The organism is Flavivirga jejuensis (genome assembly GCF_030540765.1).
Lineage (GTDB): Bacteria > Bacteroidota > Bacteroidia > Flavobacteriales > Flavobacteriaceae > Flavivirga > Flavivirga jejuensis.
Window position 1 is genome coordinate 807,400 of sequence record NZ_JAUOEL010000001.1, and the last position, 57,671, is coordinate 865,070.

The following is a 57,671-nucleotide window of genomic DNA, read 5'->3' on the forward strand; positions in this document are numbered from 1 at the left end:
TTACGTCTCCACCAAGACCTGTATAACCAGTAACTTCAACTGTTAAGTTGACACCATCTGTAAGCGTATATTCAATGTTATCTATAGTAAAAGTAAAGCCTTCAATATAACTGTTAAAGCCTGTCCAATTTGCATCTTTATACTTTTGTTCTCTTCCTGTAGGAATGGTTAAATCTATAGCATTATTATCATCAAAAACATTTTCAGATAAGGTTGCAGGGTTTGTGCTTTTAGAAATTACACTCGTTAAGGAATTATTAGAGAAAGCCAATTCTCCAATAGAAGTAACATTATTAGGGATAATAACACCCTCTAAGTTATTATAAGCGAAAGCCAATTTCCCAATAGAAGTAAGAGCATAAGGAATAGTAACACTCGTTAAGTTATTCAAAATGAAAGCACCATCTCCGATAGAAGTAACACCAGTAGGAATAGTAACACTCGTCAACCCTTTCTGTTCGAAAGCTCCTTCTCCAATAGAAGACACCCTATAGTCCTTTGCGTCATAAATTACAGCGATTGGTATGTTTACATCTAGGCTAGAACCTGTGTAATCGGTCACTTTAACTGTTAAGTTGGTGTTATCTGTAACAGTATATTCAAAATCATTTACTGTAAAGGTCGTTTGTGAAAATAATACGGCATTAAAAAGTAGCGTAATAACTAAAGTAATTTTTTTCATAAGATTTGGGGTTTTATTAAAAATTGCATCAAAAGTATAGAAATTACCTTACTTAAATACGCGAAATCATTGAAGTTTAAAGAATTTATAAGCCTGTAAACTGCTTTTTATTGAGAGTCAATATTTTATATAAATTGAGTTTAATTAACTCCCTTAATTAGAACTTGTCTAACATGCCTTTCCAACGCAGACTTCTAATAAACTCACCTTGTTCTTTTGTTACTAAATATTCAATCTTATTCTTTTTGGCTTTAAAATATCCAGTTAAATAATCTTTAAATAAAGAGAGGCTCCTTTTTTTATAAGCCAATTTTAATGCAGAAATTAAAGTAATAATAAACCCATAACGCATTTTGTACATAGCTTCTCCTTGTAAATACTTTGAAGCTTTATTGTAGCTAATGCCAGTAGGTTTTAGGTGTTTTACTTGTAAAGAATCATCTGTTAAGATATCCCAATTATAAAATTTAGCTAATAACTCATCTGTAGTATCCCAACCCATAGAAGGCTTAAGTTTTCCAATTTGAAGAAAGCAGGCTTTTCGATAAGCTTTTAATGCACCACGAATATGGTCTTTTCGCGTTAAATTTTCTAATACCCAATGCTTATTCTTTTCTATATAACAAAAGCCAGAAGCCATACCTAGTTTTTCATTCCTATTATAGTGATTAGATAGTTGTTCTAAATAATTATTTGGAAAAATTAAATCGGCATCAAACTTACAAATCACATCATAGTTATCATCTAAAGTTTCATAGCCTTTGTAAAAAGCATTGATGATTTTTGATCCTGGTAAATGTTCGTTTGACGATTTAGAATTTATTAAAGAAACCCAGGAATACTTTTCGGTATAAACTTCAACTATGTCTTGAGTTTTGTCTGTAGAATTATCATTAACAACTACAATACGCTTTGGTTTTAAAGATTGATTAACCAAAGAATCTAAAGTGAGCCCAATAGAACTTTGTTCGTTATGAGCAGGAATGATGATGTAGAAATTCATATAGTTGATTGTTTAACTGCTTAGTAATCTTTTAAATAAAATCTAAAAACATCACATAAAATCGCTTTATGGGTTTCCCTCAGCAGTATCTTTAATTTTTCGATGAAATACGTCAAATTCCTTTTTTTGTATGTAGGAAAAACTTCTTTTTGTTATAAATTTAATGCACGATGATTCTTCTAAAACAAGAATGTTTAAACATTAAAAAATTATAGAAATTCTAGATTTATATGTTTAAGTTGTTGATTTTGAGTAAAATAATTACAATTTTGATAAAAACCTCTGCTTGATAAATAAAGTAGATAAAAATATGACATGTATTTAATCTAAATCCAAACTGCCTATGAAATAGACAACACTATACAAACAGAGGATGTTCATGCAAAAGTATGATATCTCGCAGGAAATTGAAAAAATATAAATTATTAAAATAAAACAAATGAAAATAAAATTTATTGTATCATTAAGTGCATTATTATTAAGTTCATTAGTATTTGCACAAGTAAATTTCTCTCATATTGCGCCATCTAGTTCAGGAAAGGCTGAACATGTATCAAAATTTGGAGTTTCCGACACTTCTTTGGATTTCTTAAGTCTTACTAATGGAACTACTTATAATGGTCAATTTGTGCCTTTATTTTATGCAAGACGAGCAGTAGATAATAGACTTGTAATAGGCTTTAATGCAAGTATAAGTACTGCAAGGGATAATGGATCTACTCCAATGATGCTTTTTATTACAGAAAAAGATGATACTGTTTATCCTAATGCCCCAACAGGAGCAACGTTTCCTTGGGGTAATGCCCAAGACGGATTGTCTTATCCTATTAGTATCCGACCTTTATTTGCTTGGAATAACTCAAGTACTAGGATAATGACTATTTCAGCTCAAAATAATTTGGGTCTTGGGACTGCTTCACCAACAGCTAGGTTACATACGAATGGAACAGTTAGATTTGAGAATATTCCAACAACGACATCAAATTCTTATGTTTTAACAACAGATTCTAGTGGTAATGTTAGACGTCAATTATCAAGTGCTTTTACAGGGTTAGGAGCTACTTTTTCGGATAGTAAGTATAAGGAAGATATTGTGAATGTTACTGGAGCGTTAGAATCAATAATGAAACTAAATGGTAAAAGTTATAGTTGGAAAAAAGAAATAGAAACAAAGAAAGGGATCAGTTTTACTGATAAAAAACAATATGGCTTAATTGCTAATGAAGTTGAAAAAATTATACCAGCTTTAACTTCTATAGATGAAGAAGGTGATTATGGTATTAATTATTTGGGTCTTATTCCAATCTTGATTGAAGCTATAAAAGAACAACAGAATCAGATTGTGTCACTGCAGAATCAAATAAATATTAATTTTCAAAAACAGAATGTTGATTTAATTAATCTAAAAAACACAAAAATAATTAATATTTCTCCTAATCCTTCATCCGATATCATAGAGGTTTCATTAAATATTGAAGATACAGTGAAAGATGCGAAATTGATAACTTATGATTTGAATGGAAAGATTATGAGTAGCTTAAATATAAATGATAGAAATTATAATATCAAAAAATCAATACATAAAGATAATTTTGCTTCAGGTACTTATATTATAAGCCTTTTTGTTAATGGAAAAAGTATAGATTCAAAAAAGATTAGTATTAAATAGAACTATAATCATTATTTTTGAAAAATAATAGAGGCTGTCTAAAAGGTAAATAAAAATTGAATGTCTGATTGACTACTTCGACTGCGCTCAGCACAAGCTCCATTGAAACCTTTATATTTAGTGAAGTTAGCCTGTATCGAGTGGAGTTGAAAGACTCTAATGGACAAAAATTAGACTTTCAGACAGCCTCTTTAATTTAGTTGTTATGGGAATTGTAAAAGATATTTTATACAAAATATCTAGTAAAAGATTTTTACCAGTATTTAAGGATCAAAGTATATTTCCATACTATCATATAGTAAGGAATAATCAAGTAAATCATATAGAACATTTATATTCATTTAAGAACAAAGAGCAATTTTTAAATGATATTGATATTTTAAGTAATAATTATAGGCCTCTAGAACCTAAAGAACTTTTAGAAAATAGCATTAAAAAAAACACTTTTTTACTTTCTTTTGATGATGGTTTAAAAGAGGTGTACACTGTAATTTATCCTATTTTAAAAAAGAAAAATATAAAGGCTATCTTTTTTATAAATCCAAACTTTATTGATAATAAAGAAGGGTTATATAAACACTACATAAGTATTATAATCTCAAACTTGAAAGGCAAAAATTTTGAGATATCCAGTTTGGATAAAATAAGTGACATATTTTCGTTTTCTTATACTACAATTGAAGATTTTAAGCAAAAATTCACTAGTATTAAATATGCGGAAAGAGAGAAGGTTCATGATGTTTTAAATTTTTTAGATATCAATATAGAAGATTATTTAAACATACATAAGCCGTATATTACAAAGGAGCAAATCCAGGAAATGATAAAAGATGGGTTTTATTTTGGAGGGCATACCATGGGACACCCACCTCTTGTTCAATTATCGCATGAAGAACAAAAAGTAGAAATAATTAATTCTATAGATTGGTTAAAACAAAATTTTGATATTAATTATTCCCTTTTTTCATTCCCGTTTTCAGATAGATCAATTTCAAAAAAATTACTGGAAGAACTATTAGAATATGATAATGATATAAAAATCTTTGGCAATTCTGGTTTAAAGAAAGATATGGATGAAAGAATCATTCAAAGGTTTTCGCTTGAAAACCCAAATAAGCAGACAGAAAAAAGTATTGTTCTAGAGAATCTTTATAAATATTTCAATATGGTAATCGGGAAATACCATATAAAAAGAAAGTGATATTGCTTTTAACTTATTAAAAAGGCAAGAAAGAAATGTGTTTCGTTCAAGGCTAAATTCTTTGCTAATGGCTATTGCAAACACCAATTAAAAATGTCGCTAAAAATAAAGATCAATAAAAAGACTTCGTTTATATTTACAATATAAAAACATCTCATACAATTTATAAAACAGAGTATGGATCATTATTTTAATTAGACACCTATTTATAGCCATACGCTAGGAAAAACATGTACGAATCGGAAGTATATATTAAAACAACTCAAGAAAATCTACCTGAAGAGATTTGGGAGAAATTCTCAGATACTTACAAAGATATTAAGAGTAGAAGTATCCTCCATTGGACCGAGCATTGTACAGAATGTGCCATGCCTACATGTTTTAAAACCTGTGATTTGTACTCCCCAAGGATTGATGGGAAATGCCAACGATTTGTTGAAGGCATTGAAAGAGTTATTCAATCTGGTGGAGCAAACAATGATGCCCATCAAATATTAAAAATTCAGTTTAAGAAATGGGGTGTATTTGCTACTCAGGGAAATCATGAATTATATGAACACAGTGATATTGAAAAGAAAGAACGTAGAGAATTAAAACTAACAAGGGGTATTCATCTTGTTCCATCAAAATTTATCAAGAAAAAATTAATTCAAAAAAGATATAGTCAGAAAAAGAACAAAATAATAAACGATCAAAATAAAGGTGTAAAAATACCAGATGGTTTTTTACTAGAAGTTTATAATCCAACAGAGGCTATTATACCTCTAGGATTGGTGATTAGAAATGACGATCTTAAGTATAGTAAAATTCCTTTTCAATACCGAATCGAATTGATGCCAGGATATAATAAAGAAATTATTCCGTTTGATGAGATTGCCAAAAGAGTAAAAACCGAGATGTCTTATCGGGTTAATATTATTCCTGAAAATATAGATAGTGAAACGGCTCTGTATTTTGGAACTACCGAATTTGTACAATTAAAGAATGATAAGCAATCTAATAAAGAGGCTAAAAAAATTAAATGTATTGTTTGGGATTTAGATAATACCATGTGGCATGGTACGCTAGTAGAAGATGGTATAGAAAAACTAAAACTTAAAGAAGGGATTAAGGACATTTTACAAGATATAGAGCAAAAGGGTATTATAAACTCTATAGCAAGTAAAAATAACTATGATGCGGGAATGGCTGCATTAAAGCATTTTGGTATTGAGCACTTTTTTCTTTTTCCTAAGATCTCATGGCTGCCAAAAAGTAAAGGTTTAAAAGAGATTGCTCTAGATCTTAATATAAATATAAATACTTTTTTATTCATTGATGATTCCGAATTCGAAAGGAAGGAGATTGAAAGTATGCTACCACAGGTTAGGCTAATGGATGCTATGCATTACCAATCAATATTAGACTTGAAAGCACTTCAAATTCCAGTTACTAATGAAAGTATAAAGCGCAAGACATTTTATGCTAATGAGGCTAAAAGAAAAAAAGTTTCTGATGATTATGAAGGTGAATATTTCGAATTCCTGCATACTTGTAATATTGAATTAGAGATAACATCCTTGAAAAAGGAACATTTTGAGCGGGTTTATGAACTTACCCAAAGAACAAACCAAATGAATTTTTCGGGCAACCGATATACCAAGGATGATATATTTAGTATTCATAATAATGCCGATCTCTCTGCTTACATATTAAAATGTAGAGACCGATTTGGTGACTATGGAATCATTGGGTTTGGGATTATTAAAAAATCTAAAAATGAACTTATCGATCTTATGTTTAGTTGTCGGATCCAGAGTAAAAGGATAGAGCACGCTTTTTTAACACATATTTTAGAGCGTTATCTTAAGTTAGGTGATTTTTGGGTGACATATACTCATACAGAAAAAAATAAATTCTCTGCACATGTTTTTAACGATTTTGGGTTTGAAACGATACAAAAACAAGAATCTTTTCGAAAACTTAAATTCAGCCAGAATAGCACCATACACAACGACAAAATAATAACGGTAATAGAAAGTAAATAATATGCCAGTTCATCCCTTTTTATCTAAGACGAAACTATATAACTTTTTAAGAAAGCTATGCAAGCCTTTCTATATAGTTTATAAATATATGGCGTTTGTTGCCTTTATGAGCGAAAATAAAAGCAAAGGTAAAATTAACGATTATTATAATAAAAGAGCGACCTATAAAAACAGGTATCAGCTTCACGATACACTTTTGTTAGAATTAAAAAACAAACCTGTTTTTTATTACGAATTTGGTGTTGCTGGTGGTGATATGATTAAGAAATGGTCTTCAACTAATAAAGTAAAGGAATCACGTTTTGTTGGATTTGATTCATTTGAAGGTCTTCCCGAAAGCTGGGAAGGTAAAAAAGAAGGACATTTTGATCAGAAAGGAGACTTTCCAGATATTAATGATAGTAGAGTACGATTTGTGAAAGGATGGTTTCAAGATTCGGTATATAAAGCCCTATTGGATTGCGACTTTCATGAACAGTGTGTTTATCATCTTGATGCAGATTTGTTTTCATCTACACTTTATGTGCTGTTTCAAATACATGCTAAGCTTAAAGTAAATGATATATTGATATTTGATGAATTTTCGAGTCACGATCATGAATTTGAAGCACTAGAAATATTTAAAAAATGTATTAATAATAAATGGCAATTTGAATTTATTGGAGCCGTAAATAATTATAGACAAGTTGCATTTATATTGAAGTAACACCTAAAGTAAGAGAATTAAACTCTTTCTGCATAGATAATATAGTACCTGGGAGTAAACCAGCGTAAAATTGTTCTAATGCCTATTTTTTTGGTAGGGTTCGTCCACTTTTGACTATCTATAATTTTCCAACCGCTCTTTTCTAATAACCAATCAAACTGCCAATCTTCGAACTCATGGTAGTGCCTATCTAACATATCAGTCTTACTTCTATAAGCCGAAGAGAACCATAACTTAAGAGGTACGCTAGTAACTAATTTATTAACTTTTATTGATTGCAAAACGGTGAAAGGAGATAGTAAGTGTTCAAATATTTCGAAAGCAGTAATTATATCTGCATTAGAGTTTTTAATGGTAGTAGTATCTATATCTAAATCTTCTCCTTGGGTATTTTCAACAGAGAAACCGTTTTCTTTCATAATTTGAGTAAACGGGTTAGGAACGCCCAAATCTAAAATAGTTTCAGAAGTTGAGACGTGTTTTTTTAAAAATTGAATAGTATGCTTAAAACGTTTATTATGATTATGAAAACTGTTTTCGTACATTTTACGTTTCCGCGAAAGCGGCCATATTTAATATCGATAAACTATGGCATTTATATTCATGCCAGCTCCAACACTTGCAAATATAATAAGATCTCCTTTTATTAAGCTGTGATTTTCTAATTTATTGTTTCTTATCAGATCAAAAAGTGTAGGTATAGTTGCCACACTTGAATTTCCTAACTCATTTATGATCATAGGCATAATGTTTTCTGGCATGTCTAAATCATGTAATTTATAGAAACGCTTTACAATAGCCTCGTCCATTTTTTCATTAGCTTGATGGATGAGTATTTTTTTTACATCTTTTATGTCAAAACCGCTTTTTTCAAGACAAGATTTCATAGCTAAAGGTACGTTGATTAATGCAAACTCATAAATCTTTCTGCCATGCATTTTTATGTATCGACGCCTTTCGTCTATATCTTGATTATTAGTTTCTCCAAAATAGATGAAATGGGATTCATTCAAGGTGAAAGTTGCCGTTTCATGGGCAATAATACCACCAGCTTCGTTGGTGTTTTCAATAACGACAGCTCCAGCACCATCACTATAAATCATGGAGTCTCTATCGTGCTTATCAATAATACGAGATAGGGTTTCAGCTCCAATAACTAAGCACTTTTTCGCAATACCAGATTTTATAAAAGCATTTGCTTGAATAGTAGCTTCTATCCATCCAGGGCAACCAAATATAAGATCATACCCAACACATTTTGAATTTTGAATTTTTAAAAGATGTTTTACTCTGGAGGCTATACTTGGTACGGTGTCACTTTGTTCAGTATTGTGTTTAACATCACCATAATTATGGGCAACAATGATATAATCTAAATCTTCTTTATTGATTTGTGCATTTTCAATAGCTTTTTCGGCAGCGAAGCAGGCAATATCGGAGGTGTTTAAGTTGGGTTCTGCATAACGTCTTTCGCTAATGCCAGTAATAGCTTTAAATTTTTTAACAATAACTTCATTTGGAGCGTTAATTACAGAACCATCACTATTTAAAAATTCATGCTCATGGAACGCTTCATTCTTTTCAATGACTTCTGGAATGTAACTTCCTGTTCCTGTAATCTTAATATTCATAATAAGAAAATTTGTCTTTAATTATTTGTAGTGGTAGTAACCGAACCAAAGTACTTGTTTTTAATTAAAGACAAATTTTGTTTTAATGTAATTTACGATGTTCAAAGACTATTTATGCTTCAACATAGGCTTCAATAGGGATACAGGAACATATTAGATTTCTGTCTCCATAAGCATCATCAACACGCCTTACACTAGGCCAGAATTTGTTATCTCTAACATATTCAAGAGGAAAGGCTGCTGCTTCACGAGAGTACGGAAAATACCATTCGTCTGATGTTATCATGTCTAATGTATGTGGTGCATTCTTCAAAACATTATTGTCATCATCTTTAGAAGCATTATCGATCTCTTTTTTAATAGAAATCATGGCATCACAGAATCTATCAATTTCTGCCTTGCTTTCACTTTCTGTAGGTTCAATCATTAAAGTACCAGCTACAGGAAAGGATACTGTTGGAGCATGGAAACCATAATCCATTAATCGTTTTGCAATATCTGTTACTTCAATACCATTGGCTTTAAATGGTCTACAATCTACAATCATTTCATGGGCAGCACGTCCGCGTTCACCAGAATACAAAGTATCAAAGCTACCTTCTAAACGATGTTTGATATAGTTTGCATTTAAAATGGCAATCTTAGTAGATGCTGTTAACCCTTCTGCACCTAACATTTTTATATATCCATATGATATTAGGCAAGCTAACGCAGATCCAAAAGGCGCTGCCGAAATAGCTGTAATGGCTTTTTTACCTCCAGTTTTAATAATTGGATTTCCTGGTAAAAATGGAGCCAGTTGTTTTGCAACACAAATAGGGCCAACACCCGGACCGCCACCACCGTGTGGAATGGCAAAGGTTTTGTGTAAGTTTAAATGACATACATCTGCTCCAATGTTCCCTGGATTTGTTAATCCTAATTGGGCATTCATATTGGCACCATCCATATAAACTTGTCCGCCATTGTCATGAATAATTTGAGTAATTTCTTTTATAGCAGACTCATAAACGCCGTGTGTAGATGGATATGTTACCATTAAGGCAGATAAATTATCTTTATGTAATACTGCTTTTTCGCGTAAATCGTCTACATCAATATTACCTTCCGCGGTCGATTTTGTTACGATTACTTTCATGCCAGCCATAACAGCACTGGCAGGGTTTGTACCATGTGCCGATGATGGAATTAAACAAATATTTCTATGACGATCACCACGAGATTCATGATATGCTTTAATAACCATAAGTCCCGCAAATTCACCTTGTGCACCAGAGTTTGGTTGTAAAGATGTGGCAGCGAAACCTGTTATTTCTGTTAATTGGTCTTCTAATTCTTTTAAAATAGTTAAATACCCTTTGGCTTGTTTTAAAGGTGCGAATGGATGAATATTCCCCCATTTAAACCAGCTTAATGGTAGCATTTCTGAGGCAGCATTTAATTTCATAGTACAAGACCCTAAAGAAATCATAGAATGATTTAATGCTAAATCTTTACGTTCAAGAAGTTTTATGTAACGCATTAATTCGGTTTCAGAATGGTATGTATTAAAAACATCTAATGTTAAAAAAGGCGATGTTCTTTGTGTCGATTCCGAAATATTATTAGCTCTGGAAATAGCCGAAATAGTAATGGTTTCTTTTTTCGCAGCCTCAGCAAAAACAGAAATTAAGTAATTAATATCTCTAATAGACGTTGTTTCATTAATTGAAATAATGACCGTTTTTTTATCTGGATAATATAAGTTTACTTTTTTCTCTTTGGCAATTGCTTTTATTTCTTTAGCCTTTGTTTTTATTTGAATAGTGTCAAAGTATGATGTATTGACTTGATTATATCCTAATTTTTCTAAAGCATTTGCTAATTCAGAAGCTTTGTTATGAACTTTATTAGCAATAAATTGTAAGCCCTTAGGGCCATGATATACTGCATACATACTCGCCATAACGGCTAATAAAACCTGAGCTGTACAAATATTAGAAGTGGCTTTATCTCTTTTTATATGTTGTTCGCGAGTTTGTAAAGCCATACGTAAGGCTCTATTGCCGTTTTTATCTTTAGTGACACCAATAATTCTACCTGGTAAATCACGTTTGTAAGCTTTTTTAGTAGCGAAAAAGGCAGCGTGAGGCCCTCCATATCCCATAGGAATACCAAAACGTTGGGTTGTACCAACAACAACATCAGCTCCAAATTTCCCAGGAGCTTCCAGTTTTACCAAACTTAGTATATCGGCAGCTACTGCTACTTTAATTCGTGCGTTATTCGCTTTCGAGATAAAAGTTTTGATATCGGTTACCTGGCCGTCTTTTCCTGGGTATTGTAATATAGCTCCGAAAAATTCTGACGAGAAATCAAAAGTTTCTTCATCTCCTACTACTAATGCAATACCTATAGGAGTTGCTCTTGTTTGTAATAACGATAATGTTTGTGGTAGTATGTTTTTAGAAACAAAAAACTTATTAATTCCTGCTTTTTTCTGATCGCGTTCACGAACAGCAAATAACAAACTCATAGCCTCTGCAGCCGCTGTACTCTCATCAAGAAGCGAAGCATTAGCAATTTCCATACCTGTTAAGTCTATAACCATGGTTTGGAAATTTAAAAGCGCTTCTAATCTCCCTTGAGCAATTTCTGCTTGATAAGGTGTGTAAGCCGTGTACCAGCCTGGGTTTTCAAGAATATTTCTTTGAATTACGGCAGGTAAAATAGTTGGGTGATATCCCAGCCCAATATATGTTTTATAAGCTTTGTTTTTTTTAGATAATTCATGAATATGGAGTAGATATTCATGTTCAGTCATAGGGGCTTCCAATTTTAACCCATTTTTTAAGCGAATATCATCAGGGATTGTCTCATAAATCAATTGATCTAAAGTATTAATCCCTAAGGTTTTTAACATAAGATTTTGGTCGTCTTCTCTAGGACCAATATGACGCAATGCAAAAGCGTTTGTATTCATTAACGTGAAATTAATTATATAATTCGCAAAAATACATAATATTTGATGTGTTTTGTTGCATAAAATGGAAATTTTTCAACGATTTGTAAGGGTTGTCAACACTTTGATTATTTTTACATTATGAAGTTTGTAAAGCAACTTTTTGATTTTTATTTAAATAGCAGCATACATGTTGCCATATCGGTGTTTTCGTTAGTATGGATTACCCTTATAGAGTTTGGAATTCCATATGATAAAAGCATACTATATTTTGCGTTTTTTGCCTCAATAACGGGCTATAATTTTGTAAAGTATTTTGGAGTAGCAAAATTTCACCATAGAAGCTTGGCGAATTGGTTAAAATTGATTCAAATATTTTCTTTTTTTTGCTTTCTTTTAATGTGTTATTATGCTTATAAATTAAGTACGATAACATTAATGTATGTTGGTGGTTTTGCAATGATTACATTTTTATACGCCATCCCTTTTTTACCAAAACGCTTTTTTTTAGATAAACAGCATAATTTACGAAGCGTTAGTGGGCTTAAAATTTATTTAATAGCCTTAATCTGGGCTGGTGTTACTGTATTACTTCCTTTAATAAATAATGATTATTATATAGATACTAATGTTATAATAACAGCGATTCAACGCTATCTTTTTATAATAGTTTTAATGCTACCTTTTGAAATTAGAGATTTAAGATACGACAGCTTAAAACTATCAACAATTCCTCAAAAAATAGGCGTTAAGCAAACAAAACTAATAGGAAGTATCGTGTTGGGGGTATTCTTTTTCTTGAGTTTTTTGAAGGATGATACAAGTGCCATGCATATCATTATTTCGATAATAATTACAGGTATTACTTTATTATTTCTGGTGTATTCTAAAATAGAACAAGGGAAGAGCTATAGCTCGTTTTGGGTAGAAGGTGTGCCAATTATCTGGCTAATACTGTTGCTTTTATGCTATTGATCAGAATGTTCTTTTAAAGCCTTTTCAAAATCTAATTTCATAGATTCTTTACATTTTTTATCTAAACATTCCACTTCAGATTTTTTTAAGACTTTAGTTAGCTTTGCATTGTTTTTTGTGTATTCTCTACAGAATTTGCAGTATAACAAATGTATATTGAGCTTTATCATTTCCCATAACGTAGCTTCTTTATATTGTGTTTTATCACATACATGATTAGCATCATCGCAAGGAATAAAAAACTTAATCTTACTCATATTAAAACCAATTTTCTTTTAAGCAATCTGCCATAGCTGTACGAGCTCTATGAATGATTACCCAAAGGTTAGACGCAGTAATATTTAATTCATTACAAATTACTTCAGTTTCAAAGCCTTGAATGGTTTTCATTTTAAAAACGTCAGCTTGTTTTTCTGGTAATTTCCCTAAGCAATTATGAATGGCATTACCTAACTCACTATTTTGCATCGTATCTTCCGCGGTTTTATCGAATGGATCAGCTACGCGCTCTTCCAACCAATCACCTTCGGTCTCAGAGTCATCATTATAACTAATGCGTACCTCTGCTTTTCCTTTGTTTGAGTTTATTTTGCGGTAGTGATCTATAATTTTTCGTTTTAAAATAGAGATAAGCCATGTACGTTCGCTAGCTTCTCCTTTAAAGTTTTTCATAGACTTTAAACCAGCCAAAAAAGTATCTTGTACTAAATCCTGTGCAATCTCTCTGTCACTAACACGAGTAATCGTGTAGTTGTATAAGTAGTCAGAATATAAATCGATCCATTTTTTAGGATTAATTTGATGATTGGGCATTATTTATACGATTATTTTTTGAGTTTCAAAAATAAGATAAAAAAATGAATAATTTTATGAACCGCTTAAATGGATGTTATTATTCGAAATATATAAGTAGAAATACCATACTAATGTATGTCCATAATATTAAAAAAATAATATGAACTATTGTTTCAAATGTTTTGCCTTTCCAAAGCTTAGATGAGTACACAAAAAATTGGATAAATAATCTGATAACCCAGAATATACACAGACCCAGAGATAATTTTTTACCAAGATTAGTTTCAATTATTTCTGCTGAAGATGTCAAGCACAATAACCCCATAAAAAAAACAATTAAGGCAATAAAAAATGTGTGAACCGTCATCATCTGCCTATTTATTAAACTTAACGATTTAAGCTCTATTCTCCAGTTGAAATATTTAGGAAAAATACTATGAATTAAGGCTAGTACAATTAAAAAGCTGCCAATTATATTTAAATGAATAGTCATTTTATGAAAAATTAAAAATTTATGAATAGCAGTTGAATACAGACATGAATGAAGTAAATTTAGTTTCGTCAACTGATGAGAAACCAGCTTTTTTAAATACTTTTTTCCATGTTTTTCTTGAAAAAAAATGAGTGTATCCAACTGAAAATGCTAAAAAATTTGGTAAATCCCGTAAATGCTCAACCATAATGACATTTCCATCTGGTTTACATATTCTACGACATTCTTTTAGAAAATCAACTTTTTCTTGATTTGATCTTATTTCATGAACTGCAGACAAAAGAAAAATAACATCAGCAGATTGATTTTCTAAAGGAATCATATTTGATTTGATTTCTTCAGTATTTGGATAAACTAAACTGACTTTTCTAGCTCTTACTATTGCTGCTTCGGTATGTTTTTTTGAATTATAAAAATCATATACTTTTAAATTCGATTGTGGAAACTTATTCTTAATTATGAAGCTTGTTTCATCAAAACCTGCATTAATGTTAACTATTAGTTTTTTTTTAGAATCAGAAAGCGAATATTTTTCTAGCCAATTAAAGTTATAATACTCAGAATAATCATATACATAAGCTGATACTATAAGTGGCATTATAAGCCCATATAAAAATGCTATTATAATAACCCAAAATAAAGAATCATACCATTCTATTATTATTTTGCTTCCTGTAATTAAGCTTAAAACACCTAGACCTATAATGTAGAAGTGTCTATTAAAGCTTAAAATATTTAAAACACCTTGAAGTTTTCTTCTTTTTATTTCCATAAGTCTATTTTTCCTTTTTTCCAGTAATATGGAATGTTTTCAATTATAAATGTATTTGCTAAAACACAATTTTTAAGTTTTAAAGACTCTAAGAAACCTATGTGATAATCATTTATTTTAATAGGTTTTGGTTTCCAATTTTGTCTTACACCTTCAATTATAAGCACTTCTTTTGTTGTTTTGTTATAGGTAAAAGTAAAAGGCAAGGGCCCCGCAAATCGTCTTGCTTCTTTCCAATTCGAAAATGGAGATTGTACAGGAAGACTAATGTTATTGTCTGATGTATTTATTGTGATTTTAAGTTTCGATTTAATAGAAGTTATCTTATTTTTTTCTGATTTATTAATATCTGTTGTGGTATAATTATAATGAGTAAAAATATTACCCATAAAAGCCATTTTCTTTTTATCGGTTTCAGACTTTAAAATATATAAACCTCTTAAACGCTTTCCTTTATTAGTTTTATAGCGTACAAAAATGCGATAACCAATTAAAAAAAAGTCGTTGCCCATACATTTAGGAAATCCTTTTGGTCTCAAGTTTTTAGCTTGAACCATGGCTACTGCAATAAAAGCCCACTTGTCTTGAAATATATCTAGTTCTAAACATTCAGGAATAAGACACGTTAATTCTTCTTTTGGAACGGCGAATGTTAAAACAAGCGAACTCTCAAAAAATGATTCTACTGCAAATGGATGATTTTTAAGAAATGATAACATAATGTTTTTTTTGAATTTTCGTGTTGATATAAAAATTATTGAAATATACTATTAAGATGAAAATCAGAGCAAAAACAATATTGAACTTTCCCCAAAGCAATAAATCTGGTACAAGTATAAATTCAAGTGTATTCATAACAGCTACAATCGCAATTTGTGATATTGTATTTAGTTTTGATTTTATACCACTTAATATCCAAATGGCCATTAAGATTTCCAAAACACCAATTAAAATTGTTAATTTTCGTGAGTGGTCTCTACCCAAAATTTTTGAAACAATTTGTTCATGTCTAATCACCAGATTTAGAACTTTACAAAACAAGCCGTTTATAATCCATACGGTCGCAATAAAAAAGACAATTATTTTATGAGTTTTTTGTAGTGTCATTTTTGTATTTTTTAAACTTTCAGAAAATATTGAAAGTGTATTTTAAATTTTTTTATTTGATAAATTTAAGTAAAGATTTAGTTAGCCAGTTTTGGTCTTGACTCACAATTCTATTCATCATAGTGTCTGCAGTTTCTGCTAAATCGTGTAAGGCTTTGGTTTGTTTTATAAGTTCTTTGGTTTTTGCGGTACCATCATCTTTTATAGAGCTAACATCTTTTAAAATTTTTATAACTGGTTTAATTTCTCTTCTACTTCTTTCTTTGGCTATATGTCTTGCTAATTCCTGAACATCTTTCTCGGTAGTGAAAAATTCTTTGCGTTTACCAGGAATGAGTTCTTTTGTAACAATACCCCAATCCATTAACTGACGTAAATTCATACTGGTATTACCACGGGAAATTTTTAATTCTTCCATGATTTCTTCCATCGAAAGTGGTTTTGTTGAAATAAAAAGTAAAGATTGTATTTGTGCCATAGCTTTGTTTATGCCCCATAAAGAGCCTAAACTTCCCCATGTACTAATAAATTTTTCTTTTGCTTCTTGATATTCCATGTAACAAAGATACTAATTATTTCTAAACTTTCAATAATTATTGAAAGTTTGTTTTTGGATATAATTTAAAGGAAAAAGTCGTAGGCTTGTGCATAATGTTATTAAGTTAATTATATGTCTGTTCGAGCATTACAGAACAACAAAATATATTTTGTTGTGAAAGCAGCAAGCATAGCTTGTCGAGAACTCATCATTCTAACAAATAAAGAGGTTTCGACTGCGCTCAACCAGACAGTTGAGGTGCTAAAATTCTTTACTTAATAATTTACGAGTTCCCGATTATATTTATTTTTATAAGCCATCGGTGTTAAACCTGTATATCGTTTAAACAAAATTCTAAAGGCTTTTGTATCTGTATATCCTACCGAAAACATCACTTCGTTTATTGTAATTTGAGTAGATTCTAAAGCATTTTTGGCAGCTTCCACTTTAACACGTTGTATATATTCTAATGGAGTATTGGCCGTTGCCTTTTTAAAGCGTCTTATAAAGTTGCGTTGACTAACTGCTAACATATTTGATAATTGTCCTACAGAAACCTTTTCGGTAACATTATTTTCGATAAATAACTGTGCTTTTTCTATGAGCGTGTCGCTATGTTCCTTTTGACCTTTAAAGATGGCAAACTGGTTTTGATTATCCCTGTTAATATCTATTTCGAATAGTTTGGATACATAAACTGCGACTTCTTGTCCGCAATATTTGTAAACCAAATGAATAATGAGGTTTAAGAATGAATAGGCCCCTCCACTGGAATAAATACCATTCTGGTCTGTAACTATTTTTTCTGGTAATACATCTATCTTAGGATACATCTGTCTGAACAAATCAATCCCAGCCCAATGTGTAGTACATTGTTTATTATCTAACAATCCAGTTTCGGCTAGTAAAAAAGCGCCTAAACATAAACTTGCTACTTCTGCGTTGTGTTGAGTGCGTTGTTTTTTAATCCATGGAATAAACTCGTAATTGGTTTTTATATCATCAGTAATCCATTCTGGTTTAACTGCCGAAATTATAATAAGATCTGTTTTAGAAATATCGTGTATAGTAGCATCGCAATGTATTGAAAATGCGCCATCATATAAGACGGTATCTTTATCTATACCAACTAGGTTAATATCAAAGAATGGCTGTTGGCTTTTTCCTGTTTGTATAATGAAGTCGTTCACACTTTTAAAAATTTTGTACGGTCCAACTACACTACTTAATATGGTATTAGATTTTGGAACTAATATGCTTACATGTTTCATTCGTTCACAGCTTAATAGTTATGGTTTTAAAAGTAATATTAAAATTTGTCATAATCAACACCTTAAAGTGTCGTATTTGACCTCTTAAAGACATGTATTCATTTTATAATTTTGGAATCATTATTAAATAGCCTAATGGATCCTAAACAATATTTTGAAACCATAAGAGTTCATTTTTGTTCCAATCACAAAGATGTAACAGTAGGTAAAATGATGCGCTCTGAAGCTATACATTATAAAGGAAAGGTATTTGCGTTTTTTTCTACCAAACAAAAAATGGTGTTTAAATTAGGAAAGGATTTTAATGTTGATACGATAGATCTGCCTATAGAAGTGTTTAGTCCTTTTAAGAATAAAAAACCAATGTCTGGCTGGTATCAATTAGGGGCTGAATATAAAGACGCTTGGGAATCTTTAACAGACTTAACGTTCAATATAATAAATCTGGACACATGATAACAAAAGCATATACCGAATTTTTTAAAGAACTAGCAGAGAATAACCATAAAGAATGGTTTCATGCTAATAAGAAACGTTATGAAAATGATGTTAAAGGAGCTTTTTTAGAATTGCTTTCAGAGTTACTTCCAGTACTTCATGATTGGGATAACCGAATTTTGACTGACGAAAAGAAGGCTTTGTTTAGAATAAATAGAGATGTACGATTTTCAAAAGATAAAACACCTTACCATACCATTTTAAAAGCTGGATTTTCACCTAATGGTAAAAAATCTATGTTGCCTGGTTATTATTTAGGTATTAGTGCAGATTCAGTTCATGTTGGGGGAGGACTGTTTAATATTAAACCGACCGAGTTAAAAATGGTAAGAAACCATATTACCTATAATATTGATGATTTTTTAGCTATAATTAAAGCTAAAGATTTTAATGATTGTTTGGGAGAACTAAAGGGAGAGGTGTCTAAACGTATTGATAAAGTTCATGAAGCTGTAGCAAATAAAACACAATTAATATATAATAAACAGTTTTATGCGATGTCTAACCTTTCTTTGGTAGATTATTATGATTCACCAAATTTGAAGGGTGAAATAATAAAACATTTTAAAGCAATAAGACCTATAAATGAATTTTTGAATGCCGCGTTTTAAAAAAGTCATTTTATAAAAATAGAAAGAAGTATTTAAAAAGTATTAATTATTAAATCGATCAAAATTATGACGACACAAGAAGTTGCAGAACAATTAGTAAATTATTGCAGACAAGGGCAGTTTGCTGAAGCTATTCAGGAATTATATGGACAGAATATTGTAAGTATAGAGCCAGACGGTGCTCCAGTAAAAGAAACTAAAGGATTAGAAGCTGTTATTGAAAAGGGACAGCAATTTAATGAGATGGTAGAAGAGGTTCATAGTATGGAGGTTTCGGATCCATTAGTAGCAGACAAGTTCTTTTCATGTAGCATGAAGATGGATGTCACGTTTAAGGGAGCACCCCGAATTAGTATGGATGAGGTTTGCGTTTATACCGTTGAGGATGGTAAAATAGTAAGAGAAGAGTTCTTTTTTACACCTATGCAACACGCGTAAGAACAATATAAGGTCTAAAAAGTTAAAATAAACTAACACACTCATGGTAGTAATCTCTATTTTAACTTTTTAGATTTTTGATATATTATTTCAACAATCCTGCACGTTTTAAAAGAGCTTCAGGTTTAGGTTCTTGCCCTCTGAAACGCTTATAAAGTGTCATCGGATTTTCTGTTCCTCCTTGAGATAACACATTGTTTTTGAATTTATCTGCAACATTTTTATTAAAAATACCAGCTTCTTTAAAATACTCAAAAGCATCGGCATCTAAAACTTCTGCCCACTTATAACTATAATACCCAGACGAATATCCGCCTTGAAAGATGTGTGAAAAAGCGGTACTCATACAATTCTCTGGTACTTCAGGATAAAGCGTTGTATTTTTAAAAGCCTCGGTTTCATGTGCTTTAACAGATTTTATAGTATCGGGTGCCTCGTTTGCATGCCAATTCATGTCTAATAAGCCAAAACTTATTTGCCTAAGTGTTTGCATTCCTTCATGAAAGGTCGAAGATTCTTTTATTTTTTCGACTAAATCCATTGGGATAACTTCTCCAGTTTCGTAATGCGTAGCAAACAACTCCAAAGCTTCTTTTTCGTAGCACCAGTTTTCTAAAATCTGACTTGGTAATTCTACAAAATCCCAAAAAACATTGGTTCCAGATAAACTAGGATATGTTGTATTTGCCAGCATACCATGTAATGCATGTCCAAATTCATGAAATAAAGTTGTAACCTCGTTAAAGGTTAAAAGAGAAGGTTTACTTTTTGTAGGCTTTGTGAAATTGCAAACTATAGATACGTGAGGTCTGTCGTTAATACCATTTTTTATAGATTGTGGTTTGTAAGATGTCATCCACGCACCATTTCGTTTTCCTGCTCTTGGAAAAAAATCAGCATAAAAAATGGAAATTAAATCACCCTTATTATTAGTTACTTTATAAGTTAAAACATCGTTATGATATGTATCTATGGTATTTATTTCTTCAAAGTTTAAATCGAATAATTTATTGGCAACAGTAAAAGCACCATTAATAACATTTTCTAGTTTGAAATATGGTTTTAATTTTTCATCATCTAAACTAAATAGTTTTTGTTTTAATTTTTCCGAGTAATATGATGCGTCCCATTTTTCAAGTCGGTCAATACCATCTAGTTCTTTTGCAAAATCTTCTAAGTTCTTAAACTCTCTTTCTGCAGCTGGTTTCGCTTTCTCTAGTAATTCGTTTAAAAAGCTTTCAACAGTCTTAGGCGTTTTTGCCATACGTTCTTCCAAAACAAAATGTGCATGTGTTTTGTAACCTAAGAGGTTCGCACGTTGAAATCTTAATGTGACTATTTGTAATATGTTGTCCTGATTATCAAGAGCATCGCCTTTAAATGCTTTTGCTCCAGCTGCAAGTGCCAATTTTTTTCTTAATTCACGATTATCGGCATAGGTCATAAAAGGGATGTAGCTAGGGTAATCTAATGTAAACAACCAACCTTCTTTTTTCCTGGATTCAGCTAATTGTTTAGCTGCTTCTTTAGCACCTTCGGGTAAACCAGATAAATCATCTTCGTTAGTAATTAACATTTCAAAAGCATTGGTTTCTGCTAATACATTTTCTCCGAATTTGAGTGCTAATTGGCTTAACTGTTTATCAATATCTCGAAGCTTCTGTTTTTTGTCTTCAGGTAAATTAGCACCATTACGCGCAAAACCTTTATATCTTTTATCAAGAAGTGTTTGTTGTTCTATAGTTAAACCCAAAGAATCTTTAATATCATAAACAGCCTTTACACGTTTAAATAAATCTTCATTTAGTGTGATATCGTTACTAAACTCAGATAATAAAGGAGATACTTCTTGAGCTATTTTTTGAATGGTGTCATTCGTTTCGGCAGAATTTAAATTGAAAAATATACTAGAAATTCTATCTAACTGTTCGCCCGAAAAGTCTAAAGCTTCAATCGTGTTTTTAAAAGTAGGAATGTCCTCATTTTTAACTATGGCATCAATTTCAGATTTAGCATCGTTAATAGCTTTTTTAAAGGCTGGCAGGAAATCTGTATTTTCGATTTTTGAAAAAGGCGCAGAATTATATGCGGTTTCGAAAGTTTTTGTTAAAATATTTTTTATCATTCTCAATAAATATGTTAAAACATACGCTTATTATGTATGCATAATAAATTTTTTATACTTTTGCACCCGACATATTTAGAGTGACTAACTCGGTAGAATTCCAATAATAAAAGGCCTTAAATTTAGTTTGAGGCCTTTTTTTATTGGTCTCAAATATATTTAAAAACGATGTGTTTTAGCTTATTTCGTTTTCAGTTTCTAAAAACTTTTGACCCGAATTTTATGAATCCACTAGAATTTTAGTTTTAATATGTCACCAAGCAGGTTTTTAGTCTGTCAAATCGAACCTATTTCAGTCCAGTGGTTTCGTTTAGATCTTTAGCAGATTCGTTTACTTTTTGTTTGAGTGCTTCTTTATAACTTAAAATTTTATCTAAAACACTGGTGTCGCTAGATCCTATAATTTGTGCCGCTAATATACCAGCATTTTTAGCACCATTTAAAGCGACAGTTGCAACAGGCACACCGCCAGGCATTTGTAGGATAGATAAAACAGAATCCCAACCATCTATAGAGTTACTGCTTTTTACAGGAACGCCAATAACAGGAAGCGGCGATAATGAAGCAATCATTCCAGGTAAATGTGCTGCACCACCAGCACCTGCAATGATAACTGCGAATCCTCGTGTATGAGCATGTTTTCCATAATCGAATAATTTTTCTGGGGTTCTGTGGGCTGAAACAATATCTACTTCAACTTCAATATCAAAATTTTTTAAGATATCTATAGCATCTTGCATAACTGGAAGATCACTTTTGCTACCCATGATTACTCCTACTTTTTTCATAAATTTTTATTTTATGTCAGGTCGAGCGCAGCCGAGACCTCAATATCAAAATTCAAAAATATTTAAAATCTCCCGACTGCGCTCAGGGAGACTTTATTCACTTATTACTTTAATTGATTTTTTAACTTCTTCGGCTACTTTTCGAGCCTCGTTAATATCTTCATTTACAATGGTAACATGTCCCATTTTTCTAAACGGACGCGTTTGTTTTTTACCGTAAATATGAGGCGTTACGCCATCCATTTTCATAATGGTTTGAATGTTTTCATAAACCACATTACCTGTATAACCTTCGGCACCAACCAAATTTACCATAACACCTCCAACTTTATTATCAGTTCTCCCCAAAGGTAAATCTAAAATAGCTCTTAAATGTTGTTCAAATTGAGAGGTATAACTAGCCTCTATGGTTTGATGACCAGAATTATGTGGTCTTGGAGCCACTTCGTTTATTAAGATATCGTCGTTTTGGGTTTGAAACATTTCTACTGCTAACAACCCAATATGGTTAAAAGATTTGGATGTTTTTAATGCTATTTCGGTAGCTTTTTTTGCAACATCATCTGAAATTCTAGCGGGGCAAATAACATATTCTACCTGGTTGGCTTCTGGATGAAATTCCATTTCTACTACTGGAAACGTTTTAATGTCTCCAGATGGATTTCTAACCACAATAACTGCTAATTCGTTTTTAAAAGGCACCAGACTTTCTGCAATACACTCTACGTTAGGTAAACCTTCTAAATCGTGACGTGTTTTTACAATTTTTACACCAGTACCATCATACCCAAATTGTGCACATTTCCAAACAAAAGGCATGGTTAATCCTCCATGGTTTATGGCTTCTTCAATTTCAGAAGTATAAGCAAAACGCGAAAAAGGGGCTGTTGGTAAATTATGATCCACATAAAACAATTTCTGAGTTGCTTTGTTTTGAATGGTTCGTAACGTTTTAGATGCTGGGTATACTTTAATGCCTTCTTTTTCAAGAGCTTCTAAAGCATCTACATTTACATTTTCAATTTCTATAGTTAGTACATCAACTAGTTTTCCGAAATTATAAACGGTATCATAATTCATTAAATCACCCAAGTGAAACTCGTTACTAGCAATTTTACAAGGTGCTTCATTACTAGCGTCTAAAACACAAGTATGAATATCAAATTTTCTGGTATCGTTAAGTAGCATTTTGCCTAATTGACCGCCACCAAGAATGCCAAGTTTGAAATTTGAAGAAAAGTAATTCATTGATTTCTTTTTAACTGAAATTAAATATTAGGATACGCAAAAATACACTTAAATATTAATTAGCGGCTAAATCATAAATCAAAAAATCGTTATTTGTAATCTATTGATTATCTTTGCAGCTTCAAAATCTGGTAACATTGATAAAGCTACACGATAAATATTTTAAACCGTTTATTTCTGCTAAAGAAATTGATGATGTTATGCAACGTTTAGTGGCAGAAATAGTTGAAGATGTAGGAGACGAAATCCCTGTGTTTGTAGGGATTTTAAATGGGTCATTTATGGTGGTAAGCGATTTTGTAAAAAAGTATCCGAAACCATGTGAAGTCACTTTTATAAAATTAGCATCTTATGAAGGTGTTAAATCGAGTGAGGATATTCAAAGACTTATAGGACTAACACAAGATTTAACAGGGCGTACTGTTATTATTTTGGAAGATATTATAGATACAGGTAACACTTTAACCGAAGTTCATAGAATTTTTGAGAATGAAAAGGTGAAATCGCTAAAAATAGCGACGCTTTTTTACAAACCTGAGGCCTATAAAAAAGATTTTAAACTACATTATGTTGGTATTGAAATTCCTAATAAATTTATAGTTGGCTACGGTTTAGATTATGATGGGTTAGGAAGGAACTTACCAGAAGTATATCAAATAAAAGAGACACAACACATGACAAACTTAGTGCTATTTGGCCCTCCAGGTGCAGGGAAAGGAACACAAGCAGATTTTTTAAAAGAGAAGTATAGTTTAGTACATATATCTACGGGGGATGTTTTTAGATACAACATTAAAAACGAAACGGCTTTAGGTATGCTGGCTAAATCGTACATGGATAAAGGCGAGTTGGTTCCAGATCAAGTTACTATTGATATGCTAAATGCTGAAGTTGAAAAGAATGCCGATGCGAATGGTTTTATTTTTGATGGTTTTCCACGTACTAATGCGCAAGCTGATGCTTTAAATAAGTTAATGGATAGCAAAGATTCTCAAATAAATGCCATGATTGCTTTAGAAGTTGATGATGAAATTTTGGTAGAGCGTTTATTGTCTCGAGGAAAAACTAGCGGAAGAGCTGATGATGCAGATGAATCTATTATTAGAAATAGAATAAAAGAATATTACGACAAAACAGCTATTTTAAAGGACTTCTATTCGGCACAAAACAAGTATTTTGGTGTTGATGGTGTTGGTAGTATTGAAGATATTACAGTACGTTTAAGTACTGTTATTGATAAATTATAGATTGTCTGAGAAGACACCTCATTATTAAAAACCTTTGATTCTAAATGATTGATGCGGTTTTTGAAATATAACTCCATTTAAAAAGATTTCCGCCCTCACTTTGACAGGCTTAGTGTAACTAGCGGGAAGGACAGAAATTATGACGGAAGGAAATTTTGTTGATTACGTAAAGATGTATGTGTCATCTGGTAATGGAGGTAAAGGCTCTGTGCATTTACATCGCGAAAAGTATATTACTAAAGGTGGCCCAGATGGTGGCGATGGCGGTCGTGGTGGTCATGTTATTCTTCGAGGAAATTCGAATTTATGGACGCTTCTTCATTTAAAATTTAAAAAACACATTCGTGCAGGTCACGGTGGAAATGGTAGTAAGAGTAGGAGCTCTGGAGCAGATGGTGAAGATGTCTTTTTAGATGTGCCTTTAGGGACGGTAATACGAGATACAGAAACAGATGAAATTCTTTTAGAGATTACCGAAGAAGGTGAAGAAAGAATTATAGTAGAAGGAGGTAAAGGAGGCTTAGGGAACTGGAATTTTAAATCGTCTACGAATCAAACACCTCGATATGCGCAACCAGGTCTTCCATTGGAAGAGAGGTATGTAACGTTGGAATTAAAAGTGCTTGCAGATGTTGGTCTTGTAGGCTTTCCAAATGCAGGAAAATCTACGTTGTTATCTGTAGTCACATCCGCTAAACCTAAAATTGCCGATTACGAGTTTACAACGCTTAAACCTAATTTGGGAATTGTAGAGTATCGTGATTTTCAAACCTTTGTTATGGCAGATATTCCTGGGATTATTGAAGGAGCAGCCGAAGGTAAAGGTTTAGGACATTACTTTTTACGTCACATAGAACGTAATTCCATTCTACTATTTTTAATTCCTGCAGATGCAGACGATATTAAAAAGCAGTACGATATTCTGTTAGACGAATTGCGTCGTTACAATCCAGAAATGCTAGACAAAGATCGTATCATAGCCATATCTAAATGTGATATGCTCGATAATGAATTGAAAGCAGAACTTAAAGAAGAGTTGGATAACGAACTTCCTATTCCTTACTTATTTATTTCATCAGTAGCACAGCAAGGTATTACCGAGTTAAAAGACGTTTTGTGGAAAATGTTGAATGTTTAACACTTCCGCTTCTATTTTAGTGCCTGATCCGCAAGCAGACTATTTAATAAAATGTAGATTTTTACCAGTCGTTTCATGATAAAAACCAAGTAAACTCTAGTACTTGTTTAGTTTTTAACACAATATGTTTCTTACAGGTTGCTGTCCTTGGAATAATTTTTGATTAACTTTAATCAAAAATTACGGTTATGAAATCTTTGAAAATTATTTTACTTGCTTTATTAGTCATAGGATGTGCTCCTATCCGAGTTAGTTACGATTTTGATAAAACGACCCAATTTAATGATTATAAAACTTATAATTATTATAGTGATATGAATACGGGGTTAAGTGAATTAGATACCAAACGTCTGTTAAATGCTTTAGATGAGAAACTAGGGGCAAAAGGATTCAGTTTATCAGATACCCCAGATTTTTTTATAGATATTAAGAGTAAAGCATATCAAGACGCACAGCGCAGCACAGTAGGTGTTGGTTTAGGCGGAGGTGGCGGTCATGTTGGTGGTGGTATTTCTATAGGTTTACCTATTGGTCAAGCCAAAATTAATCGTCAAATAATAATTGATTTTGTAGACGAAAATAAAAAACAATTATTTTGGCAAGCAGTAAGCGAATCTAATTATAATCCCAACGCTATCCCTGGAGAACGTGAAGCACGTTTAAATGCCATAGTAGAAAAAGTGCTTATAGAATATCCTCCTAAATAGTTTAGCAAGTTTGATTAAAAACAAGCTTGTTTTAATCATAAAGGCTACAAATGTAGTCACCTTGGGCGCAGTCGAAAGGTTTTAATATAGGTTTCGACTGCGCTCAACCTGACTTACAAATATATGATTGATTTTAATTGAGTATACTTATCAATTAGTGCTTAGTATTAAATCTTCACTAATTTTTTACTTGCAACTAATACATTATTTGCGTAGAAATTAGCGATATAAACCCCTTCGCTTAAGTTACTAATATCGACCTGTTGTGTTACATAGTTAGAAATAGGTACAGTCTTTACTTTTTTACCATCTAAACTAGTAATATCAACTTTTAAAAGCGCATCTCTTTCACTTTCAATTTTAAAGTTAGCAGTAGAATTTGAAGGGTTTGGATACATAATAATGCTTAAATTATTGATGTCACTTTCAATATCCTTAACTCCTAAAGAAGAATTGTTAATTGTCCAGGTAACTGTATATACATGAATGGATTCATGATTTGTAACATTTAAGAGAGTTGTGTTATCTGTTATTACAACGGTTAAATTATTGGATCCCACATTTAAATCGGTTTCTAAAAGACTTATAGCATCAACATTTGTGGCAAAATTTGTAGCGTTAAGTGTCCATGAACTTTCAAGTGTGTTGGGGTTAGGTTTAATTAAGTTTAAATTAAAATCAAGAGGAAAGTTTGAGTTTGAGACTGTATTTGAAACAGGTGTATAAGAATCAATTGGAGAGACCAGATCATGAATTTTTTCTATGATACCTTCTTTACAAACAGAGCAAAAAGGCTTATCAATAAATTCCATGATACAATTTTGATGTGGTTTATACCAGTCGGCACAATTACCAGTAAGACAAGTGTATTGATATATTCCAATATCATTAATGTTTAGCCAATTTTTCCACTTGACCAAATTTTGATCTGTTTCTTGAGTCATGTTAATAGCTTCTCCAGCAAGATCATCTCCTGGGTAATATTCATCTTTTAAATTAAATAATGAATGTCCCAATTCATGAATGGCTACATTTGCACCCCAAGCACCAGAATAAGTCATCGGAAATTTTCCACCACTACCACCATATTCTGAGGAGTTAACCAAAATTAAAGCTTGATCGTAAGTTGGAAAGTTGTTAGCCAAAACAGTATTAATTATTACTTCGGTATTGTTAGCGCTATTTTCATCTATTTCGTAGTAGAGTAATCTGTGTTGCCCATGAGAATCAAAAGTAGCATTAAAATAGGTGTCAACAAAAACTGGTGTTATTCCAGTTTCATCAGTATCAGTAGCAGTAGCAGGGTGATCTGCGCCACTTTCATTCGAAGGCACTTTTATAGCATATACATTAAAATAATTGGCATACTCTAAAAAAGGTGATTGACTGAACATGTTATTTGAAAAACTAGTCGCATCTGATATGAATAGCGGGAGTTCAGCTGTTTGATATCCCTCACTTAAGATAACTAAGTTTATTCTTTTGTCATTATCGCCAGAAAATTTAATTGTTTCGACATCAAAAATTTGAGCTGAAATAAAATAAGTATTAAAGAGAAATAGTATGAAAATTAAAAAATATCTCATGTTAATTAAAATGTAGTTTTGATTAGGGGTTTTGTTTTACTTTTTGACTTATTAATACTATGTATGCTAATGTATTTTGTGTTAGGTTTTAATTGTAATTTTAGAGAAAATTGGGTGCTGTCTAAATCAACTCTTCTGCTTTGAAACGATTTGGACTCATCCATGTATTCAATAGTTTTAGCTAACGGATTCTCTATAATAATACTTTGTATAATGTTTGATTTTTTATCAAGCTGGAAGAGTTGTAGGTCTCCTGGAAGACTAGTCTCTAAAGATTTATTATTATGATTTTTTAGTTTACCTTCAGTTTCTATTTTATTTATAAAACGAATCGTTCTATCTCCATTCGGAATTTTTTTAATAGTATAGTTTAAGAAAACGATCTTAGGAGTTGTTTCGGTTTTGTCTGTATGTGTTGTTAACAGACTTTGTTTTGAAGCACAGCCTAAAAACATTATACAAAACAAACATGCTATTAGATATTTTGGGGTCTCTAATTTTTGCTTTTCCAAAGGTTCAAACAAATAATAAAATTTGAGCAAAGCTAAGAAAATAAAAAAAGACTATCTAAAAAGTGTCATTCTGAATATTACTGAGAAACAAAATATATTTTGCTTCGAAGGTAGCAGCAAAGCAATGAAGAATCTCTAAAAACTTTAATGTTTTGATTTTTTTAATAAATAAGAATCTTCGCTATGCTACCATTGATGTGTTTCATAAATGATTAATTTTCAATCGTTTGTCATGCAGAGCACAGCGAAGAATCTTTATCATTAATCTCTAAAGATTCTTCAGTCGTACCTCCTGAATGACACCCCAATTACGTCATTTCATCCGCTAGTTAAAATTTTTAACACAGATCTCAGGATGACCAAGTTCATCACTTTTTAGACAGTCTTTTTTAATAAGTATACTGTTAATTCAGTAAATCTTTATATTTGTCTTTATAGCCATAAAGCACGATAATATTTAAAATTAGTAAAATTAGAGCACCAGCAATACTTCCAGGTTCTAAAGTAGCATGAAACAAGACTGCATTTACAGAAATGCTCATTAAGATAAGCGCTAATAATGCTCCAAACTTGTTAAAGATGAATGCCAATCCTGCAACAATTTCAATAATGGCTATTAGTGTAATTAATTTAACAGAAGATAATGCTCCGAAATAGGCACCAGCTTCTGGAGACATGGGACCCATTTCCATAAAAAGAAAGAACTTATTAAGTCCAAAAAATAAAACAAAAACTCCGAGAAGTAGTCTCACGACCATAAAAACTTTTGAATTCATAATGATGTATTTAATTAGTTATTAGACTGGAAGATAGTGAATTAAAATTAATCTTCCGTCAATTTCGTCGAAACGAAGCTACTTAACTAATAAACGTATCCCTTCACTATGGCTACTAAATTCTGGTGCATACATGCTTTGTATAGTTGTGATACCATTGCTCATATTACCTGCATTATTAACTCTTAGATCATATTCAAAAACATAAACACCCTTTGGTAAATAATCAAAAAAGAAGTTGGTAGAAGCATCTTTTGTACTTTCATAATACCCTAAACCATCTTGCCATTTGTATTGCGATAATACATTTACAGGTTCTAATCCAGAAGCTCGCATGTCTTTCATGTGAATAAATTCCATGTTTCGATCACTTCTTAATTCTATACGAACTCTTACCAAGTCACCAACTTTTAAATGGATGTCTTTTGTGATTTCTGAAATTTCTTCGCCTTTATCTGTGTTCGTTTTTAAGAACAATTGTTTTTTCAATTTAAGAGGTGTCTCAGCTGAAGTAATTTTATCTAAATCTTCAAAGTATTGCCAATATAAACTTCCCCAGGCAATACCGTTTCCTTTTTTAGTGAGTTTTACTTCTGCCATTTCGGATTTAATTTCGGAAGTATTCCAAGAGGTTTTATAATACCCTGTACCAGCTTCTGCTTTTACACCTTCTAATTTAGAAGGGGCTATTTTTTGTCCGCCTAAAGCAACATCAACCATATCGGCTACACTTCGACTACGCTCAGTGCTGGTTCCTAACCAATCGCTTCCATGTAATAATAATGCGTAGACTGCATCAGTAGTTGCTTTGGTGGTTTTCCATCTGTTGGTTTGTTTGTTTTTAAGCAACCAGATTTTTAAATTATCGATCGTTTCAAGATGCTTTGCTTCACTCTGAATGCCATGACCTATTTCTGAAAAAGTTTCAATTAAAAGGGATTGCGTTTCAATAGGTGCTTGGTGCCAATACAAAGAGTTCGTGTTTTCTTTCCAATACATCCCTAATTCTTCCGAAGTGATACTCGTGTTTTTTAAAGATTTTAAAATTTTATTGGCAGTTTTAGAATCCTTGTTTCTGTGAGCTACTAACGCCATTAATCCTTTAGCATATAAAGGGCGATTTAACCAGTACTTTTGAATTTGTGTTTGGTAGTACTTTGTAATTTCAGTAACTTCTTTGGACTTTTTAATATCTGGATAGAAGCTTCTCATGTATAAATAATGCAATTGCGTGTAACTTAAATGGTCTTTATTTAAATCGACTTCGGCATTATATTTTCTAATGTCTTTATATTCTTTAATGAACTCTGAGTCTAAATATTTGATAGCTTTTGAAATCATTTGAGACCCTTCTACTGTGCTTAAGGTGACATTAAGTTTAGAAAGGTGTCCAAAACCAGTAATAATATGTTGTGTGATGTATCTGTTTTTTCGTCCGCCATGAAACCATGCCCAAGCTCCAGAAGGCATTTGGTTATTTTCTAGTTTTCTAATGGCAGATTGCAACTCGTTATTCATTTTGTTTAAATCGAAAAGGAGTGCGATACGTTTTTTCTGTTCTGTTTCACTCTGTGCATCTCGAAGCCAAGGTGTTTCCTGAATAAGGATAGATTTTAATGTTTCATTTTTTTCTAAATTAGAAATAAGGACATCTTGAGATTTCCATTGATTAAAAACGTCTTGAATCCTAGGGTTAGAGTTTGCGATATGACTTGCTAATGCATTGGCATAATAACGACTAAAGGTTTGTTCGTTACACTCGTGCGGATACTCCATTAAATAGGGGAGTGCTTGCACCGCATACCATGCAGGGTTGGAAGTCATTTCCAGAGTTAACTTATGGTTTTTAAGTGTTGTTGAGGTGTTTGTACTGAGGTTTTTAAGTTTATTTAACGTAAATGTTTTTGTTTCATTACTACGAATCCACATAGGAAGTGTCTCTGTAACAAGCATTCTGTTAGATAATACTGGTAGTGCGTTTTGTTCGCCATCACTAAAATCTCCAGACTTGGCGATGACTTTATATTGAATTGCTTGCACATCATCTGGGATTAAAAGATGCCATGATATTTGTGTATTGCCTTTGGCATCGACAGTAAAAGAAGCCCCCTCTAACTCCCCAAAAGGAGGTGAACTAGCTTGTTTTTGGATAAGTTTATTGGAAATATCTTCTCCAGAAATAGCATCTGTTAAAAGTAAAACTGCTTGTCCTGATAATTGTTTTTCTGTCAGGTTTGCAATTTTTGCGCTAATTGTTATGGCATCGCCTTCACGTAAAAAACGAGGAGCGTTTGGTGTTACCATCAATTCTTTTTGTGTGATGGTTGTTAGGGTTTTAGTGGCACTTTCTAAGGTTTTGGTATGTGCTAATAACTGTAATTTCCATTGGGTTAAAGCTTCTGGTGTGGTAAAACTGAAATTAACATTACCGTCTGAATCTGTTTGTAACTGCGGAAAGAAAAAAGCCGTTTCCTGAAGGTTTTTACGGATTTTGATATCGCCGAAGTTTGGTTTTTCTGAATTTTTTTCAACAGCCTCTTCTTTTAAATCTAAGTCAGCATCAGCATATAATTTATCTTTACGATCCATAAGCATAACTTCATCTAGCTCCTCGCTTTTTTCCACCATAGGAGCATTAGCTACAATGCGGCGGTCACTAAGCATGCTTTTATTTCTAAGTCTTATTGAATTATCATTTCCAAAACGAAACCCAAACCAATTAAGTTGGTCATAATTTTGATGTGAATAAGTTACTCTAGGACGGTTTTTATTATAAACTCTAAAATTGCGCGTACCAAAACTCTGATTTGCGTTACTTTGATTATAAGAATAATAAATAAAGTTATTAATAGGATTGAAGTTCCATGTATGCGGTTGAAATTGATCTAATGATGCATCGTACATACTAGCTAATAGTTCTGCACTAACTTGATCGCCTTGTGGCCCTTTTATTTTAAAGCTCCAGGTTTCACTGGTTCCTGGTTGTAATTTGTCTCTAAAGGTTTTGGTTTCAATATCTAATTCTGTTTTAGGGTATGGCACCAATATTTTTGAACTGCCAGATTGAAAACTGTTGAAAGCTGCAAAACTGTAATTAACAACAAAGCCTCCAAGATCTTCGGTAGTTACAGGGACAGAGATTGTTTTTTTGTTATTGTTTAGTTGAATTATATGTGTTTTAATGATCTTATGATTTTTTTCAATATGTACTGTAACACTTAAATTAATAGCAGCAGATCCTAATGTAATTAATGCATTTTCGCCTATTTTATAGCTTGTCTTATTTGTTGTGATATTGAATAATTGGTTGTCTGCAATGGTTTTATCTGCATGACTGTATAAAGTGGTTTTAACTTCATCTTTAACCAATTGCCCAAATTGGTCTTTACTTTCTAATATGATGATGTATTGCCCCGATTTCCACTTTTTAATTTTACCAAGGTTAAGTTTTTTTGTGGTTTCTGTGTTAAAAGAGGATACAAATACAAGTTTTCCTTTTTTCCAATTGCTAGCATTATGTTCATTATTATAAGGATCGTATGGAAATAATTTTTTAAAATTTTCTTGCGAAAATTCTTGATAATCTGGTGCGCTCCACGGTCGTTGTCTTAAAACACTTTTAGGACCATTCAACTTATAAATTTTAATGGTTCCTTTTGCTGGTACAGATTCACCATTTAAATTCTTAGCATCTATTTTAATAGCATGATTTTTTTTAGTTTTATCTATAAAATTAGCAATAGACATATTTACTGTTAATGCGTGATATCCAACATGAACTATGGTCGTTGCACTTCTGGTTTCACCGTTTAGATCGGTAACATCGGCAGTCACTTCATAATTAAAAATGGGAAGGTTTGTTTTATCAGCACTTTGGTCTGGAATGGCTTTAAAAGTAATTTCAAACTCCCCTTTTTCATTGGTTATGCTTTCTCCATGAATGATTTCTTGCGATTCACTACTAAACACAGGGTGATACCAAAAACACCAACGTGGGTATGCTACTTTTCTGTGTACTCTATATACCACTTTAGCATCCGTAATATTGCTTCCTGCATAAGCTAAGGCGTTTCCTTTTAGGGTTATTGAGTCGTTCACCTTAAAGGTTTCTGTTATTGGGGTGAATTTTGTTTCGAATTTAGGTCGTTTATAATCTTCAACAGAGAAATAAGTGGTGCTTCCTGTATTGTGACTAGAATCAAAATTAAACCAAATATGATATTGACCATTTAAGCCATTACTTGGTAAAATAAATTCGCCAGAAACCGATCCGAATTCATTAGTTTTTAGCTCAAGTCGTTTTACTTCTTCACCATTTACATTATATAAAATAACGGAAGCTTCTTCATTTGCTATAACTTCAGATTTGCCCGCTGCTGTTTTCATAGCAATGGCCTTAAAATAGAGTGGCTGACCAGGTCTGTAGATACTTCTATCTGTAAATATAAAAGAATTATATGTGATTTTTTTTTGCTTTTCTTTATAGTATCTGTTTACATAGTAATCACCAAAGTATGCTTTTTCATCATTGTTTATAACTTTAATATTTAAGTCATTGTAATTTTTATCCAATTTTGGAATTGAAATGTTTCCAAATTGATTTGATGTTTTGGTTTCAGTTATTTTCTTACCATTATAGTTTTTAGTATATGATAATTCGACTTTTGCATTGTTAATAGGTTTTCCATTATTTCTGTCGATAATTTGAAAAACTTTATGGTCATTACTTTCTGTTTCAACCAAAGCTAAATTGGTAACTTGTATCGTACTAAAGGCAAAGGTTTCTTCATCGTTTTTAGGGGAAGCAAAAATTAAATAAGTGCCATTGTTTAGTTTGGGGATTAAAACTTCGGTCGTGTGAATTTGGAAATCATTTTCATTTTGTAAAGTAGCCTCCCAATTTTTATAGGTATTTAACTTTTTAATAAAAGCTAGTTGTTCATTTTTTCTATACGTTTTTTTGAATTTAGATAGCTGATTTATAGTAAGATTAAATATTTTAAATTCAAGTTGGTCTAAGTTTTTGTAACGTATTAGTAAACGTGCATTTTTTTGTATTGGAAGAAAATCTTCTGTGGTAATTTGTAACGTTTGTTGTTCTATTAGTTGTTTTAAAACAGTACATTTTTTAGCCCCATCGCTTTTTGGGAATTTTAAAATAGCATTATTGCAAATAGCCATGGCATCCTTAAGCTTCCAACGATTTTCCTCTTTAGTTTTAGGCTGATAACTGGTGCCTTGTTGATTGTAAATAGTGGCTATTTCATAATCGTATAATGTAGAAGCTTCGTGAGTTTTTAGCTTACCACTTTCAGTTTTTAGAGCGTTTAATAAAACAGATTCTTTATCATTAAATGTGGCATGTTGCTTCACGAATTTTAAACGTCGAATATTAACATCGGCTAAGGCAAAAGGAGTTTCGTCTTTTAAATGAAAACGAATTAAATCTTGATAAATTTTTAAAGCATTTAGTTGAAGCGACGTAGCATCTTTCGATTCGATTTTTAATTTTGAAAACGTTTCAGCATCACTTAAAAATGCCGTATGGTCTATTTCAAATTTATAAGCGGGCTTGGTAATATTAGTTTCATCGGTTTTATAAAACTGTAAAGCATTGTAGTTTAAAAAATCAAATAAGGTAGGTCTGTAAATTTTAGATCCTTTTTGTAGATTTAATATAGCATCATAATTACTTAAGGGTTCTAGTTGCAACATCAATCCGCTTTGTAACGAATTTTGATAGTGTACATGAATGTCATTAAAAAGTGTTTGTAAGTCCCATGTTCTAAAATCGGAAGGGTCTACTTTTTCCGTAGTTTTTGTTCGATTATAAAATTTGTACCGATTTTGATTAAAGTATTGCCAATACATATTTGCCAGCATACTTTCTAACATATTTTTTGTTGGGAAAGCGCTTTTTTTAATAGCATCTTTAAAATCGTTAATAATTTTAAGTTGAGCATCTTCCTCTAAAACCAAAGCGTATTTGCTTTTATAAAGCATGCTTTTTATAAGTTGTGGAGCATTATTGTCTTTTTCTGCAAGTTTAGTAATGTCTTCAACAATTTTTAACGCATATTTGGGTAAACCTTCTTTTTCAGACTGCTCGACTTTATGCCATAAGTCTTCGTATTTGTTGTTTTGAGCATTAGAAAATGTAGCAAATAATATAATCATTAAGAGGGGAATGGTGTTTTTCATGTTTTTTTAGGTTTGTCTCTAAAATACTTTCAAAAGCTATACCAAAAAACAGGTAATGAGTGAACCTACTGTTTGGTTGAGTGAAGTTAGTTTTTTGTAAGTAAAATAAAAACCGATTGGGCGATTATTATTTTAAAATTAATATGTTTTAATGTATATGGCTCTATTTGATCTTACCAATTAATTGAAGATTCTCGAATGAAAGCTTATTTTTGTATTATCGACTACTATATACTATGAAGTTTTTTTTGCTCCTTTTCTTATTACCTATAATGGCTTTTAGTCAGTCAAACCTGGATGACGTAGACGCGCTTTTTCAAAAAAAGCAATTTAAAAAAGCAGAACAATTAATTAGTACCTACTTGAAAACGGATCCAAATAATTTGCAAGCGATTGAATTATTAGGTGATGCTCACGGACATCAAAAAAAATGGGATGCTGCTATTATTCAGTATGAGAAATTAATAAACAAAAAAGTTAATAATGCCAATTATCATTACAAATATGGTGGTGCATTGGGTATGAAAGCATTATCTATTAGTAAAATAAAAGCCTTAGGTATTATAGGTGATGTAAAAGAAGCTTTTTTAACGGCTGCCGAATTAGATAAAAACCATATTGGTACGCGTTGGGCCTTAGTAGAATTATATATGCAATTGCCAGGTATTATAGGCGGTAGTAAAAGTAAATCGTTACACTATGCTGAGGAATTAGAAAACCTTTCGAAGGTGGATGGTTATTTAGCTAAGGGCTATGTTTATGAGTATGATGATGCCCCAGAACTTGCCGAAAAGTATTATAAAATGGCCATAAAGGAAGGTGGTTCGTTAACTTGCTTTAATAAGTTAACCAATTTATATAAAAATGAAAATGAGCCCCAAAAAGCCATCAAAAATATTGAAGTGGCTCATAAAAAACACCAACGTAATGCATTGCATTATCAAATAGGGAAAGTAGCTGCCGAGTATAATGTAGAATTAGACAAAGGGCAACGATGTTTGCAGACTTATATTAAAAATTATTCTGCCGAAGATGGTGTACCAAAAGCCTGGGCACATTACCGCCTGGCGCAAATTTATATGCATAAAAAAAATAAGCAGGTAGCTCTTAAGTATATTGACTTAGCCATTGCCGAACTGCCAAAAATTAAACCTTTTAAGGAAGTGAGGGAGAGGATTCTTAGGTAGTGTTCAGTGATCAGTGATCAGTAGGCAGTATTCAGTAAACAGTAAACAGTAAACAGTGATCAGTAAGCAGTAAACAGTGATCAGTAAGCAGTCGGCAGTAAACAATTATCAGTGAAGAGTGATCAGTAAAGAGTAAGCACTGAACACTGACCACTGCCTACTGAATACTATTTTATTAGAATTTATTTCGTTTAATTTGGAATTTGGAATCTGGAGTTTGATATTTGTTTTATGAACGTACATTTTATAGCAATTGGGGGTGCTGCTATGCACAATTTAGCCCTAGCATTACATAACAAAGGGTATAAAGTAACTGGAAGTGACGATACTATTTTCGAGCCTTCAAAATCAAGGTTAGATGCTAAAGGATTACTCCCAGAAGCATTTGGGTGGTATCCTGAAAAGATCTCTACAAATTTAGATGCTATTGTTTTGGGGATGCACGCTAAAGCTGATAACCCCGAGTTATTAAAAGCTCAGGAATTGGGTGTTAAAATTTATAGCTATCCTGAATTTTTGTACGAACAGTCTAAATACAAAACCCGTGTTGTTATTGGTGGAAGTCACGGTAAAACGACTATAACTTCTATGATTTTACATGTTATGCATTATCATGATAGGGAGGTCGATTATATGGTTGGCGCTCAGTTAGACGGTTTTGATGTGATGGTGAAACTCACCGAGGCGAATGATTTTATCGTGTTAGAAGGGGATGAGTACTTGAGTTCGCCTATTGATAGGCGTCCGAAATTTCATTTATACAAACCTAATATTGCGTTATTGAGTGGTATTGCTTGGGATCATATCAATGTGTTTCCCACCTATGATAATTACGCGGAGCAGTTTAGCATTTTTGTAGATTCTATTGTTAGTGGTGGTAGTATTAGTTACAACGAGGAAGATCTTGAGGTAAAACGTGTTGTAGAAGCTTCTGCAAATACCATTCGTAAATTACCATATCAAACACCTGCGTATATTGTTGAAAACGGACAAACTTTACTAGAAACTCCTGAAGGTGATTTACCTATAGAAGTATTTGGGAAGCATAATTTGAATAATCTTGCGGGGGCTAAATGGATTTGTCAGCATATGGGTGTTGATGAGGATGATTTTTACGAAGCCATTTCTACTTTTAAAGGGGCTAGTAAGCGTTTGGAGAAAATTGCTGAAAGTAAAACTAGTGTGGCTTATAAAGATTTTGCACACTCACCGAGTAAAGTTGAAGCGACTACTAATGCGGTTAAAGAACAATACGAAAATAGAACTTTGGTGGCCTGTTTAGAACTGCATACTTATAGTAGTTTGAACGCTGAGTTTTTAAAAGAATATAAAGGTGCGTTAAATGCTGCCGATGTTGCTGTGGTGTTTTATTCGCCACATGCGGTTGAAATCAAAAAGCTTGAAGAGGTAACGCATGAGCAAATTGCTAATGCTTTTGAACGTGATGATCTAATTATTTATACCAATCCAGAGGACTTTAAGGATTTCTTATTTTCTCAGGACTTTGATGATAAAGCTTTGTTGCTTATGAGTTCTGGTAATTATGGTGGTTTGGATTTTGAGGCTGTTAGAGGTTTGATTGAGTAGGTTTGTTGTTTTTGTGAGAATAGACTTTATATTTTATTAAAAGTTGTAACGTTTTACAAAGTGTGAATACTTATAGTTTATATACGTTTTCACATGAAATTAAAAAGATACTTCTACGATTCTTCAGTAAATTTTACAAACATTTCTACAGAACGTCTTGTTTTAAGTATTACAATAGGTTTAGCTTCTGCATTTACTATTTACGGATTCTTTTATGTAATAAGAGAATCGTTTAGATTAATGTCTTTTGGATTTGGCAATTTACCCAATATTATAAGTGACAATAATAGAAATTTATACAATATATTTTTTGCAGGTTTATCGGTGATTTTTGCTAATTCATTAATAATCAATTTACTTTTGAGTAAGTCACAAAATGTATTGTCACGTTTTAATCCTAAAAGAAAAAGAATACTCAACGAACAGATTTTTTTAAATTTCAATTTTTCATATTGGTTTGTTAAAATCGGTTTAGTTTTTGGGATGTTTTCTATGGGATTTATGGATTTTGATTTTTCGGAATATATATGGGCATTGTATCTTTTGCTTTTTGTTTTGTATCTGGAGTCATGGAAAAGTTTGAGTATGGTTTTTACTAAAAATCGCTTTAAATTTCAACTTATTCATTTGCTTATTTTGGTTTTGTTGACTCTTGGATTGAGTAGATTAAATTTTACTGATTATAAAGAAATTGATGAATTTTCAATAAAATCCAATCCAATATATGACCTGCCACATTCTGATTTTTATAATGATAATAATACTAGGTTTTATAATGAACTTAGTATTAAAATCAATTTAGATGATGATAACCAATTGAAGTTTTTAGTTTATGATAAATGGGCTTTTTTAGAAGATGTTCCAAGTATAATCTATGCTAAAAGAGCTTCTATGAGGGAGGAATTAGTTCCTTTTTTAAAAGTAAGGATAATTGCAAATAGGGATATTGATTTAAAATACATAAAAATATTAGAGGCAGAATTGTATTCAATAAATCAAGAAAGAATTATTTATGATGTCTATAATGATGATTTATTAACCGCGAGGTTTGAAAATAGAGGCATAGAACATAGAATTTCTTCTTTTGTCTTAGATTTTAAACAAGACACTAATATTTCTTCATTTCCATTACCTCCATTACCGCCTTTTGAAGAAAATAAAGTTTTTGAAAAAACTTTAAAAATTGAAATTAGTGATACTATAAAAATCAATGGGATTACTGTCCCAAAGGATATGCTTGTTAGAAAATTTAAAAATTACATTAATGAAAATGTTGCTTTTAAATATTTATATGATGAAGATGCAGATTATCAGAATTATATAATGGTTTTATCTTCTCATTATACAGCTGCACATAAGTTACGAGAACAGAATCAAACAATTTTTGAAGACTATTTTAACAAAAATGAACAATATAAAAAAGAGCAGAGACATCTTAAAAAACGATTTCCAATTAATATAATTGAAGAGCGTAACTAGGACTTGTTTTTAAAGAGTCAACTTGTAGCTTAAAGTTTGCTTTTTTATTTACTGATTTAAAATGATAAATACCTACTAAGCCGTAGACTTTGCAGAGCGGGGGGTACCGATACATGCCACTGGTCTAATATTTTTGTAAGAATTAATACAAGAAAAGCTTTTACAGAATAATGTAAAATTTTTTCTCTTTTTTATTTCTTACTCTTGCCTCCACTAGTTTTGGAAACTAGCGGTAGCGAGGAACAATAAAAGCGCGAGTATTTTCTGATAGGAAGATCAGGAGCAATGAATTATACATTTTGTTGTTTGTGGTTTCTTTTTTACATTTGTGTCGACAACACATTTTACTAAAGCGCAATGCGAAAATCTCAAAACAGGTTTAAAAAAAATATTGGAGAGGCATACGGGTGTAAGTCCCGAGACCAATCTAAGCATTGCTTGGAATGTGTTGTCAGTGACCTCTCCTCTTTTTATTCATTTAATCCGTTTTAATTATGACAACACAGAATGGTCAAAATGTATGTCCGAAATGCAAATCGGTCAATACATCGGATGATACACGACACGTATCAAAAAAAGTCAAAAAGGATTTGTATCCTGCTCAGGTAGAATTGCTGGAATTTATCAGCTTTCAAGACACTTTGGAACTCATCAAGTCTTTAGAATGGGTTCATAACACAGCACTTTACCATTCTCATTCGTTTATTAAAGAAGAAGAGAAGTCCATTTTGTTTAATGTTAAACTACTAATGGGTAAGTTAGAAGGTATTGTCCGAGAAAACTAGTTTTTTAGAAAAAGATTGTCAATTAGTCTTTTTGGCAATCTTTTTTTTGAGTTTCCCATAATTACACCCAATGTGTTTGTATATGGTTTGTTGCGTGTTCAAACATCTAATTTAGCAAATAAAAAACGAATGTTTTTTTAATTTCCTTTCTTTATTTCCTAAACGAACTATATCCAATTAAACTCCACATAACAAATAATCCTAATAGACCTATCCTCGCGTAATCAAAAAACACGCTAAATAAAAGTAATAAGTTAAGTACCAAAACTATAATTTTTATTCCTTTTTTGGTTTTCCCGCTAGATTTAGATTTTTTATTATGAATTAACTGATTTAAAAATATTTCATCAGATTTTTTTAAATAATACTGAATTTGAGATTCTTCTAAACCTTCTTCTTTTAGTCTCTTTTTTATTTCGTTTGACCCAAAACCTTTCTCTCTTAATGAAATACTATAATCTAATTTATTCATTTTACTTAAATTGTGGCTAACAAATGTATATGTGTACCAGTACGCATATTTCTTATTTGTTGAGACCACTAATCTAATGGGTTTTTAATTATTTTGAAAGTATTTGCTTTTACATAAGTGGATTATTTTCTTTCATTTTGTAAGATTCATGTTCTAAAAGCACTTGTATTGCCTTAGATCTAACCCTGTTTTTCATATCATTGAATATCTTTTAAAGTGGAATTGTTTGACCATATTGGAGGCACGGTCTAATTGTTATAGCCAAAAAAGCAATTCTCATTAATATTCATATAATTTGTATCTATAGTATTAAAGAAGATTAAATTATATCTTCAATGTTCTTATAATGGTTTTAGTATACAAAAAGGTGTGCATAATTATAGAAAACAGTGTAATGTAAAAAAGGTGGTTAGCCTTGCCATCCATCTGTTGTTGTAAAAGTAGCTTGAAATTCATAAGGTTCGTTTAGTTCAGATGCAGGAATACCAACTGTGAATATTAATATTCCTTCTCCTGTTATCAATACTGAACGAGTAGAACTAATATTCTTAACTCAATAAAGGGGAAATATATTAGTAGGAAACGGAATAAAAACTAAAACCAAGAAAGATACATCTTCTAAAAAAACCTATTCAAAAATGCCTCAATATTAAAACGATATTACTTTCGCTCATCAAAATCAGAAACCAGCCCTTCAAAAATCCATTTAGCTAAAGCTTCTCTGTTTAGGTAATTAAGAAGTCTTTTTTGGTCTTTATAGCTTTTAATATTACCTAATTCAATATAAACCATAGCAGGCAATGTGTTTTTTACCAGATATAATTTTCTGGAGCTTACAGTTCCAAAATATTGACGGTTGGGTTGGTGTTTAGCATATTTCTGTTTAAAAGAACTATGAATATTTTCAGCCAGTCGTTTTCCTTTTTTACTCTTTTCATGATGATAAAAAAAGACATCGATATTCTTTCCTTTACTTCGGCTATCAACATGTGTTACTATAAGCCTTTGGTAAGAACCTTTATGTTTTATGTATAAATCATTTACCGCTTGGGTACGCTGTCTTAACCTTAATTTTTGACTTTTAGGAATCTGTTTATTTGGGTAGCTTACTTCGTCATAATCGATTTCCAGTATACGTTTGTTTCTAATACCATCATTCGGGTCTTTTATAATAATATATACCGTAGCACTTCTAGCAAGTAACAATTTGGCGAGACGTAAAGTAACGTCGTAGGCATATTCATCTTCAGAAATTAGTGAGCCGTTGTATATTTCTGTAGCGCCAGGGTCGGGACCACCATGTCCAGAAATTAAATAATAAATAGCACCATTTAGTTTTTTGTCTTCAATAGTTATTGAACTGTGTTCTTTTCCAAAAATGGGATCATTAATTTTTTCAACTAATGGCATACTATCCGCAGGTTTTATAATGATACTATCGGTTACCGCAATAGGTTTTGTTTCTATATGTATTTTTTCTTTTTTTACTATAGGAAGGATATAGGTTTTGCCTATAATTAAGCCATTATCTGGACTTATGTTTTTTTTGTTTAATGCTATAAACTGTTTATAATATTTAGTGGGATCTATATTATGCCTTCGAAGTATGGAATAAACACCATCGCTTTTAATTGCAATGACTTCTTTGTGAGTTGTTTGACCCATTACATAAGAAGCATGCATCAAGAAAAAAAGAAATAATGTGTTAGTCTTTAGCACTATAATTTTTTTAAAATTTATTCTAAAGCATGAATATTAAAAAATTTTATCCAAAAAAAATCAATACTTTCTTGATTAGCTCGTAATAATTCAACACTGGCATTTTCAATATCATATGATTTTTTGTTTTGCGAGGACATAAAAAAATGACACTGTTATAACGTAGTACATCTTAAATATATTTCTAGGAAGGTAAAAAATGCATAGAGTGGAGTTTGAATTTTGATGCGGTGACTAATTTAATTTAGATTAAGATGACCTTTGCTAGGATTTAGCCAATCTGCGCCTCTATAATCTCATTCAGATATCAAGCTTTATTACATGTCACTAATTGCTCTTTCATAACGGTCAAACTATCATGATTAATTCTTGCAATAGGACAAAATAGGAACTATTTTGAGAGGAGCACTTCTATTAGTGTCGCCTGCCCATATTTGAAAACCTTCGTTCCAGTCATCACAAAAATCGTTTTGGGAGAAGGAGATTGTATGGATTAAAATTGAGATTAATACCTAGAAGCTTGCTTCGGATCTTTAAAAAACATTCCCTATTGAATGCCTCGTATGCCTGCATCGAAGTAGTTTATTGATCAAAAAAGTAATTGTGTATTTCAATAATATCTCCTCTTCCAATTTGAACAAGATTAGCTGTTTCTTTTAAAAATATGCCCAGAGATCTTTCGTTATAAATTAACTTTAAGTCTGGCGAATAATCAGTTACAACATACATATCACCTGTTAGTTTGTAAAATGGTATAACTAGCCTGCTTTTTACTTTTACCCCTTTGTTTACTACTTTGCCTTCTTTTAAAGTTTCCATAAGCGTATTGTCGTTATTTTCACTTGAAGAAACTTTTACATATGAAATCATCATATTCATCCATTCTTCATGATCAACTAAAAGCCATCTTATTTTGTTAAAGTCAATTCCATATTCATTAATCCATCCTTGACTAGTAAACCCAAATAAAACTTGTTTTTTTCCATTAAGTTCGGGGTTGTCAGCAGGAGTAAACTCTTGTATTTTATAAGTTATAACTGAAGTTGCTGACATGTCTTTTAATTTTTTACCATCGAAAGAAAGTGTTTTTAAAGAAAAACTTGTCAACTCAGGGTTATTAGACAGTATCCATTGGGTTGCAGTTAGTTCAGCTCTCTCTTCCATTTGCTTAATAGCGGCAATTCCTGCTCCAATAGCAACTAAAGCGCCAGCCGCAGCCCCAATTACAGCCCCATCATTTTGTGCCTTTAAATTTTGTGGTACTAAAAAGAAAAGAGCAATAAGTAGAATAATTGTTTTATTCATTAGTTTATTCTTTTTGTTAGTTTTTTGTAAAATAACCTATGACTTGTTTCTATAGGTCTTTATGTTTTGGCTCAACCCCAATGACAATTATAATTAATACAGCTAAAAATTAAAGAGGGTGGTATAATAAGTCTTAATAAAATTAACGGGATTCAAAAAGGGTTTTATTACACAATTTATCTAGAATAGTAAAATAATCAAGGAAAGATTCATTTAATATCATCGATGCTAGTTGTTTGATACCCTTTACTATAAATTAGTTTAAATGCCTTTTGTAGAATATTTAACTTAGTTGTTTCTGCTTTTTTCATTAAAGATGCTATTTCGGGTTTTTCTTAAAGGGACAAAATTGGCTACTTTTCTACAAACCTTAAGTTATTGTCCTTAGAATTTCTGTGATGTAAGCATATTAAACTAACTCCTCAAAAAACCTATAACCCCAGTATTTAACTGAAAGTCTAAATCTAAAATAAAATAATTGATTTTATTATCATGGAAATAGTTGTTTATGCTATAAATAGCAGCGCAAATATCTTTATAGTAACTTAAAAGTTTGTGGTTGTTAGGGTTTAGTCCCTGTTGTTTACACCATGTTAAAAAATCTTGTGAGTCGTCAATAATAGTTATTGCTCTAAAAACAATAATAAAATTGAGTATAGGATTGTAATAGTTAAGATCGTCATACTCGTCCAATACATGGACTACATAGGTGTCATTACCTATTTTTAGTATCACTGGAATTAAATTTTGGTCAATAAGAGGTACTTTACCTAAACAAGTTGTTACTCCCTTGGTAGCAATAAAATTTTGAATATTTATGATCTCTGGGTACATAAGTCCAGAATTTATAAATTGAAGTGGTTTAAACCACTTCATTAAAAAACCTTATTCAAAAACGCTTCAATACTTTCTTGATTAGCACGTAATAGCTCTGCTCTGGCACTTTCAATATCACGTGGTTTTTTATCTTGAGAGAGTTTAAATTTTCCTTCCCAGGAATCAATCGTTATTTCAAACATCTTGATATAATCCAAATAACCTTTCATGCTTTTGTTATCAGGCTCCAAAACATATTTATGATCTGGCGCTTCTAAAAAAGCTGTCATTTTTATTAATGATTCTTTTAAAGCCTCTTTACTTGCAATGGCTTTAACTGTTGCTTTTAAATGTACTCTAATATAATTCCAGGTTGGTAATTGCTTGGTTGTATAAATACTTGGTGAAATATAACATTGCGGACCAGAAAATATAATAGTAACATCGTTATTGTCTTTTAATAATTCCGCTTGCGGATTAAAGATATCAATGTGTCCAATAAGTTTGCCGTCATCATTATAAACTAAAGGCAGGTGCGTTATTAAAGGCTGATTGTCTTTTACAGAAATGAGTGTCGCTAACGGATAGGTTTTAATGACTTCAACCATATGGTTAATGTCATTATCCTGATGATATTTCGGAGGGTATTTCAAATGGATTTTAGCTTAGGGTTTGAGAGTTGTTAATGAACTTATCTTGACTTTTTCTATTTCCTAAAAAATGGCTGATATTTGTTCATATGTCATTATTTTTATGCGTAACGCATGCTCATGCTATGTTCTTTCTAAAAGTGCTTAATCTGAACAAATTTTAACTCATTTTCGGTTAAAAACAAAAAGTCAAGATGAATTCAATTTATAAATTTACAATATTTATTTTTCTTAAATAATTATATTAAAAAAAGACAGAAATGCCTTACTTTATGAATTATTGATTTACTTTGTATAAATTTAAAAATTAAATATTTAAGTAAATTTAACCAATGCAAGAAAAACGAGCATCACTTTCAATAAAAAATTGGTCGCAAGGCGATCAACCACGTGAAAAATTACTAAATAAAGGTAGAGAAGTCTTAAGTGATGCAGAATTAGTAGCTATTTTGATAGGCTCTGGGAATAAAGATGAAAGTGCCGTTGCTTTGTGTAAACGAATTTTAGCAAGTGTAGGTAATAATTTAAGTAAATTAGGTAGATTGTCTACCACCCAGCTTATGGATTTTAAGGGTGTTGGTGAAGCTAAAGCTGTAAGTATAGCAGCAGCTTTAGAGTTAGGAAGGCGTAGAAGGGGTGAGGAGGCTTTAGAGAAAAATAAAATAACATCTAGCGAATCGGTTTTTGAGCTTATGCAACCCAAAATTGGAGAGTTAGAGCACGAAGAGTTTTGGATTATTTATGTGAATAATTCTAATAAAGTCATTCAAAAAAATCAATTGAGTAAAGGAGGTATTACAGGTACTTTGGTTGATGTGCGCTTGGTGTTAAAAAATGCCTTGGAAGTTGGAGCTACTGGATTGATATTAACACATAATCATCCATCTGGGACTTTAAAGCCTAGTGCAGCCGATAAACAAATAACAAATAAATTAAAAAAAGCTGCCGAAAGTATAGATATAAAAGTATTAGACCATCTTATTATAACAGAAAAAGCATACTTTAGTTTCGCTGATAGATCACTACTTTAAACATACCAAAAAAACAAATTTTAAATTCTAAGGATAAAGCCAGCGTTTTACGTTTGGAATTTGATATTTTTATAAAAATAAATTTTAGACTGTTTACTGCTACTGAAAATATGCTTTTAATTTATACCCATAAAATATCACCCAGACTAAAATATGTTTTTAAACACGTTTGTACTAGAGTTCTAGGTGTTAAAGTAGATTTTACTACCAAAATAGAGACATTTATTGCACATGATAGTTTAAAAATGTCTTACACAAAACAACAACTCGGGAATGAGTTTTTTGTTAAAAGTCACGATATTTTATTTGAGCAAGGGTTAAGCGATCTTGATATTAATATACATGATTGGGAAAACACAAAATGTTTTTTTTATAATGGTGATAAAAGCGCTATTCCTTTCGATATTTTTGCAGCTTCTTTTTATCTATTATCACGTTATGAAGAATATTTACCACATGTAAAGGATGAATTTGGGCGTTTTACAGCAGCCGAAAGTTTAGCTTATAAACACGGATTTTTAAATCAACCAGTCGTTGATATTTGGTCATATAAATTTAAAGACGCATTACAAACACAATTTCCAGAATTTAAATTTCCTGAAAAAAACTATACCATTAAACCCATTATTGATGTTCCAAGTGCCTATAACTATAGATTAAAAGGTATCATGCGAACTTTAGGAGGTCTTATAAAAGATATATTTAGATTTAGATTTAAGAATCTATATATTAGGTTTGCGGTTATTCTTGGTTTCATGCACGATCCGTATGATACTTTTAAATATATAATAAACAGACAAAGGTATACCAAGTTTAAGTTTTTATTCTTTTTTTTAATAGGAGATTTTTCTACTTACGATAAAGGTATTTCTCCTAATAAAAAGAAGTTTGTATCACTTATAAAACATGTTGCCGATTATTGTATGGTAGGTTTAAAAGTATCCTATTTTGCAATTGAGGACACTGTAATTTTGAAAAAAGAAAAATTGAGGATGGAAGATATTTTGAACACCAGATTAAAAGCTTCCAGACAATCTTTTTCGAGGCTTAATTTACCAGAATCCTATAGAAATCTTATAGAATTAGAAATTCAGGAAGATTACACTATGGGATATGTGGATTTTATAGGTTTTAGAGCAGGATCCTGTACGCCTTTTTTATTTTACGATTTAGATTACGAAATACAAACACCTCTAAAAATTAACCCATACCACCTTATGGATCATGCATTATTAAAAACGAATTCTTTGTTAGATAAAAAGAAAGTTTTAAATGAGCTTATTCATAACATAAAACAAGTAAACGGCGAATTTATTTCAGTATTTCATAATTATACTTTTAGTGATGAAAAAGAATGGCAAGGGTTTAAAGAATTGTTTAATATTATCTTAGAATCTACAAATGAAGCTTAAAGGGATTACAGATGTGTTTTTTGATTTGGATCATACTTTATGGGATTTTGATAAAAATTCTGCATTAACATTTGGTAGGATATTAAAATTAAATAATATTGATGTTGACATAAACGATTTTTTATATCATTATAGGTCTATAAATCAAAAATATTGGAAACTATATAGAGAAGAGAAAATAGGAAAGGAGGCTTTACGTTTTGGAAGGCTAAATGACGCTTTTTTAGCGATTGGTTATCAGGTTGAAGAAACGATGATTTATAAACTGTCGGATGATTATATAATGCATTTAACAGCATTTAATTATCTATTTGAAAATACCTTCGAGATTCTAGATTATTTATATCTCAATTATAATTTGCACATCATTACCAATGGATTTGATAAAGTGCAGCATAAAAAACTAACCAAATCTAAGATTAATAAATATTTTAAAACGGTCACTAATTCGGAGATGACTGGAGTTAAGAAGCCTAATCCTAAAATTTTTAATTTCGCCTTGCAATTGGCCAATTCCAGCAGTAGTAAGAGTATTATGATAGGTGATAGTTACGAGGCAGATATACTCGGTGCAAAAAATATAGGGATGGATGTTGTTTTTTTTGATATCCATAATACTGTTATTGATGACGATATTAAAAAAATCAGTAATTTAATTCAGTTAAAAAAGTACTTATAAAGCACTAATTTTCTTATTTTTACGTTTAGTCCCAAACATCTAACCATATGCAAAAACAAATAATCAAGTATTCGTTTTTGGTCATAGCCTTATGTTTAAGTCTTTTTTCTTGCACGAAAGAAATTGATTTTGAACAAGCAGATGATCTCGAAATTTCTCCAGTTATAGAGACCAGTCTCATTTTTTTTGATGAACCAGCTAGTAGTTTTTGGGTTAATAATACTGAAGTAATTTCTATTAAAGATTCTATAAAAATAGGTTTTTTTAGTAACAAATTTATAGTTGATAATCTTATTAAAGCAGATTTTGTATTTGAAGCTACAAATTCAATTAATAAAGGGTTTCAGGTAAGTGTTGATCTTCTTAACGATTCAGAACAATTATTGCATACGTTTACACTTCTGGCTTCACTGTCAACAGATGGTAGTGATGTTATTTCAAATCATGTAGAAGAATTTGAAGGCGATACATTGATAGCTTTAACAAATACTTCTAAAATAGTGTTTACCCTTAGCTTGATCCCTGGAGAAACTATTAATGAAACCTCTCTAGGTAGAATAAAGTTAAAATCGAAAGCTGTTTTTTATTTGAATATAGATGATGATTCGATATGAAAAAATTCATTTTGTTTTTTATAGTTATTTCATGCTGTTTTTCGTTTTCACAAAACAAGCAATTACTTTACGGATTTTCAGATATACCACAATCTTTATTACTTAACCCTGGCGGAAAAATAAAAAATGATTGGTATTTTGGAATTCCATTATTATCTCATATCCATGCTAATGTTGGTATTACAGGAAGTACCATTTATGATATTTTTGCTAGTAATGGTATTGATTTTAATACCAAACTTCAAAATGCTGTTTACAGCATGGGCTCTAATGATTTTTTTAGCGCAAATCAACAACTAGAAATTTTTTCTGGTGGTTTTTCTTTTGGAAGTTCTTATGTAAAGAATAAATATTTGAGTTTTGGTTTATACCAGGAATTTGATTTTATAACTTATTTTCCTAAAGATCTTGCGATCTTAGCCCTGGAAGGTAACCAAAATAATATTTATAGACCTTTTAGAGCAAATAATATAAATGTAGCAGCAGAAGCTATTTCGGTATTTCATCTTGGATACAATAAAAAAGTAAATGACAATTTTACTTTTGGAGTTAGAGGGAAAATATATTCAAGCATCTTAAATGTAAATTCTACGAATAATAAAGGTCGTTTTATAACCGAACGTGGGCAAAATAATTTTTATGAACATATTTTTAATTTAGATTTAGAAGCCAGAACGTCTGGAGTGGCTAGTTTAACAGATGATGAATCTGGTTCTAACGCTGTTGTTAAAGATTTAACAAAACGCGTTTTACTAGGAGGAAACCTAGGATTGGGTTTTGATATTGGTATAACACATCAATTAAATGAACAATGGAGCTTGGACGCCAGTTTATTGGATGTCGGCTTTATAAGACATTCAAAAGATGTTGAAAATTACAAGATAGAAGGGGATTATGTGTATGAAGGTATAGACCCTATTTTTCCTGATACAGGAAATGGTCAAACTGCAGAAGACTATTGGAACGAAATTGAAGACGATTTTGTGGAATTATTTACGCCAGACACTACAACAAGTAAATACACAACTTGGCGCCCTATTAAACTTAATACATCAATAAATTATGGTTTTGGTGAAAAACAATACGAAGATTGTAATTGCTTAAAAGATAACAAAAGTTATCTAAATAGTGTCGGTTTACAATTATTTGCTATGACCAGACCCAAGCAACCTATAGCGGCATTAACGGCATATTATTATAGACGTTTGTTTAATAATTTGCAAGTAAAAGCGACTTATACAATCGATTCTTATTCTGCTTATAATATAGGTTTAGGGATGTCTACCAATTTAGGAGGTTTAAATTTTTATGTTATGGCAGACAATTTTTTAGAATTTAAAAACATATATAATGCACAAAGTGTATCTTTACAGTTAGGTTTTAACTATATATTTAATAAAAATGAAGACTAAATTTTTTTCTACTATTATAGCTTGTTTTGTCGCTACAGTTGTTTTTGCTCAATCTAATTTAAACGATTATAAGTATGTCATTGTTCCTAATAAATATGATTTCTTAAAGGAAAAAAACCAATATCAATTAAATTCTTTAGCACAATTTTTATTTAAAAAATATGGGTTTGAGGCTTTGATGGAAGGAAGCGATTATCCTGAAGATTTAATTAGAAATAGATGTTTAGCACTAAGGTCTGATGTTATGAAGGGAACAGGAATGTTTAAAACTAAATTAACAATAGAACTTAAAGATTGTAATGATCAAATAGTTTATACATCTAAGTTGGGAGAAAGTAGGGAAAAAGATTTTGCTAGAGCTTATACGGGTGCCCTTAGAGCAGCTTTTAAATCTGTTGAAACTCTTAATTATAAATATGAGCCTAATGAGAGTATTACATCTTTGGGAACTCAAAAAACAGTAGTAAAGAATGAAGTAGCTCAAGAAATTCAGCAATTAAAACAAGAGATTCAAAATCTTAAAAAAGAAAAAGAATCTGAAATTGTTGTAAATACACCGAAAGTTGATACTGGGGCAATTGTACCTCCAGTCAAAGAAGAAAACACTGCAAAAACAGATGCTATGGAAGAAGCAGTATATGATGTATTATATGCTCAAGAAATTGAAAATGGGTTTCAATTAGTAGACAGTTCTCCAAAAGTAATCTACAGAATTAAACAAACTAAACTTGATAATATATTTTTAGTAGAAAATAAGAGTGCTATTATTTATAAAAAAGATGGCAGTTGGACTATTGAATACTATTCAAATAATACACTTAAACAGGAGAAATTAAATATTAAGTTTTAGTATCCAGCGATCCTTTAATACCCGTATTTCTCTTTCCAGCGTTGTTTTAAAAATTCCCTATGGGCATTTTCACGGGCGTTGTTTCCTGGTTCGTAAAGTGTTGTGTTTTTAATCTCATCTGGTAAAAACTCTTGATTGGCAAAGTTGAGGTCGTAATTATGTGCATATTTATAATTATCACCATAACCTAACTCTTTCATCAATTTGGTTGGTGCATTTCTAATCTCTAAAGGCACAGATAAGTTACCCGTATCTTTAACTATTTGTTGCGCTTTACCAATAGCTTTATAAGCGGCATTACTTTTAGGAGAACATGCTAAATATGTAGCACACTGACTTAATATAATTCTTGACTCTGGATAACCGATTGTAGAAACTGCTTGGAATGCGTTATTTGCTATTACTAATGCAGTTGGGTTGGCATTACCTATATCTTCACTAGCCAAAATGAGTAGCCGTCTGGCAATAAATTTCACATCTTCTCCACCTTCTACCATACGTGCTAACCAATATACTGCCGCATTGGGGTCGCTACCTCGAATGGATTTTATAAAGGCAGAAATAATATCGTAATGCTGCTCGCCAGTTTTATCGTAATGAACAGTGTTACTTTGGATTCTTTCCAAAACAGAAGCATCTGTAATGGTTATTTTATTAGAGTTGTAAGAGTTCACGATAAGCTCAAAAATATTAAGTAATTTTCTGCCATCACCGCCAGAAAGCCTTATAAGAGCACTTGTTTCTTTTAGCTTAATTGTTTTTTTAGAAATATCTACATCTTGCTCGATAGCACGTTTTAAGAGTGTTTCTAAATCGTTTTTATCAAATGCATTTAAGATATAAACCTGACAGCGAGATAAAAGCGCCGAAATAACTTCAAAACTAGGGTTTTCTGTTGTGGCTCCAATTAATGTAATCCAGCCTTTTTCTACTGCCTGTAAAAGAGAATCTTGCTGCGACTTACTAAACCTATGAATTTCGTCTATAAATAGAATAGGATTTTTTGTAGTAAATAATCCGCCACTTTGTTTTGCCTTATCGATAACATCTCTAATATCTTTAACCCCAGAATTTATAGCACTGAGTGTATAAAAAGGTCTGCCAGATTCCGAAGCAATAATATTTGCAAGTGTTGTTTTCCCTGTGCCTGGAGGTCCCCAGAAAATCATCGATGGAATTAACCCCTGTTTTATATGCTGTGTTAAACTACCACGTTTGCCAACCAGATGATCTTGACTCACATAGTCACTTAAAGTTTTTGGTCTTAAACGTTCAGCTAAAGGTTCATTCATAATGTAAAATTAAAGTATTTTTTTAAGATTTTAACCTGTCCTTGGAATTTACTTTTGGGTCATGCTTTCAAACAAGTAATTGGTCCCTTGCATATTCTATATCTGACATTTTAGCATTAAAATTAAACTTGGAGAACTATTTGCTATCTTTAATCGAAAAAGAATTCTCTTAGGCGCTGCCTTGGAGTTTCCATTGTAGTTCATTCCTGTAAAAATTGGAATAGAAATAAGTTTTAACCATGTAAATTGCATTCACCCCATTAAAAACAATAGCACTTGACCAAATGAAACATCAAGACCATTTTAAATTCTCAGCAAGAGTCATTATATACCCTGTGTTTTTTGTATTGACTATTTGGTTGGTATTTTGGTTCGAAGTACGTTTCGGTTATAACTTTAGCAAATACGGCGTGTATCCTCAAACCCTAAAAGGTCTAAGAGGTATTATTTTTAGTCCTTTTATTCATGGGGACATACAACACATCTATCATAATACGATTCCGTTATTTGTACTTTCTATGGCTTTGTTCTATTTCTATAGGCCTATTGCCTGGAAAATTATTTTATTAGGGATTTTGTTTTCAGGATTTTTCACTTGGTGTATTGGAAGACCATCCTATCATATAGGAGCCAGTGGATTTATTTATGTTTTAGTGAGTTTTACTTTTTTTAAAGGGGTATTAGCAAAACATTATAGGCTTATAGCATTATCTTTATTAGTTATTTTTCTTTACGGAAGTATGATATGGTATGCCATTCCTATTAAAGAGGGGATATCTTGGGAAGGTCATTTGTCAGGTTTAATTACAGGCTTACTGTTTGCTTTTTTCTTTAGAAAAGAGATAGCGAAGCCAAAAAAATATGTTTGGGAGGATGAAAACTATAATGAAGATGAGGACCCTTTTTTAAAACATTTTGATGCAGACGGTAATTTTGTTGAGCATACAGAAATTGATGAAGACCAGCCTACTGTAAATTATACCTATAGAGAAAACAAAAATGATTAATCGAAAAAAATATTTGAGTCGCTGTCTCTGATCTAATTGACAGTAAATAAGGTTTCCGTTAAATTGTCATCTTTGTGTCATCTTGAATATAACCGAAATGAAATCGGGAACTAAATAGTTTACTTATTAAATTCTAGACTAAGCTGTTTTGTGATTAACTCTCAACTTCACAACAATAAGGTTAATAGGTTATAATTTTTCATGTAAGATGCATATAAATATTTGACCTTAAATTACTAGAGTAGTGACTAATAGTTTTAAATTTTGAGTGGCACTTATTAATTGAACTTAGAATTTAATTAAATTTGTTATTCTAAATTAATTAACAAAAAAGTGCAATGGTTGAATTAGTAAGGCAAGCAATAAAATTGATAGAAGAAGACAAGTTGTTATCTTCTAATGAAATAGAGAATGCGAAAAATATTTTCGAACAATATGATCATGTACTTTTATCTCAGGGGAAAGAAAATATTACGATTCTAATTGATGTAAACAAAGATCTTTTTAGCGTTAAGCTTGTTTTAGAAAACGATGTGTTGTGTGTTAAAATAAATGGAAGTTATTCAGAATGGAATGTGCCCAGTCTTGTAGCATTATATGTTGTAGAAAGTGAAATAGATACTGAAGATCTAACCGAAGGTATTAAGTATTCAAAAGAAGGCATGCAAAAAAGGGTTTTAGAAGAGCGTGAGGATAGAGCGAAAAAAGCTGACTATAAAGTAAATCTTGCCAATAATTTATATGGAGAACATACTTTAATAAATGAAAAAGGAAATACATATAAAGTAACACTTCGCGATTTTAAGAATAAAATAGGTTACGTAAATAATGTAGATTGGAAAACTAATAAGCTAGGTACCACCAAGCATATTATGTATTTATTTAACTATTTGGAACAAAATACCTCAAAGGTTAAACGGTTGAAAAAGACTTATCCTTTTATAGAAATTTTCACAGATCCTTTAAATAATTATAAGATTTCCTGGTTTTTTCCAGAAAAGTTAGAAAAAGAAGAAGAGACACTTTTGAAGGACTATTTTAAAAATAATAATTCAATTGAAGATAACCAGATAGCTGCTTTTTCTTCTTTTTTATATAAATCAAGAGATTTAGAGCGTATAAAAATACGTGAAGAAGTTTTTGAAAAAGTGGAGCACTATTTTGAAAATGAAACATTAGAGGCTATAAAAAAGTCTAGCACATTAAATTTTTCATCTATAAAAGCAAACTTGTATCCTTATCAAAAAGAAGGTGTCGAGTTTTCGGTATTTAAAAAAGGAGTGATTGTTGCAGACGAAATGGGACTTGGTAAAACACTACAAGCCATAGCAACAGCTATTCTTAAAAAAGAAGTTTTTAATTTCAAGAAAACATTAGTTATTTGTCCTGCATCTGTAAAGCACCAATGGAAAAATGAAATTTTAAAATTTAGTAACGAAAATGCCGTTGTTGTTGAAGGATACCCAGATATTAGAAATGGTATCTATTCTAATGATTCAAGTTTTTTTCATATCGTAAATTACGAAACCATATTGCGAGATTTACCGTTTATTAATAAATCAGGATATGATTTTGTTATTTTAGACGAAGCACAAAAAATTAAAAACTACGAAACCAAAACTGCAAATGCTGTTAAAGCAATTGAAAGAAAACACGCTTTAGTAATAACGGGAACTCCTTTAGAAAACAAGTTATTAGATTTGTATTCCATAGTTCAGTTTTTAGATCAGAAATTTTTAGCACCACAATGGGAGTTTTCATATCAACATTGTATTTTCGATTCTAAACATAAAAATAAAATTAGAGGCTATTACAATCTTCAAAACTTAAAAAAACGCCTAAGTTCTATACTTATAAGAAGAGAAAAGCAAGAAGTTTTTAAACAATTACCTAATGTTATTCAAAAAGATATATTTGTATCCCTTTCTGATGAACAAGAAAACCTGCACAATAGTTTTGCTAGAGGTATAGCTTCTATTTTGGCTAAAAAATTTAAAACGGCTTACGATTGGCAAAAACTCATGCACTTATTAACCAATATGCGTATGGTATGTGATTCTAGCTATTTAATTGATAAAGAAACCCATTGTTCCCCAAAGCTAATAGAATTAAAGGACATTTTATTAGATAAATTAGACGTTAAAAATACTGATAGAAAAATTATTATTTTTTCAGAATGGGTTACTATGCTTGGTCTTATAGGTGATATGCTTAAAAAAGAAAATATAACTTTTACAATGCTTACAGGGAAAGTTCCTGTAAAAAAACGAGGGGCATTAATAAAAGAATTTGAAGATAACCCAGATTGCCGTATTTTTTTATCAAGCGAATCTGGAGGGGCTGGTTTAAATTTACAAATTGCAGATACAGTTATAAATTTCGAATTACCATGGAATCCTGCTAAGAAAAACCAACGTATAGGAAGAATAGATAGAATAGGACAACAACAGCAAAAATTATATGTCTTTAATTTACTTAGTTATAATTCGATAGAAATGAAAATTGCAGCAGGATTATTATTAAAGCAAAATCTTTTTGAGGGCGTTTTAAATTCAGATAATCATACCGATGAAGTTGATTTTTCAGAAAAAGGAAAATCGCAATTTATAAAGCAACTTGAAGAAATTATTAAAGATGATGATTTTGAGAGTAGTATTGAAACTAATGAAATAGAAACCCTTATTGAAGAAGATTTAGAACATGAAAACCTAGAAGAGGTTGTTTCGGAAATTGAAACGGAATCAAATAACGCTAAAAGATTAGAAGAAAATACCGTAAAAAAAGAAGCGTCTATCGAGGTTCAAGCCAACCAAAAAACGGAGCCGAACTATGAACAAATGGAAGAAGTTATGACTAAAGGAATGGATTTCTTAACTGGAATTTTTAAAATGAGTACAGGAAATGATTTAAGTGCAAATGGTAAACCAAAAGTAAAAGTCAATAAAGAAACTGGGGAGGTTTCTATTTCATTTAAAATGGATTTTTAACTTATATAACTTTTAGCAAGTATTAAAGACGTTGTCTTACTACTTCATACAAAAAAGCACCACAAGCCACAGAAACATTTAAAGATTCAATCTCACCTAGTATAGGCAGTTTAGCTTTGGAATCTACAACTTTCAATATGGAGGGGTTAATACCTCTTCCTTCAGAACCCATAATAATGGCGCAAGGTTCTTTAAACGAAACATCGTATAAGACGTTATCCGTTTTTTCGGTAGCAGCAATAACGTTTATGCCTGATGCCTGCATGTAAAAAACGGCATCTTTAATATGATCCACTTTACAAATAGGGACTTTAAAAACGGCTCCTGCGCTAGTTTTAATAGTATCACCATTTACAGGAGCGCCACCCTTTTTTTGAATAATAATGCCGTCAACACCTGTACATTCTGCAGTTCTTATAATAGCTCCAAAGTTACGAACATCGCTTAATTGGTCTAATAGTAAAAACAAAGGCGTTTTATCAGATTCTAATACGCTTAAAACTAAAGTTTCTATGTCATGAAATTCAATTGGAGAAATTTGGGCAACAGCACCTTGATGATTTTTTTTAGTGAGTCTATTAAGTTTTTCAACAGGTACATAGGAAGAATTGATGGCGTTTTTCCTTAAAACGGTTTCTAACTCACTAAAAAGCTCTCCTTTAAGGCCTTTTTGAAGAAATACTTTATCAATTGATTCACCT

49 protein-coding genes (2 of these 49 only partly in view) are annotated in these 57,671 nt (G+C 31.4%); 23 read left to right on the forward strand and 26 right to left on the reverse strand.

The genetic code is table 11. The features are described 5' to 3' along the window. Both Q4Q40_RS03525 and Q4Q40_RS03530 read right to left on the reverse strand, forming a co-directional pair. A protein-coding gene (locus Q4Q40_RS03525; RefSeq protein ID WP_303300319.1) for a leucine-rich repeat domain-containing protein crosses the window boundary here: on the reverse strand, positions 1-682 show its beginning. It extends 1,076 nt beyond the left edge of the window; 682 of the gene's 1,758 nt are visible here — the first part of the coding sequence; the start codon lies at positions 680-682; its stop codon lies beyond the left edge, outside the window. A 157-nt stretch (positions 683-839) separates the two neighbouring features. Beyond that, a complete protein-coding gene (locus tag Q4Q40_RS03530) occupies positions 840-1,685 on the reverse strand; it encodes a glycosyltransferase family 2 protein (protein WP_303300320.1) in 846 nt (281 codons plus the stop codon). Positions 1,686-2,124: 439 nt separating this feature from the next. On the opposite strand from Q4Q40_RS03530, the gene Q4Q40_RS03535 reads away from it, so the two are divergent. The 4 genes from Q4Q40_RS03535 to Q4Q40_RS03550 all read left to right on the forward strand — a co-directional run bounded on the left by Q4Q40_RS03535 (position 2,125) and on the right by Q4Q40_RS03550 (position 7,288). Continuing rightward, a complete protein-coding gene (locus Q4Q40_RS03535) occupies positions 2,125-3,354 on the forward strand; it encodes a tail fiber domain-containing protein (RefSeq protein WP_303300321.1) in 1,230 nt (409 codons plus the stop codon). A 205-nt stretch (positions 3,355-3,559) separates the two neighbouring features. Further along, positions 3,560-4,555, forward strand: coding sequence for a polysaccharide deacetylase family protein (locus tag Q4Q40_RS03540; protein WP_303300322.1), 996 nt, complete (start codon positions 3,560-3,562; stop codon positions 4,553-4,555). 230 nt (positions 4,556-4,785) lie between these two features. Continuing rightward, a complete protein-coding gene (locus tag Q4Q40_RS03545) occupies positions 4,786-6,582 on the forward strand; it encodes an HAD-IIIC family phosphatase (protein WP_303300323.1) in 1,797 nt (598 codons plus the stop codon). Between the two features lie 88 nt (positions 6,583-6,670). Continuing rightward, the gene (locus tag Q4Q40_RS03550) at positions 6,671-7,288 is read left to right on the forward strand and encodes a TylF/MycF/NovP-related O-methyltransferase (RefSeq protein WP_303300324.1); all 618 of its coding nucleotides are present in this window, start codon (positions 6,671-6,673) and stop codon (positions 7,286-7,288) included. 17 nt (positions 7,289-7,305) lie between these two features. On the opposite strand, the gene Q4Q40_RS03555 is transcribed toward Q4Q40_RS03550, so the two are convergent. The 3 genes from Q4Q40_RS03555 to gcvP form a co-directional block, all read right to left on the reverse strand. Then, the gene (locus Q4Q40_RS03555; protein ID WP_303300325.1) at positions 7,306-7,833 is read right to left on the reverse strand and encodes a methyltransferase; all 528 of its coding nucleotides are present in this window, start codon (positions 7,831-7,833) and stop codon (positions 7,306-7,308) included. A gap of 27 nt (positions 7,834-7,860) precedes the next feature. Further along, complete coding sequence (locus Q4Q40_RS03560; protein WP_303300326.1) at positions 7,861-8,919, reverse strand: 3-oxoacyl-ACP synthase III family protein; 1,059 nt, start codon at positions 8,917-8,919, stop codon at positions 7,861-7,863. Positions 8,920-9,031: 112 nt separating this feature from the next. Then, positions 9,032-11,881: an aminomethyl-transferring glycine dehydrogenase gene (gene gcvP / locus Q4Q40_RS03565; RefSeq protein WP_303300327.1), complete on the reverse strand. Its 2,850-nt coding sequence runs from the start codon at positions 11,879-11,881 to the stop codon at positions 9,032-9,034. Between the two features lie 120 nt (positions 11,882-12,001). Between gcvP and Q4Q40_RS03570 the strand changes: the two genes are divergently transcribed. Beyond that, positions 12,002-12,835: a UbiA prenyltransferase family protein gene (locus Q4Q40_RS03570; RefSeq protein WP_303300328.1), complete on the forward strand. Its 834-nt coding sequence runs from the start codon at positions 12,002-12,004 to the stop codon at positions 12,833-12,835. Here Q4Q40_RS03570 and Q4Q40_RS03575 read toward each other — a convergent pair. The 7 genes from Q4Q40_RS03575 to Q4Q40_RS03610 form a co-directional block, all read right to left on the reverse strand. Next, the gene (locus Q4Q40_RS03575; RefSeq protein ID WP_303300329.1) at positions 12,829-13,092 is read right to left on the reverse strand and encodes a hypothetical protein; all 264 of its coding nucleotides are present in this window, start codon (positions 13,090-13,092) and stop codon (positions 12,829-12,831) included. The genes Q4Q40_RS03570 and Q4Q40_RS03575 overlap by 7 nt on opposite strands. A gap of 1 nt (position 13,093) precedes the next feature. After that, positions 13,094-13,648, reverse strand: a complete 555-nt coding sequence (locus Q4Q40_RS03580; protein WP_303300330.1) for a sigma-70 family RNA polymerase sigma factor — start codon at positions 13,646-13,648, stop codon at positions 13,094-13,096. Between the two features lie 494 nt (positions 13,649-14,142). Further along, on the reverse strand, positions 14,143-14,895 hold the full coding sequence (locus Q4Q40_RS03590; protein WP_303300332.1) for a class I SAM-dependent methyltransferase: 753 nt from the start codon (positions 14,893-14,895) through the stop codon (positions 14,143-14,145). Further along, positions 14,886-15,614, reverse strand: a complete 729-nt coding sequence (locus Q4Q40_RS03595) for a DUF2071 domain-containing protein (RefSeq protein WP_303300333.1) — start codon at positions 15,612-15,614, stop codon at positions 14,886-14,888. Before Q4Q40_RS03595 ends, Q4Q40_RS03590 begins: the two co-directional genes overlap by 10 nt. Next, positions 15,598-16,002 carry a DoxX-like family protein gene (locus tag Q4Q40_RS03600; RefSeq protein WP_303300334.1) on the reverse strand — a complete coding sequence of 135 codons (405 nt, stop codon included), beginning with the start codon at positions 16,000-16,002 and terminating at the stop codon, positions 15,598-15,600. The genes Q4Q40_RS03595 and Q4Q40_RS03600 overlap by 17 nt, the downstream gene beginning before the upstream one ends. Positions 16,003-16,054: 52 nt before the next feature. Then, a complete protein-coding gene (locus tag Q4Q40_RS03605) occupies positions 16,055-16,558 on the reverse strand; it encodes a GbsR/MarR family transcriptional regulator (protein WP_303300335.1) in 504 nt (167 codons plus the stop codon). A 257-nt stretch (positions 16,559-16,815) separates the two neighbouring features. Continuing rightward, on the reverse strand, positions 16,816-17,811 hold the full coding sequence (locus Q4Q40_RS03610) for a GlxA family transcriptional regulator (protein WP_303300336.1): 996 nt from the start codon (positions 17,809-17,811) through the stop codon (positions 16,816-16,818). A gap of 135 nt (positions 17,812-17,946) precedes the next feature. Between Q4Q40_RS03610 and Q4Q40_RS03615 the strand changes: the two genes are divergently transcribed. The 3 genes from Q4Q40_RS03615 (at position 17,947) to Q4Q40_RS03625 (ending at position 19,358) form a co-directional block, all read left to right on the forward strand. After that, positions 17,947-18,267, forward strand: a complete 321-nt coding sequence (locus Q4Q40_RS03615) for a hypothetical protein (RefSeq protein WP_303300337.1) — start codon at positions 17,947-17,949, stop codon at positions 18,265-18,267. Beyond that, the gene (locus Q4Q40_RS03620; protein ID WP_303300338.1) at positions 18,264-18,920 is read left to right on the forward strand and encodes a DUF2461 domain-containing protein; all 657 of its coding nucleotides are present in this window, start codon (positions 18,264-18,266) and stop codon (positions 18,918-18,920) included. Before Q4Q40_RS03615 ends, Q4Q40_RS03620 begins: the two co-directional genes overlap by 4 nt. Positions 18,921-18,986: 66 nt before the next feature. Then, entirely contained in the window at positions 18,987-19,358 is a 372-nt protein-coding gene (locus Q4Q40_RS03625; protein WP_303300339.1) for a nuclear transport factor 2 family protein, read from the forward strand. 85 nt (positions 19,359-19,443) lie between these two features. Here Q4Q40_RS03625 and Q4Q40_RS03630 read toward each other — a convergent pair whose 3' ends face one another. The 3 genes from Q4Q40_RS03630 to Q4Q40_RS03640 form a co-directional block, all read right to left on the reverse strand. Continuing rightward, positions 19,444-21,483: a M3 family metallopeptidase gene (locus tag Q4Q40_RS03630; RefSeq protein WP_303300340.1), complete on the reverse strand. Its 2,040-nt coding sequence runs from the start codon at positions 21,481-21,483 to the stop codon at positions 19,444-19,446. A gap of 287 nt (positions 21,484-21,770) precedes the next feature. Next, complete coding sequence (gene purE / locus Q4Q40_RS03635; RefSeq protein ID WP_303300341.1) at positions 21,771-22,271, reverse strand: 5-(carboxyamino)imidazole ribonucleotide mutase; 501 nt, start codon at positions 22,269-22,271, stop codon at positions 21,771-21,773. A 93-nt stretch (positions 22,272-22,364) separates the two neighbouring features. Beyond that, positions 22,365-23,519 carry a 5-(carboxyamino)imidazole ribonucleotide synthase gene (locus Q4Q40_RS03640; protein WP_303300342.1) on the reverse strand — a complete coding sequence of 385 codons (1,155 nt, stop codon included), beginning with the start codon at positions 23,517-23,519 and terminating at the stop codon, positions 22,365-22,367. Positions 23,520-23,656: 137 nt separating this feature from the next. Here Q4Q40_RS03640 and Q4Q40_RS03645 point away from each other — a divergent pair, with 137 nt between their 5' ends. The 3 genes from Q4Q40_RS03645 (at position 23,657) to Q4Q40_RS03655 (ending at position 26,611) form a co-directional block, all read left to right on the forward strand. Further along, positions 23,657-24,766: an adenylate kinase gene (locus tag Q4Q40_RS03645; protein ID WP_303300343.1), complete on the forward strand. Its 1,110-nt coding sequence runs from the start codon at positions 23,657-23,659 to the stop codon at positions 24,764-24,766. Positions 24,767-24,905: 139 nt separating this feature from the next. Next, positions 24,906-25,904 carry a GTPase ObgE gene (gene obgE / locus Q4Q40_RS03650; RefSeq protein ID WP_303300344.1) on the forward strand — a complete coding sequence of 333 codons (999 nt, stop codon included), beginning with the start codon at positions 24,906-24,908 and terminating at the stop codon, positions 25,902-25,904. 188 nt (positions 25,905-26,092) lie between these two features. Continuing rightward, positions 26,093-26,611: a DUF4136 domain-containing protein gene (locus Q4Q40_RS03655; protein ID WP_303300345.1), complete on the forward strand. Its 519-nt coding sequence runs from the start codon at positions 26,093-26,095 to the stop codon at positions 26,609-26,611. 167 nt (positions 26,612-26,778) lie between these two features. On the opposite strand, the gene Q4Q40_RS03660 is transcribed toward Q4Q40_RS03655, so the two are convergent. The 4 genes from Q4Q40_RS03660 to Q4Q40_RS03675 all read right to left on the reverse strand — a co-directional run bounded on the left by Q4Q40_RS03660 (position 26,779) and on the right by Q4Q40_RS03675 (position 35,686). Next, positions 26,779-28,197: a M64 family metallopeptidase gene (locus Q4Q40_RS03660; protein ID WP_303300346.1), complete on the reverse strand. Its 1,419-nt coding sequence runs from the start codon at positions 28,195-28,197 to the stop codon at positions 26,779-26,781. A 5-nt stretch (positions 28,198-28,202) separates the two neighbouring features. Further along, positions 28,203-28,709, reverse strand: coding sequence for a hypothetical protein (locus Q4Q40_RS03665; RefSeq protein WP_303300347.1), 507 nt, complete (start codon positions 28,707-28,709; stop codon positions 28,203-28,205). A 404-nt stretch (positions 28,710-29,113) separates the two neighbouring features. Then, a complete protein-coding gene (locus Q4Q40_RS03670) occupies positions 29,114-29,485 on the reverse strand; it encodes a DoxX family protein (protein ID WP_303300348.1) in 372 nt (123 codons plus the stop codon). A 78-nt stretch (positions 29,486-29,563) separates the two neighbouring features. Further along, positions 29,564-35,686 (reverse strand): alpha-2-macroglobulin family protein, encoded by a 6,123-nt coding sequence (locus Q4Q40_RS03675; RefSeq protein WP_303300349.1) that lies wholly within the window; start codon positions 35,684-35,686, stop codon positions 29,564-29,566. 236 nt (positions 35,687-35,922) lie between these two features. Here Q4Q40_RS03675 and Q4Q40_RS03680 point away from each other — a divergent pair, with 236 nt between their 5' ends. The 4 genes from Q4Q40_RS03680 (at position 35,923) to Q4Q40_RS03695 (ending at position 40,724) form a co-directional block, all read left to right on the forward strand. Beyond that, positions 35,923-36,873 (forward strand): tetratricopeptide repeat protein, encoded by a 951-nt coding sequence (locus Q4Q40_RS03680; RefSeq protein WP_303300350.1) that lies wholly within the window; start codon positions 35,923-35,925, stop codon positions 36,871-36,873. Positions 36,874-37,104: 231 nt separating this feature from the next. Beyond that, positions 37,105-38,460 (forward strand): UDP-N-acetylmuramate--L-alanine ligase, encoded by a 1,356-nt coding sequence (locus tag Q4Q40_RS03685; protein ID WP_303300351.1) that lies wholly within the window; start codon positions 37,105-37,107, stop codon positions 38,458-38,460. 93 nt (positions 38,461-38,553) lie between these two features. Then, positions 38,554-39,939: a hypothetical protein gene (locus Q4Q40_RS03690; RefSeq protein WP_303300352.1), complete on the forward strand. Its 1,386-nt coding sequence runs from the start codon at positions 38,554-38,556 to the stop codon at positions 39,937-39,939. A gap of 494 nt (positions 39,940-40,433) precedes the next feature. Then, positions 40,434-40,724 (forward strand): hypothetical protein, encoded by a 291-nt coding sequence (locus Q4Q40_RS03695; protein ID WP_303300353.1) that lies wholly within the window; start codon positions 40,434-40,436, stop codon positions 40,722-40,724. A 151-nt stretch (positions 40,725-40,875) separates the two neighbouring features. Here Q4Q40_RS03695 and Q4Q40_RS03700 read toward each other — a convergent pair whose 3' ends face one another. The 5 genes from Q4Q40_RS03700 to Q4Q40_RS03720 form a co-directional block, all read right to left on the reverse strand. After that, positions 40,876-41,196 (reverse strand): hypothetical protein, encoded by a 321-nt coding sequence (locus Q4Q40_RS03700; protein ID WP_303300355.1) that lies wholly within the window; start codon positions 41,194-41,196, stop codon positions 40,876-40,878. Between the two features lie 660 nt (positions 41,197-41,856). After that, positions 41,857-42,915 (reverse strand): N-acetylmuramoyl-L-alanine amidase family protein, encoded by a 1,059-nt coding sequence (locus Q4Q40_RS03705; protein WP_303300357.1) that lies wholly within the window; start codon positions 42,913-42,915, stop codon positions 41,857-41,859. Positions 42,916-43,497: 582 nt separating this feature from the next. Next, positions 43,498-44,220: a hypothetical protein gene (locus tag Q4Q40_RS03710; protein WP_303300358.1), complete on the reverse strand. Its 723-nt coding sequence runs from the start codon at positions 44,218-44,220 to the stop codon at positions 43,498-43,500. Between the two features lie 414 nt (positions 44,221-44,634). After that, positions 44,635-45,096 (reverse strand): hypothetical protein, encoded by a 462-nt coding sequence (locus tag Q4Q40_RS03715; RefSeq protein ID WP_303300359.1) that lies wholly within the window; start codon positions 45,094-45,096, stop codon positions 44,635-44,637. Further along, positions 45,096-45,689 carry an FMN-binding negative transcriptional regulator gene (locus tag Q4Q40_RS03720; protein WP_303300360.1) on the reverse strand — a complete coding sequence of 198 codons (594 nt, stop codon included), beginning with the start codon at positions 45,687-45,689 and terminating at the stop codon, positions 45,096-45,098. Before Q4Q40_RS03720 ends, Q4Q40_RS03715 begins: the two co-directional genes overlap by 1 nt. A 329-nt stretch (positions 45,690-46,018) precedes the next feature. Here Q4Q40_RS03720 and radC point away from each other — a divergent pair, with 329 nt between their 5' ends. From radC to Q4Q40_RS03750, 6 genes are all read left to right on the forward strand, one after another. Next, positions 46,019-46,717 (forward strand): RadC family protein, encoded by a 699-nt coding sequence (radC, locus tag Q4Q40_RS03725; protein WP_303300361.1) that lies wholly within the window; start codon positions 46,019-46,021, stop codon positions 46,715-46,717. Between the two features lie 110 nt (positions 46,718-46,827). Beyond that, on the forward strand, positions 46,828-48,129 hold the full coding sequence (locus Q4Q40_RS03730) for a polysaccharide deacetylase family protein (protein ID WP_303300363.1): 1,302 nt from the start codon (positions 46,828-46,830) through the stop codon (positions 48,127-48,129). Next, positions 48,119-48,808, forward strand: coding sequence for a YjjG family noncanonical pyrimidine nucleotidase (locus Q4Q40_RS03735; RefSeq protein WP_303300364.1), 690 nt, complete (start codon positions 48,119-48,121; stop codon positions 48,806-48,808). Before Q4Q40_RS03730 ends, Q4Q40_RS03735 begins: the two co-directional genes overlap by 11 nt. Before the next feature lie 47 nt (positions 48,809-48,855). Then, on the forward strand, positions 48,856-49,422 hold the full coding sequence (locus Q4Q40_RS03740) for a hypothetical protein (RefSeq protein ID WP_303300365.1): 567 nt from the start codon (positions 48,856-48,858) through the stop codon (positions 49,420-49,422). Beyond that, a complete protein-coding gene (locus tag Q4Q40_RS03745; protein ID WP_303300366.1) occupies positions 49,419-50,834 on the forward strand; it encodes a DUF5723 family protein in 1,416 nt (471 codons plus the stop codon). Before Q4Q40_RS03740 ends, Q4Q40_RS03745 begins: the two co-directional genes overlap by 4 nt. Next, entirely contained in the window at positions 50,824-51,684 is an 861-nt protein-coding gene (locus Q4Q40_RS03750; RefSeq protein ID WP_303300367.1) for a hypothetical protein, read from the forward strand. The genes Q4Q40_RS03745 and Q4Q40_RS03750 overlap by 11 nt, the downstream gene beginning before the upstream one ends. A 14-nt stretch (positions 51,685-51,698) precedes the next feature. Here Q4Q40_RS03750 and Q4Q40_RS03755 read toward each other — a convergent pair whose 3' ends face one another. Then, on the reverse strand, positions 51,699-52,976 hold the full coding sequence (locus Q4Q40_RS03755; protein WP_303300368.1) for a replication-associated recombination protein A: 1,278 nt from the start codon (positions 52,974-52,976) through the stop codon (positions 51,699-51,701). Positions 52,977-53,260: 284 nt separating this feature from the next. Between Q4Q40_RS03755 and Q4Q40_RS03760 the strand changes: the two genes are divergently transcribed. Further along, the gene (locus tag Q4Q40_RS03760; RefSeq protein ID WP_303300369.1) at positions 53,261-53,983 is read left to right on the forward strand and encodes a rhomboid family intramembrane serine protease; all 723 of its coding nucleotides are present in this window, start codon (positions 53,261-53,263) and stop codon (positions 53,981-53,983) included. 338 nt (positions 53,984-54,321) lie between these two features. Next, positions 54,322-56,970 carry a DEAD/DEAH box helicase gene (locus Q4Q40_RS03765; protein WP_303300370.1) on the forward strand — a complete coding sequence of 883 codons (2,649 nt, stop codon included), beginning with the start codon at positions 54,322-54,324 and terminating at the stop codon, positions 56,968-56,970. A 22-nt stretch (positions 56,971-56,992) separates the two neighbouring features. Here Q4Q40_RS03765 and rlmB read toward each other — a convergent pair whose 3' ends face one another. Further along, positions 56,993-57,671, reverse strand: partial view of a 23S rRNA (guanosine(2251)-2'-O)-methyltransferase RlmB gene (gene rlmB / locus Q4Q40_RS03770; protein WP_303300371.1) — the 3' portion only. The gene runs 56 nt beyond the window's last position; the window shows 679 of its 735 coding nt (coding positions 57-735); the start codon falls outside the window, past its right edge; the stop codon is at positions 56,993-56,995.

Excerpts from the sequence above, each read along its gene's own strand:
- obgE (WP_303300344.1), top strand. The coding sequence starts at position 24,906 with ATGACGGAAGGAAATTTTGTTGATTACGTAAAGATGTATGTGTCATCT.
- Q4Q40_RS03580 (WP_303300330.1), bottom strand. The coding sequence starts at position 13,648 with ATGCCCAATCATCAAATTAATCCTAAAAAATGGATCGATTTATATTCT.
- Q4Q40_RS03535 (WP_303300321.1), top strand. The coding sequence starts at position 2,125 with ATGAAAATAAAATTTATTGTATCATTAAGTGCATTATTATTAAGTTCA.
- Q4Q40_RS03570 (WP_303300328.1), top strand. The coding sequence starts at position 12,002 with ATGAAGTTTGTAAAGCAACTTTTTGATTTTTATTTAAATAGCAGCATA.
- purE (WP_303300341.1), bottom strand. The coding sequence starts at position 22,271 with ATGAAAAAAGTAGGAGTAATCATGGGTAGCAAAAGTGATCTTCCAGTT.
- gcvP (WP_303300327.1), bottom strand. The coding sequence starts at position 11,881 with ATGAATACAAACGCTTTTGCATTGCGTCATATTGGTCCTAGAGAAGAC.
- Q4Q40_RS03545 (WP_303300323.1), top strand. The coding sequence starts at position 4,786 with ATGTACGAATCGGAAGTATATATTAAAACAACTCAAGAAAATCTACCT.
- Q4Q40_RS03550 (WP_303300324.1), top strand. The coding sequence starts at position 6,671 with ATGGCGTTTGTTGCCTTTATGAGCGAAAATAAAAGCAAAGGTAAAATT.
- Q4Q40_RS03625 (WP_303300339.1), top strand. The coding sequence starts at position 18,987 with ATGACGACACAAGAAGTTGCAGAACAATTAGTAAATTATTGCAGACAA.
- Q4Q40_RS03540 (WP_303300322.1), top strand. The coding sequence starts at position 3,560 with ATGGGAATTGTAAAAGATATTTTATACAAAATATCTAGTAAAAGATTT.
- Q4Q40_RS03530 (WP_303300320.1), bottom strand. The coding sequence starts at position 1,685 with ATGAATTTCTACATCATCATTCCTGCTCATAACGAACAAAGTTCTATT.
- Q4Q40_RS03615 (WP_303300337.1), top strand. The coding sequence starts at position 17,947 with ATGGATCCTAAACAATATTTTGAAACCATAAGAGTTCATTTTTGTTCC.
- Q4Q40_RS03750 (WP_303300367.1), top strand. The coding sequence starts at position 50,824 with ATGAAGACTAAATTTTTTTCTACTATTATAGCTTGTTTTGTCGCTACA.
- Q4Q40_RS03630 (WP_303300340.1), bottom strand. The coding sequence starts at position 21,483 with ATGATAAAAAATATTTTAACAAAAACTTTCGAAACCGCATATAATTCT.
- Q4Q40_RS03670 (WP_303300348.1), bottom strand. The coding sequence starts at position 29,485 with ATGAATTCAAAAGTTTTTATGGTCGTGAGACTACTTCTCGGAGTTTTT.
- Q4Q40_RS03760 (WP_303300369.1), top strand. The coding sequence starts at position 53,261 with ATGAAACATCAAGACCATTTTAAATTCTCAGCAAGAGTCATTATATAC.
- Q4Q40_RS03695 (WP_303300353.1), top strand. The coding sequence starts at position 40,434 with ATGACAACACAGAATGGTCAAAATGTATGTCCGAAATGCAAATCGGTC.
- Q4Q40_RS03575 (WP_303300329.1), bottom strand. The coding sequence starts at position 13,092 with ATGAGTAAGATTAAGTTTTTTATTCCTTGCGATGATGCTAATCATGTA.
- Q4Q40_RS03745 (WP_303300366.1), top strand. The coding sequence starts at position 49,419 with ATGAAAAAATTCATTTTGTTTTTTATAGTTATTTCATGCTGTTTTTCG.
- Q4Q40_RS03610 (WP_303300336.1), bottom strand. The coding sequence starts at position 17,811 with ATGAAACATGTAAGCATATTAGTTCCAAAATCTAATACCATATTAAGT.
- Q4Q40_RS03660 (WP_303300346.1), bottom strand. The coding sequence starts at position 28,197 with ATGAGATATTTTTTAATTTTCATACTATTTCTCTTTAATACTTATTTT.
- radC (WP_303300361.1), top strand. The coding sequence starts at position 46,019 with ATGCAAGAAAAACGAGCATCACTTTCAATAAAAAATTGGTCGCAAGGC.
- Q4Q40_RS03715 (WP_303300359.1), bottom strand. The coding sequence starts at position 45,096 with ATGAAGTGGTTTAAACCACTTCAATTTATAAATTCTGGACTTATGTAC.
- Q4Q40_RS03560 (WP_303300326.1), bottom strand. The coding sequence starts at position 8,919 with ATGAATATTAAGATTACAGGAACAGGAAGTTACATTCCAGAAGTCATT.
- Q4Q40_RS03680 (WP_303300350.1), top strand. The coding sequence starts at position 35,923 with ATGAAGTTTTTTTTGCTCCTTTTCTTATTACCTATAATGGCTTTTAGT.
- Q4Q40_RS03675 (WP_303300349.1), bottom strand. The coding sequence starts at position 35,686 with ATGAAAAACACCATTCCCCTCTTAATGATTATATTATTTGCTACATTT.
- Q4Q40_RS03710 (WP_303300358.1), bottom strand. The coding sequence starts at position 44,220 with ATGAATAAAACAATTATTCTACTTATTGCTCTTTTCTTTTTAGTACCA.
- Q4Q40_RS03620 (WP_303300338.1), top strand. The coding sequence starts at position 18,264 with ATGATAACAAAAGCATATACCGAATTTTTTAAAGAACTAGCAGAGAAT.
- Q4Q40_RS03740 (WP_303300365.1), top strand. The coding sequence starts at position 48,856 with ATGCAAAAACAAATAATCAAGTATTCGTTTTTGGTCATAGCCTTATGT.
- Q4Q40_RS03605 (WP_303300335.1), bottom strand. The coding sequence starts at position 16,558 with ATGGAATATCAAGAAGCAAAAGAAAAATTTATTAGTACATGGGGAAGT.
- Q4Q40_RS03690 (WP_303300352.1), top strand. The coding sequence starts at position 38,554 with ATGAAATTAAAAAGATACTTCTACGATTCTTCAGTAAATTTTACAAAC.
- Q4Q40_RS03555 (WP_303300325.1), bottom strand. The coding sequence starts at position 7,833 with ATGTACGAAAACAGTTTTCATAATCATAATAAACGTTTTAAGCATACT.
- Q4Q40_RS03755 (WP_303300368.1), bottom strand. The coding sequence starts at position 52,976 with ATGAATGAACCTTTAGCTGAACGTTTAAGACCAAAAACTTTAAGTGAC.
- Q4Q40_RS03640 (WP_303300342.1), bottom strand. The coding sequence starts at position 23,519 with ATGAATTACTTTTCTTCAAATTTCAAACTTGGCATTCTTGGTGGCGGT.
- Q4Q40_RS03595 (WP_303300333.1), bottom strand. The coding sequence starts at position 15,614 with ATGTTATCATTTCTTAAAAATCATCCATTTGCAGTAGAATCATTTTTT.
- Q4Q40_RS03600 (WP_303300334.1), bottom strand. The coding sequence starts at position 16,002 with ATGACACTACAAAAAACTCATAAAATAATTGTCTTTTTTATTGCGACC.
- Q4Q40_RS03685 (WP_303300351.1), top strand. The coding sequence starts at position 37,105 with ATGAACGTACATTTTATAGCAATTGGGGGTGCTGCTATGCACAATTTA.
- Q4Q40_RS03655 (WP_303300345.1), top strand. The coding sequence starts at position 26,093 with ATGAAATCTTTGAAAATTATTTTACTTGCTTTATTAGTCATAGGATGT.
- Q4Q40_RS03700 (WP_303300355.1), bottom strand. The coding sequence starts at position 41,196 with ATGAATAAATTAGATTATAGTATTTCATTAAGAGAGAAAGGTTTTGGG.
- Q4Q40_RS03730 (WP_303300363.1), top strand. The coding sequence starts at position 46,828 with ATGCTTTTAATTTATACCCATAAAATATCACCCAGACTAAAATATGTT.
- Q4Q40_RS03735 (WP_303300364.1), top strand. The coding sequence starts at position 48,119 with ATGAAGCTTAAAGGGATTACAGATGTGTTTTTTGATTTGGATCATACT.
- Q4Q40_RS03765 (WP_303300370.1), top strand. The coding sequence starts at position 54,322 with ATGGTTGAATTAGTAAGGCAAGCAATAAAATTGATAGAAGAAGACAAG.
- Q4Q40_RS03590 (WP_303300332.1), bottom strand. The coding sequence starts at position 14,895 with ATGGAAATAAAAAGAAGAAAACTTCAAGGTGTTTTAAATATTTTAAGC.